Genomic DNA, 48,712 nt, shown 5'->3' on the forward strand with positions numbered 1-48,712 from the left:
CGGCAGGGCCGCTCGCGGCGGCGCCCGGTGCGGCGCCTGCGTTGCGCGGTTCGCGTGCTGAACCCGCCGAGATCGACGCCAGCAGCGCCTGCACGATCAGCGCGGCGCTCAGCGCGACCATCCAGCCGACGCCGTACACGCCGGCCACCGGCGCGAATCCGGCGAACGGGCCGTCCACCTGCGCATAGCCGGTGGCGAGCCACGGAAAGCCGGTGAACACGGTGCCGCGCAGCCATTCGCCGATGGCCCACGCGCTCGCGAAGGCGAGCGCGCCGTGCCAGGTCGGCGAGAACGGCTGGCGGTCGTCGGCCGCGCCGTTGCGGGCGTGGCCCGCGCAGAACGACCAGACGCCTGCGGCCAGCGCCGGATAGAGGGCCAGGTACAGCGAGAACAGCGCGAGCGCCGTGCCGGCCAGCGGCGCGGGCATGCCGCCGTAGTCGTGCATGCTCACGTAGAGCCACCACACGCCGGTCACGAAATTGCCGAAGCCGAACGCCCAGCCCGTCAGCGCGGCGCTTTTCCAGCCGGTGCTTCGTGTGAGCCACGCGAAAAAGAACACGAAGATCGCGAGTTGTAGCCAGCCGCCGTGCGGCGTCGGCGCGAACGACAGTGTATTGGCGGCACCCGCGGCAAGTGCCACGAGATAGTGCCAGCGCGGCAGGGCGCGGCTGCGCGTGCCGTCGGCGGCGGGGGCGCTCACGTCGTGGCGCGGGCGGGAAGTGATCGGGTCGGCCATTATTGCGTGGTCGGCGTCGGAAGTTGAGGAGTCGAAATGAGGAGTCAAAAAAGCGTGCAAGGAAACCTGCAAGGCGGCACGCCAAAATTTCGCGAACGGGCGCGCCGGCGAAACGGCACGGCGCGCCGGCCGCTCAGGTCTGCACGTGCTGCGCCTCGCGTTCGCGCTGGCCCGCGAGCGGGTCGCGGCGCACCAGCAGCATGTGGACCTGGCGCGCGTCGCCGCGCAGGATCTCGAAGATCAGATCGTCGAGGCGGACTTTTTCGCCGCGATGCGGCACGCGGCCGAAGTGATGCGTAACGAGCCCGCCGATCGTATCGACTTCCTCGTCCGAATAGTGCGTGCCGAAGGTCTCGTTGAACTGCTCGATCTCGGTCAGCGCGCGCACGCGGAAGCGCCCGTCCGGCGAGGCGATGATGTTGCCGCTTTCCTCGTCGAAATCGTATTCGTCCTCGATGTCGCCGACGATCTGCTCCAGCACGTCTTCGATCGTGATGAGGCCCGCCACGCCGCCGTATTCGTCGACGACCACCGCGAGGTGGTTGCGGTTCACGCGAAAGTCGTGCAGCAGCACGTTCAGGCGCTTCGACTCGGGGATGAACACGGCCGGGCGCAGCATGCCGCGCACGTCGAATTCTTCTTCGGCGTAGTAGCGCAGCAAGTCTTTCGCGAGCAGCACGCCGATGATGTTGTCGCGATTGCCCTCGTAGACCGGATAGCGCGAGTGCGCCTTTTCCAGCACGAACGGGATGAATTCGGATGGGTTGTCCGCGATGTTGATCGCGTCCATTTGCGCTCGCGGCACCATGATGTCGCGTGCGCACAGTTCCGACACCTGGAACACGCCTTCGATCATCGACAGCGAGTCGGCGTCGATCAGGTTGCGCTCGTGCGCGTCCTGCAGAATTTCCAGAAGTTCGGCGCGCGAGTCGGGCTCGGGCGAGATGAAATCGGTCAGGCGCTCGAGCAGCGAGCGCTTTTCCTGCGGTTTGTCGAGGGTGCGTCCGGTATGGCGTCGACTGGGATACGTGTCGTTCATGGTAGTGCGCCCGGCGAGACTGGGCGCGCTGTTGCAGAGCATTAAGGATACACCAGGCGCATGGCGAAACCGTGTCCCGCCGGGCCTGGCGCTGATTTGAAGCCGGGTGAAGCGGCCGCGCCGCGAGGGCGGGGCATGGGCTCATCCTAACCGATTACGTGTCGAAAAGCGCTTGCCGGCAAAAAAGTAACTCGCGCACGGGGACGGGCGAGAGCGGGCGGGATGGCTCGCGGCGGCGCCGCGGGGGGCCGGCCGGCGCTTCCCGGTTTCGGCTCTTTCAGTCTTACCGTCCCGTCGCCGCGCGTTCGGGCGCGGCCGGCTGCGGCATTTCATCGACCTCTCGCGCCTGACAGCGCGTGAGTAGCGCTTCGAGCGCGCGGTCGGGCATGCCGCTTTCGCGCAGCGCATGGACCGTGCGGCTCACGTAGTCGAGCGTCGTGCCGTAGCGGCCGCACGCGCAACCGAGCACGGTTCGGACGATGTCGTCGCGCAGCTTGCCGGTGTAGCTCGGTGCGTCGCGCCGCATCACGAAGGCGAGCGCGTCGACGCGCCGGCCGTCCGCGAGTACGCAGGGCAGCCAGGCGGGGCGGTACGAGCCCATCGGCATTTCGCGGCGCCACAGCGCTTCGAGATGCGGCATCGAGCCGGCGGCGGCGAGCCGGAATGCCACGCCAGTGCACGAGCCGCCGCGATCGAGCGCGAGCACGAGGCCCGGCTGCTCGGGCGTGCCGCGATTCACGCGCGACCATAGGTAGAGCCCGCGGTGATAGCCGTGCACCTTCGAGCGCAGCGCTTCGACGGTCGGCAGGCCCGGGTTCCAGATCAGCGAGCCATAGCCGAACAGCCACAGGTCGCTTTGGCGGTCCCAGCCGCGCAGCGTCGATTCGAGCGACGCGCGCAGTTCCTCGTCCGTCAGCAGCCGCGACTCGCCGAGCATCGGCGGGTAGTCCGGGCAGCGCACGGGGATATCGGCTTCGGGGGACGAGGTGCTCACGGTAGGGTTGGGTCGTGGATGGCGTGGGGAAGGGGCGGGAGTCGCAGAAGCCTATCGGTAAGGGTCCGGAAACCCGAGCTTACCGAGGATTTCGGTTTCGATCGCTTCCATTTCCTCGGCTTCTTCCTCGACTTCGTGGTCGTAGCCCTGGGCATGCAGCGTACCGTGCACGAGCAGATGCGCATAGTGCGCGACGAGCGGCTTGCCCTGCTCGGTGGCTTCCTTTTCAACTACCGGGCAGCACAGGATCAGATCGCCCGTGACCGGATCGTCTTCCGATTCGGCGTAGGCGAAGGTCAGCACATTGGTCGCGTAGTCCTTGCCGCGATAGGTGCGGTTCAGCGTGCGGCCTTCCTCGACGTCGACGAAACGCACGGTCAGTTCGCCGTCCGCGAAGAGCGCCGCCTTGATCCAGCTCGCAACGCTCGCGCGCGGCAGCAGCGCCTTGTGTTCCGGCCAGGCTTTGGCGGCGGGAAATTGCAGGTTCAACGTCAGTTTCGGGGAGCGGCTCATGCGGTTTCGGGTCGGGGCTTCGCGTTTGTTGTGGTGTTTCCTGCGGCGTTCGTTGTTGCGCTGGCGGTTGCGTGGGGCGTTACGCTCTTGGTGGCGTTCGTGGCGTTCGTGGCGTTCGTGGCGTTCGTGGCGTTCGTGGCGTTCGTGGCGTTCGTGGCGTTCGCGGCATTCGCGGCATTCGCGATGGCAGCGGCTTCGAGCAGAGCGCGTCGCTCCGGTGGCGCCGCTCGGCGGCGCGGCTTACGCGGTCCGGTCAGCCACGCCGCCTATCCCGCGCAAGTGCCGCGCTTCAGCGCGAATCCAACGGAGCCGCCGATTTCTGCGCATGCGCATCGTACGCCTCCACAATGCGCGCGACCAGCGGATGGCGCACCACATCCGCGCTCGTGAAGCGCGTGAGCGCGATGCCGCGCACCTCCGAGAGCACCTGCTGCGCCTCGATCAGGCCGCTCTTGTGGCCGCGCGGCAGGTCGATCTGGGTCGTGTCGCCGGTGACGACGGCCTTCGAGCCGAAGCCGATCCGCGTGAGGAACATCTTCATCTGCTCGGGCGTGGTGTTCTGCGCCTCGTCGAGGATGATGAACGCGTGGTTCAGCGTGCGGCCGCGCATGTACGCGAGCGGTGCGATTTCGATCATCTGCCGCTCGAACATCTTCGCGGTCTTGTCGAAGCCGAGCAGGTCGTAGAGCGCATCGTAGAGCGGTCGCAGGTACGGATCGACCTTCTGCGCCAGATCGCCCGGCAGGAAGCCGAGCCGCTCACCCGCCTCGACGGCCGGGCGCGTCAGCACGATGCGTTTGACCTGGTCGCGCTCGAGCGCGTCGACCGCGCAGGCCACCGCGAGGTAGGTCTTGCCGGTGCCGGCCGGGCCGACGCCGAAGGTGACGTCGTGCGAGACGATCTGCTTCAGATACTCGCGCTGCGCCGGCGTGCGGCCGCGCAGGTCCGCGCGCCGCGTGTAGAGCTTCGGACCGTATTCCTGGAAGTCGTCGTCGCTCGCGTCGAGATCGGCGGGTTGGTCGAACGGATGATCGGGGTTGCCGGCGAAGCGCGGATCGGCCGCGTCGTCGCCATTGGTGCCGCCGTTGCCGTTCGGCCGATGGCGCGCCGGATGGCGCACTTCGACGAGCGCGAGCTGGATGTCGTCGACCGACAAAGGCTCGCGCGCGCTGTTGTAGAAGTTTTCGAGCGCCGTGAGCGCGAGCTTTGCGCCGCGTCCGCGAATCGTGATGCGATGGCCGCGGCGCTGCAAGGTCACGTCGAGCGCCTGCTCGATCTGCCGCAGATTTTCGTCGAGCGGTCCGCAGAGGTTGGCGAGCCGCGCGTTGTCTTCGCGCGGCGCGGTGAATTCCAGATGCTGCTGAGTGGTCTTCAAGGCGGTGAGTCGATCCTGTCGGTTGCGGTACTCGGAATGTCGGGTGGCGGCCGTTCAGTGCGTCAGTGCGTGGTCGCCGCGCGGTCGTCGTGAACCATCACGAGTTCGCCGCGCAGCGAGTGCGGGTACGCGTGCACGATCTTCACGTCGACCATCTGGCCGATCAACCGTGCGTGCGAGGCGACCGGCGCCGGGAAATTGACGACGCGGTTGTTCTCGGTGCGGCCCGCGAGCTCGTTCGGGTCCTTGCGCGCGGGGCGCTCGACCAGAATGCGCTCGACCTTGCCGACCATCGCGTCGCTGATGCGCTGCACGTTCTCTTCGATGGTCGCCTGCAGATGTTGCAGGCGTTTGAGCTTCACCTCGCGCGGCGTGTCGTCGTGCAGGTTCGCGGCCGGCGTGCCGGGACGCGGGCTGTAGATGAACGAGAAGCTCGTGTCGTACTTCATCTCGTCGACGAGCGCCATCATCTTCGCGAAGTCTTCCTCGGTCTCGCCGGGGAAGCCGACGATCATGTCCGTCGACAGCGACAGGTCCGGGCGGATCGCACGCAGCTTGCGGATCACGGACTTGTATTCGAGCACGGTGTAGCCGCGCTTCATCGCCATCAGGATGCGGTCGGAGCCGTGCTGCACCGGCAGATGCAGGTGGCTCACGAGCTTCGGCACCTTCGCGTAGGTGTCGATCAGGCGCTGCGTGAATTCCTTCGGATGCGAGGTGGTGTAGCGAATCCGTTCGATGCCGGGGAGGTCCGCGACGTATTCGATCAGCGTCGCGAAGTCGGCGATCTCGGCGGAGCCGAGCGTGAGCGCGCCACGGTATGCATTGACGTTCTGGCCGAGCAGCGTGACTTCGCGCACGCCCTGGTCGGCGAGACCGGCGATTTCGGTCAGCACGTCGTCGAGCGGACGCGACACTTCCTCACCGCGCGTGTAGGGCACGACGCAGTAGCTGCAGTACTTGCTGCAGCCTTCCATGATCGACACGAACGCGCTCGGGCCTTCGACGCGCGCCGGCGGCAGGTGGTCGAACTTCTCGATTTCGGGGAACGAAATATCGACCTGGGCGCGCCCGCTCACGCGGCGCTCGTCGATCATTTGCGGCAGGCGGTGCAGCGTTTGCGGCCCGAACACGATGTCGACGTACGGCGCGCGCGCGACGATCGACGCGCCTTCCTGGCTCGCCACGCAGCCGCCTACGCCGATAATCAGATCTGGATTCGCGTCCTTCAGCTCGCGCACGCGGCCGAGGTCGGAGAAGACTTTTTCCTGCGCTTTTTCGCGCACCGAGCAGGTGTTGAACAGGATCACGTCGGCGTCTTCCGGCGTGTCGGTCTTGACGAGTCCTTCAGCGGCACCGAGCACATCGACCATCTTATCGGAGTCGTACTCGTTCATCTGGCAGCCAAAGGTCTTTACATAAACTTTCTTGGTCATCGAATTTCGCCGGTCGCAGTGGTTAACCTGGGGGCGTCATAAAGGGTGGAGAGGGTTGCGCGGTGCGCCGGGCCACGCGTTCGGGCGCGCAAGCTGATGCGCAAGCGCCGCCGCAACGTAACTCACTATTATAGCCCTTCAGGGAGCACGGGTTTGGCCGCCGGCCGAGCGTTCCGGCGGCAGGCCCAGCAGGCTTTCCAGTTCGTCCGACACGAGCGCGAAACGCTCGGCGAGAAAATCGAGCAGCACGCGCACGCGCGGCGCCATGAAGCGGTTGCGGTGATAGAGCGCGTGCAGCGGCGCGTCCGGATAGCGCCACTCGGGCAACAGCACCTTCAGTCCGTCGGCGCGCAGGTCCGCTTCCACGTCCCACATCGATTTGATCGCGATGCCGTAGCCGCGCAGCGCCCATTCGCGGGCGACCGCGCCGTCGTTGGTCTCGCGCGCGGCGTCGAGCGGCACCGTGTAGTGCTGCACTGCGTCGCCGCGCGTGAAGCGCCACTCGTTCGCCGGCCCGGACGCGGTGCCGAGCACGATGCAATCGAAACGGGCGAGGTCTTGCGGGTCCTTCGGCTCGCCCTTGCGCGCGATGTATGCCGGCGACGCGCACAGCACGCGCCGGTTCGGCGCGAGCTTGCGGGCGACCAGCGAGCTGTCCTGCGGCACGCCGAAGCGGATCGCGAGATCGATGTCTTCCTGCACGAGATTCGACAGCGAATCCGACAGCGTCAGCGCGAACTTCACGTCCGGATATCGCGCGTTGAATTCGTCGAGCCAGTGCAGCAGCAGGTTGCGGCCGAAGTCGGAGGTCGTCGAGATGCGCACCTTGCCGCGCACGACGCCTTGCCCTTCCTGCAAGGCCGCTTCGGCGTCGTCGAGCGATTGCAGCGCCTCGCGGCAGCAGTTCAGATAGAGCCGCCCCTCGTCGGTGAGCCGCAACTGGCGCGTGGTGCGCTCGAAGAGCCGCGCCTTCAGATGGCTTTCGAGCCTGGCGAGGCGCGCGCTTGCCGCGGCGGGCGTGAGGCCCATTCTGCGGCCCGCCGCCGACAGGCTGCCCTGCTGCGCCGCTTCGACGAAGAGGCGGATGTCGCCGAGATTGTCCATTGCCGATTTTCAAGCACGATTTGAAAATGTTTCAAATGCTACGCCAATTATCAAATCGGCTCCCTGCCCGGACAATGCGGCCTTGACTGAATTTCCCTCTTATCCGGAGCACCTCCATGCCCATTCCCTTACTCGCGCTGGCGATCAGCGCATTCGCGATCGGCACGACCGAATTCGTCATCATGGGCCTGTTGCCCGAGGTGGCGCGCGATCTCGCCGTGTCGATTCCGTCGGCGGGGCTGCTCGTGAGCGGCTACGCGCTCGGCGTCGCGGTCGGCGCGCCGCTGCTCGCGGTGGTCACGAGCAAGATGTCGCGCAAGCTGGCGCTGCAACTGCTGATGGTCGCGCGCGTCGTGACCTCGTTCGCGCACGGCTCGTTCTTCGGCATCGGCGCGGTGGTCGCGGCCTCGCTCGTGCCGGCCGAGAAGCGCGCCAGCGCGATCGCGCTGATGTTCACGGGCCTCACGCTCGCGAACGTGCTCGGCGTGCCGTTCGGCACCTTCGTCGGCCAGCAGTTCGGCTGGCGCGCGACGTTCTGGATCGTTAGCGGACTCGGCGTGCTGTCGCTCGCGGGCATCGCGGCGCTCGTGCCGAACCGGCACGACAGCGGCCCGGCCGGCCTCGGCCACGAAGTGCGCGTGCTGAGGGACCCGCAGGTCTGGACCGCGCTCGCGATGACGGTGCTCGGCTTCGGCGGCGTGTTCGTCGTGTTCACCTATATCGCGCCGATCCTCGAACAGGTGAGCGGCTTCTCGCCGCGCGCCGTGACGCTGATTCTCGTGCTGTTCGGCGCGGGCCTGACGGTCGGCAACGTGGTCGGCGGCAAGCTCGCGGACCGCGCGCTGATGCCGTCGCTGATGGGCATTCTCGCCGCGCTCGCGGTGGTCATGGCGGTCTTCGCGCGCACCAGCCATTCGCAGGTCGCCGCGGCGCTCACGGTGTTCGTGTGGGGCATTGCCGCGTTCGCGACGGTGCCGCCGTTGCAGATGCGCGTGGTCGAGAAGGCGGCCGCCGCGCCGAATCTCGCCTCGACGCTGAACATCGGCGCGTTCAACGTCGGCAATGCGGCAGGCGCGTGGCTCGGCGGCCTCGTGATCGCTCACGGCCACGCCCTCGATACGTTGCCGTGGGTCGCGGCAGCGGTCAGCGTGGCGGCGCTGCTGCTCACCTGGTTCGCCGCGCGCATGGATGCGCCGGTGCGCGCGGTCGCGCAGCGTGCGTGAACGGCTTGCCTCTGCAATGCTGATAACAGTGTGAAGATAACTTCGTTGGGCGCGGCACAGCGCGATGCTATCTTGCTTCCACTCAATGCTTTTGCGCCGCCCGGCGGCGCTCTGGAGGCCACTATGCATTCTCCGCTTGCGCTGGTTCGCGATCGCCCGGCCGATGCCGACGCGGTGCCGCGCGCAGCCGAACCGTTCGATGCGCTCGAGCAACTGGTCGGCGTGAATCTGGCCCGCCTGCGCGCCGAGCGCCAGCTTTCACTCGATGCGCTAGCGCGCGCGTCCGGCGTGTCGCGCGCCATGCTCGCGCAGATCGAATCGGCGCGCAGCGTGCCGTCGATCAAGGTGCTGTGCAAAGTGGCGGCGGCGCTGAAGGTCTCGGTCGCGGCGTTTCTGCGGCGCCACGCGACGAACGGCTTCGAGCATCTGCCGGCCGAGCGCTCGGCGCGAGTCGTCAGCGCGAACGGGCGCTACTCGGCGCGGCCGCTGTATCCCGATACCGAGCCGGGCGCCGCCGAGTTTCACGAGCTGCGCATCGCGCCGCTGCACACCGAGACGGGCACGCCGCGCGCGCCGGGCACGACCGTCAACCTCGTCGTCAGCGACGGCACGCTCGAAGTCAGCGTGCACGATCAACGCCAGCTGCTCGCGACCGGCGATGCGATCGTCTTCGATGCCGATCAGCCGCACAGCCTGCGCAATCCCGGCGACACCGAGGCGCGCGCGTTTCGCGTGACGCTGCGGGCGGAGACGCCGCCGCGCTGGGACGTGCCGGCCGTGGGCGCGGCGCGTGAGGAGGCCGCGCGCGAAGGCGTGCCGGGTTGAGGCTCGACGGCGCGCGGTTCGGACGCAGGTCGGGGCGCAGTCAGCGCGTCGATGGAGGTCCAACGCCGCCAGTAGGGTCTTTGTGGGGCGCGCTGCAGTTCCGGTGCGCCTGTTGTATGCTTCGCCGGCCAGTCGAACCGGCAATCAGTGCGTCTTCAGGGCGGGGTGCAATTCCCCACCGGCGGTAAGCCGTCAGCGCGAAAGCGCGAGTCGGTGAGCCCGCGAGCGCCCGCATCGAGCGGTCTTCAGCGTATCGAAGGCCGCGGCGGGGTCAGCAGATCTGGTGAGAAGCCAGAGCCGACGGTCACAGTCCGGATGGAAGAAGATGTGCAGATAGAGTCATGTGCGCTCCGCGCTGCCGCTGGTCGTTCTGGCGGCGCCGGTGGAGGAGCGCCGCCTTCGTGCGGCGCCCGGCGGCGCGTTCGAGTCTGTTTGCAATGCCCTGAAACGTTTTTCGCCCAACTTTTGCGATGAGCGTTTCAACCATGTCCTTTGCTACTTTTCCGGCTCCGTCGACGATTGCCGAAGATGCTTTCGTCGATCTCCCGCTGCTCGCCACCGAAACCGTTCCGCCGCGTATCGCCGCCGCCTTGCAGGCGCTGCGCGAGGGCCGCGCCGTCGTTCTGCAGGACGACCACGACCGCGAGAACGAAGCCGATCTGATCGTCGCGGCCGAGCGTCTGTCGGTCGAAACGATGGCGCTCCTGATCCGCGAATGCAGCGGCATCGTCTGCCTGTGCCTGCCCGACGACACAATCCGCGCGCTCGAATTGCCGCCGATGGCCGTCAACAACGAAAGCCGTCACGGCACCGCGTTCACGGTGTCGATCGAGGCGCGCGAGGGTGTGAGCACGGGCGTGTCGGCGCAGGATCGCGTGACGACGATCCGCGCCGCGATTGCCGATACGGCGAAGCCCGCCGACATCGTGCGTCCGGGCCACGTGTTCCCGCTGCGGGCGATGCCCGGCGGCGTGCTCGCGCGGCGCGGCCATACCGAGGGCACGGTCGATCTCGCGATTCTCGCGGGCCTGAAGCCGGCCGGCGTGCTGTGCGAGTTGATGAACGCCGACGGCACGATGACGCGCGGCGCGGACGTCGAGCGCTTTGCCGCGCAACACGATTTGCCGATGCTGACGATCGCCGAACTCGTCGAGTTTCGCGAGGCGCTCGCGCAGGTGCGTGAGGGGGCGGTGCTCGAGGCCTGAAGGGGGCGGCGCGTTGTCGATCGATACTACGACTGCACGTCGCCAAACTCGCCGCGCATGCCCGCCGCGACCAGCCCAGGCAGTTCGTCCATGTGCTTCATGATGCGCGTCATGCCCATCGAGCGCAGCGCGTCCGCGTAGCCGTCGGGAATATGGCTCGCGCCGACGAACGCGATCGTTTTCATGCCTGCCGCGCGTGCCGCATTCAGACCCGCGACGCTGTCTTCGACGACGAGGCAGCGCGCCGGCTCGACACCGAGCGTTTTTGCCGCGAACAGATACACGTCGGGATAGGGCTTGGGCCGCTCGACCTGCTCGGCGCTGAAAACCCGTTCGCCGAAAATCTGCTGCAGACCCGCGCGCCGCACCGAGGCGCTCACGCGCGTCATGCGGCTGTTCGACACGACCGCGGCCGGCAGCGTCACGCGTTGCAGCGCGTCGCGCACGCCGTGGATCGGACCCAGCGACGCGGCCAGCGCAAGCTCGATGTTGTGCTCGATCATGTCGAGGAAGTTCGCGGGCAGTTTGACGTCGAACGATTGCTCGATGCCTTCGAGAAAGCGCGAGGTTTGCTGCCCGAACGCCGTTTTGACGACGGGCTCGAAGTCGATGCCGGGAAACGAGGCCGTCAGCGTTTCGAACATCACGCGATCGGCGATGACTTCGCTGTCGACGAGCACGCCGTCGCAGTCACAGATGAGGTGGTCGATCATGCCTGAAGAACGATAAGCGGAAAGCGCGCGGCCGGCGTTCTCGCCTGCCTGCGCGTCGGGATGGACAGCGCCATGATACGTGCTTTCCGGCGCGGTTCGTGGCTCATGGCTTATGGCGTATCGGCCCATGCCTTCGCCGCGCGGATCGCGCGCTGCCAGCCGTCGAGGCACGCCTTGACCTCGGCATGCGGCAGCGCGGGCGTGAAGCGGTGTTCGAGCTTCCACTGGCTTTGCAGTTCGTCGACATCTTTCCAGTAGCCGACCGCGAGACCGGCCAGATAGGCCGCGCCGAGCGCGGTCGTTTCCGGCACCTTCGGGCGCACCGCGTCGACGCCGAGAATGTCGGCCTGAAATTGCATCAGCAGATTGTTCGCGCAGGCGCCGCCGTCCACGCGCAGTTCGCCGATGCGGATGCCCGCGTCGGCTTCCATCGCCTTCAGCACGTCGAGCGATTGATAGGCGATCGAATCGAGCGCCGCGCGTGCGATATGCGCGGACGTCGTGCCGCGCGTCACGCCGAACAGCGTGCCGCGCGCATGCGCGTTCCAGTGCGGCGCGCCGAGGCCGGCGAAGGCGGGCACGAGGTACACGCCGTCGCAATGCGGCACGCCGCGCGCGAGCGTTTCGATCTCCGCCGCGTTCCTGATGATGCCGAGGCCGTCGCGCAGCCACTGCACGACCGCGCCGCCGATGAAGATGCTGCCTTCGAGCGCGTAGTCGATCCGCTCGCCGATCTGCCAGGCGAGCGTCGTGACGAGATTGTTCTGCGATTCGATCGGCTTGTCGCCGGTGTTCATCATCAGAAAGCAGCCGGTGCCGTAGGTGTTCTTGACCATGCCCGACTCGGTGCACATCTGCCCGAACAGCGCGGCCTGCTGGTCGCCGGCGATGCCCGCGAGCGGAATATTCGAGGCGAACACCGTGGTCACGGTCGGTCCGTACACCTGTGACGACGGCCGCACCTCGGGCAGCATGCTGCGCGGAATGTCGAGCGCGGCGAGCAGTTCGTCGTCCCACTGCAGCGTGTGGATGTTGAAGAGCATCGTGCGCGACGCGTTGGTCACGTCGGTGATGTGCAGCGCGCCCTTCGTGAAATTCCACACGAGCCAGCTGTCGACGGTGCCGAACGCGAGCCGGCCCTGGCGCGCTTTTTCGCGCGCGCCTTCGACGTTGTCGAGAATCCAGCGGATTTTCGTCGCCGAGAAGTACGAGTCGATCGGCAGACCGGTTTTCGCGCGCACGCTCGGTTCGAGCCCCTGGGCCTTCAGTGCGTCGCAGAAGTCGGCGGCGCGGTGGTCCTGCCAGACGATCGCGTTGTAGATCGGCTGGCCGGTCTGGCGATCCCACACGATGGTGGTTTCGCGCTGGTTGGTGATGCCGATCGCCGCGATCGACGCGCCGTTCAGGCCCGCGCGCGTGACGGCCTCGGCTGCGACGCCGGCCTGGGTCGACCAGATTTCCTGCGGATCGTGCTCGACCCAGCCCGGATGCGGATAGATCTGCCGGAATTCTTTCTGCGCGATCGACACGACATTGCCGCGCCGGTCGAACAGCATCGCGCGCGAGCTGGTGGTGCCTTGGTCAAGCGCGAGGACGTACTGATCCTGCATTGTCTCTTCTCCATGGGTATGGCGGATCGCCGGGTTGCCGGCCGGCGATCGGAGCGGCCAGGTTGCGGCGTGTCGTCGCGAGCGCGCTGCAATCGTGTGTTGCAGTAGTGTGATGGCGCGTGACGGTCTCGTCCAGCCGGCCTGGGTTCTCGCCGTGCGTGCCGCCTGTGTCTCACATGCCTGTTGTCTTACGCGCTTTGCTGCACGGGTTCGCTCGCGAACCACGCGTCGATGTCGCGCGTGACCTGGTCGAGCGTGCCCGGCGCGACGTGCAGCCCGAGTTTCGAGCGTCGCCACAGCACGTCCTGCGCGCTGCGCGCCCATTCGACATCGCGCAGATAGCTCAGCTCGGCTTCGTAAAGACCCGGCGCGAATTCGCGGCCGAGATCGGCGAGCGCGCGGGCGTCGTCGAGCACGCGATTCGCGCGCGTGCCGTATGCGCGCGCGAGGCGATGCGCGAGCGCCGCCGGCAGCCACGCATGGGTGCGGCTGAACTCGCCGAGGAAGCGGTTGAAGTTCGCCTGCGCGATATCGCCACCGGGCAGCGACGCGCCGACGGTCCACGCGGGCACCTCGTGCTGCAGGGCTTGCGCGAGCGTATCGACGGCCTGCTCGGCGAGCTTGCGAAACGTCGTGATCTTGCCGCCGAACACCGACAGCAGCGGCGCTTCGTTCGCCGGTGCGTCGAGTTCGAGCGAGTAGTCGCGCGTGACCGCCGAGGGGTTGTCCGCGTTTTCGTCCTCAAGCAGCGGGCGCACGCCCGAGTAGGTCCAGCGCACGTCGGCCGGCGAGATTTTCTGCTTGAAATAGCGGTTGATCGAATCGCAAAGGTACTGCGTTTCGTGGGCGTCGATCGCGACCTGCGACGGGTCGCCGCGATATTCGAGGTCGGTCGTGCCGATCAGCGTGTAGTCGTGTTCGTACGGGATCGCGAAGATGATCCGCTTGTCCGGGTTCTGGAAGATGTACGCGTGATCGTGCTCGAACAGCCGCCGCGTGACGATGTGGCTGCCCTTGACGAGCCTCACGCTATGCGACGCGGGGCGGCCGAGCGCGCCCTTCAGCAGTTCGCCGACCCACGGGCCCGCCGCGTTGGCGACGGCCGCCGCGCGCACGTCGAGCGTCGTGCCGTCCGCGCGCTGTAGCTGCGCGCGCCATTCGTCGCCCGCGCGCACCGCGCTGACGAGCTTCGTGCGCGTGAGGATGGTCGCGCCGTGCTCGTGCGCATCGAGCGCGTTCAGCACGACGAGGCGCGCGTCGTTGACCCAGCCGTCCGAATACACGAAACCGCGCTTGATCGAATCGACGAGCGGCGCGCCGGCCGGGTGCCGGTGCATCGCGATGCCGCGCGAGCCGGGCAGCAGTTCGCGCTTCGCCAGATGGTCGTAGAGAAACAGGCCCGCGCGGATCAGCCACGCTGGGCGCAGATCGGGCATGTGCGGCATCACGAAGCGCAGCGGCCACATGATGTGCGGCGCCGCGCGCAGCAGCGTTTCGCGCTCCTGCAACGCCTTGCGCACGAGCCCGAACTCGCGGTATTCGAGGTAGCGCAGGCCGCCGTGAATCAGCTTCGTACTCGCCGACGACGTATGCGCGGCCAGATCGTCCTGTTCGCACAGCAGCACCGACAGGCCGCGCCCGGCCGCGTCGCGCGCGATGCCGGCACCGTTGATCCCGCCGCCCACGACGAGCAAATCGTATTTCGAGCCTTGCGCCACCGCTGAGTCCTCTAGGTCGAATCTTGAAAGGAGGTTGGAAAACTAATCGAACCAATGATGTTCGTTTTCGAACTTTAATGAACATATTCGAAAAAGTAAAGTTCGTTTATCCGATCGAGACTTGGCCGGATGGCCGGAGGAGTGGCGCAACGCTCGGCCACGGAAGATACTCTCGACAGCAGCCACTTCGAGGTGATTTGAATGCGTGGACTTTTCATGATCGGCGCTGCGGCGCTTCTGGCGGGGTGCGTGAGTTCGCCGAGTCTGGAGGGAACGAGGGGCGCGCCCTCGTTCGAGGCGTTGCAGCAGATGTGCTCGCCGCAAACGGTCGATTACGGCAACGACGCCCAGTCCGTCTATACGACGTTCTTCGACGCGTATGTCGCGAACCGGCGCGGCCGGCTCTCAAAGGACGATTTCTGCGCGTTCCAGGCGTCCATCGCGCAGCGCCACGCGAGCGAGGAGATGAGCGGCGACCCGAAGGTGCGCAATCAGTGGGTCCAGTTCTTTGCGGAGCAGCGCGCGAAGGCGATCAGCTGGCGCGCGGCGGTCGATCCGACACTGCGCAACGGTTGAGGCGCGGGCCAACTGCTCGCGAGCTCACGTGCTTACCTGCTCACGTGTGTTGAGGCAGGGCGCCGCGCCATAGCATGCGCAGAATCTGTGCGAATACCGCTTCGCGCGAAGGTTCGTCCGCTGGTTGACTTGTCGCGGCGGCCGAATCGGCTTGCCGTGCCGCTGGCAACGGTAGCTGACCGGCGAGCGCGAGCATCGTGAAGCCGTGCAGGCTTGTCCAGTACGCGTAGCCGATCAGTTGCGGATCGCCTTCCAGAATTCCCGCCGCGACGAGCTGCTCGAAATGCGCGCCGAGCAGCCGCCATGCGCGCTGCGACGCGGCGGTCAGTTCGGGGTAAACGCCTTGCTGCGGCACCTGGTCGAACATCAGGCGATACGCGTGCGGCTCGTCGAGCGCGAACGCGACGTAGGCTTCGCTGACCGCCGAGTGATCGGCGGCGGGGGCGTCTGCGGGGATGCTTTGCGCCGCCGCTTCGAGACGCGCCGCGAAGCGATTGAACGCGGCGGCGCGGACCATCGCGAGAATTTCGTTCTTGTCGCGGAAGTAGCGGTAGGGGGTCATGGCGCTGCAGCCGAACTCCTTTGCCAGCTCGCGCATCGTCACGCCCTGCGCGCCGCGTGTCGCGAACGCGCTTTCGGCAACACGTCGCATCGCTTCGCGAAACTGCTGGATGTCTTCGGGGGAGAGCGTCTTGGGCATGCGCGAGGGTCGGAAGTCCGTCGCGTCAATTTACTGTGTAAAGGATTCGCACACAAGAAAGGGCCGTGAAGCGGCCCGCTGTCATACTCATCGAACGACGCGCCAGTGCAATGCCGGTGCGAACGAACCCGAAGGCGGCGCGCTCCGTGGCCGTCGTGCAAAAAATGGGCGGAAAAGCGCTGGCAGAAAATGTCTCAGGAAGACCGCTTGATGGCTCGCAATGCGTTGTTGCCGGTTTCCGTCACGCGCCACCGTTCGTTGCCCGATGCGAGGCGTTCGAGTTGCACCAGTTGGCGTTCGAGCAATGCATCGAGTTCTTCACGGTCCATATCGACCTGGTTGGGGGCGTCCTTGACGAGCAACAACGTGGCGAATTCATGCGGACTCAGCATCGTTCTCTCCATGTCAGGCAATCGCGGACAGCCTTGCAGGCAACCGGCACGGCCGGTCGGGTCCGCTAAAAGGATCAGGGCGGGAAGTACGGCTTATACGACAGATTCAATAGCCGACGCCGCGCGAAGCGCGCAACGAAGGCCGGGGAACTGGAGTGTAGTCAACCACCTGTGAAACACCAACCCGGCCCCCGTAAATTTTCCCTTTGACAATTGGGCCACCGGGAGGCGGTCGGCGAGAGCCGCCAGATTCTTGATTTCACTCGAAGTTTTGCGTGCGCCGCAGCATGGCGGAGAACGCCTGGCGCGAGCGGACCTTACCCGGCGATATAGACCTGGCAGTTGGCGGCGGTGAGCGTCTCGGCCATGTCCGCAGGCGGGGCGGCGTCGGTGAACAGCGCGTCGATCTGGTCGAGATGTCCCTGGCGAACCAGCGCCGGGCGGCCGAATTTGGAGTGGTCGGCGGCGAGGAACACGGTGCGCGCGTGCTCGATGATCGCCTCGGCGACGCGCACTTCGCGCGTGTCGAAGTCGCGCAGCGTGCCGTCGGTTTCGATGCTCGACGTACCGATGATCGCGAAATCGACCTTGAACTGGCGGATGAAGTCGATCGCCAGCTCGCCGACGATGCCCTTGTCCCACGGCCGCACGATGCCGCCCGTCACGAGCACCTCGCAATCGGGATAGCCGCTCATCATGCTGGCGACGTTCAGATTGTTCGTAATCACGCGCAAGCCGCGATGCCGGTTGAGCGCGCGCGCGATTTCCTCGGTGGTCGTGCCGAGATTGATGAAGAGCGACGCCTGATCGGGAATGTGAGTGGCCACTAGCGTCGCGATGCGCCGTTTCTCCTCATGGAACATGCGCTGGCGCGCCGTGTACGAGACGTTCTCGGAGCTGGTCGGCAGGCTCGCTCCGCCATGATAGCGGCGCAGCAGGTTCATGTCGGCGAGCCAGTTCACGTCGCGGCGGATCGTCTGCGGTGTCACGTTGAAATGACTCGCGAGGTCGTCCACGGTGACGAAGCCGTCGCGTTGCACCCACTCCAGCAATTCCTGTTGCCGGGCGTTGAGAGTCAGGCGGGGGTCTCGTGTCATGTGTCGCGTATCGTGATGGGGTGGCGGCGTGGCCGGCGCGTGGTCGAGGCCGGCCGCCCGTGGGCGGGGTGCGGCTATTGTAAGACCATCGGGCCTGTTGTCCGCCAACTCGCGCAATCCGCATGGGCGCGCTGCTGAAGCTCGGCATCGGCTTCGAGCACCCATTCAGGCGAATTACGCATTTATTCATTTGATAAATGAATTTGTTTTTTGGCCCCGTTCGCGCTGCAATCCGGAGTTCCCCGTTTTACCTGCTTTACAACCTTTCCCATGAGGCCCAGCGACTTTTCGCGCCGGGCCGCGCTTTCGAGAGTGTTCGACATGACTGGCTTCAGTAACTGGCACAACCCCTATCCGACGCAACGTTTGCCCGTATTCGCACGCAACATCGTGTCGACCTCTCATCCGCTCGCCGCGCAGGCCGGGCTGCGCATGCTGTGGAAGGGCGGCAATGCCGTCGACGCGGCGATCGCCGCCGCCGCCGCGATCACGGTGGTCGAGCCGGTGTCGTGCGGCCTCGGCGGCGATGCGTTCGCGCTCGTGTGGGACGGCAAGAAGCTGCACGGCCTGAACGCCTCGGGCGTGTCGCCGGCCGCGTGGAACGTCGATTACTTCAAGCGCAAATACGGCGAGGTGAACGGCCTTGCGAAGCAGCCTAAGCGCGGCTGGGACGCGGTCACGGTGCCGGGCGTGATCGCCGGCTGGGAAGCGCTGCACCAGAAGTTCGGCAAGCTGCCGTTCGCAGACCTGATGGAGCCGGCCATCGAGATCGCCGAGCGTGGTCACGCGGTGGCGAGCATCGTCGCCTACAAGTGGGCGGCCGCCGTGCCGGAGCTGAAGGACCTGCCCGGCTTCGCGCAGACCTTCATGCCGCACGGCCGCGCGCCTGAAGTCAGCGAACTGGTGCGCCTGCCCGGTCACGCGAAGACGCTGCGCCTGCTCGCCGAGCAGGGCCCGCGCGCGTACTACGAAGGCGAGATCGCCGAGCGCATCGCCGCGTTCGCGCGCGAGGGCGGTGCCGCGCTGACCGCCGACGATCTGCGCAACTACCGCGCGGACTGGGTCGAGCCGATCGGCAAGGACTATCGCGGCTACACCGTGCACGAGATTCCGCCGAACGGGCAGGGCATCGCCGCGCTGGTGGCACTCGGCATCCTCGAAAAGTTCGACGTGAAATCGCTGAAGGTAGACAGCGTCGAGTCGCAGCATCTGCAGATCGAAGCGATGAAGCTCGCGTTCGCCGACCTGTATCGCTACGTGGCCGACCCGCGTTCGATGGACGTCACGCCGGAGCAGATGCTCGACGACGCCTACCTGACTTCGCGCGCGAAGCTGATCGATCCGAAGCGCGCGACGCATTTCGACTTCGGCATGCCGAAGGCGGGCGGCACGATCTACATGTCGGCCGCGGACGAGAACGGCATGATGGTCAGCTTCATCCAGTCGAACTACATGGGTTTCGGCTCGGGCATCGTCGTGCCGGACACCGGCATCGCGCTGCAGAACCGCGGCTGCGGCTTCTCGATGGACCCGAAATCGCCGAACGTCGTCGAGGGCGGCAAGCGGCCGTTCCATACGATCATCCCGGCGTTCCTCACGCAGCAGGTGAACGGCCAGCAGGAAGCGGTGATGAGTTTCGGCGTGATGGGTGGCGACATGCAGCCGCAGGGCCATCTGCAAACGGTGGTGCGCATGCTCGACTACGGCCAGCAGCCGCAGGCCGCGTGCGATGCGCCGCGCTGGAAGGTCAACCGTGACTTCACGGTCGACATCGAGTCGACGCTCGATCCGAAGACGACCGAGGGTTTGCAGAAGCTCGGCCACACGCTCAAGTCGGTCGACGATCCGTATATGGACTTCGGCTCCGGCCAGTTCATCTGGAAGCTCGATCGCAACGAGCCGGAGCGCGGCTATGTCGCGGCCAGCGACAGCCGGCGCGACGGGCTCGCCGCAGGTTTCTGAAGCAAGGGCTTCGAGCTGCGGCGCCGTGGCTCGAAGCCGGATTCGGGAACCGCTTCGACAGGATGCGCGGCGCTTCGTACGCCGCGCCCGTCCATGCCGGGCGCGTCGCCGCTGAACGGCATGGGCCGTGTGAGCGCCGTGCCGCTCGCGCAGGCGTGGGCATGCTCGTGCAAGCGGCGCCGCACGCACCCCGGAATTACGTATCACGTATCAGACCGGCAGGAGACCCCCATGAACCATCCCGCATCGCGTTCCGCGAGCGCATCCCCTCATGTATCGCCCGCGCCGCTTTCGAAGGCCATGGTGCGGCGTATCGTATTTTCGTCGTCGATCGGCAACGCGCTCGAGTGGTTCGACTTCCTCGTCTACGGCTACTTCGCGACGATCATCGCGAAACAGTTCTTCCCGTTGCACGACGAGTGGCTCTCGACGCTGCTGGCCATCGCCACGTTCGGCATCTCGTTCCTGATGCGCCCGCTCGGCGCGGTCGTGCTCGGCCTGTACGGCGATCGCAAGGGCCGCAAGGCGGCGCTCACGCTCGCCATCGCCTTGATGATGGTCGGCACCTTCACGATGGCGGTGATGCCGCCGTTTTCGTCGATCGGACTTGCGGCGCCGTTGCTGGTGCTGCTCGCGCGGCTCGTGCAGGGCTTCGCGGTGGGCGGCGAATTCGGCAGCGCGACGGCCTTCATGGTCGAGCACAGCGCGTCGCGGCGCGGCTATTACGCGAGCTGGCAGTTCGCGAGCCAGGGCCTCGCGGCGATTGCCGCGGCCACCTTCGGCTCGCTGCTGACCGCCTGGCTGCCGGCCGAACACCTCAATAGCTGGGGCTGGCGCGTGCCGTTCGTGTTCGGCTTGCTGGTCGGTCCGGTGGGCTATTACATCCGCTCGCATCTCGACGAGACGCCCGAATTTCTCGCGCTGCGTGAAGAGCGAGAAGCGGAACGTGAAGCTCGCGAGGCGGCCGGCGAACGCAAGGCCGTCGATACGAGCAAGGATGCGTCGTTCGCGAATCAGTGGGTCAACCTGTTGCTCGCGATCGGCATCGTTGCTCAATCGACGGTCGGCGTGTACGTGTTGCAGCTTTATATGCCGCTTTATGCGGTCAAGCAGTTGCATATGGCGGCGGCCGCGTCGTTCGGCGTGGTCGTGCTGAACGGCGGCATGCAGTTCATCTTTTCGCCGGTCATGGGCGCGCTGTCCGATCGCATCGGCCGGATTCGCATCATGCTGACCACGTCGATCCTGATGGGGCTGCTGATCTATCCGATGTTCGCGTGGCTGCAGTTTCATCCGACGATCGGCTGGCTGCTGTTGCTGCAAGGCGTCGCCGGTATTTTCAAGGCCGCCTATTCGGGGCCGATGCCCGCGTTGATGTCGGAGATTTTCCCGACCCAGGTTCGTTCGACGGGGCTTTCGATCGGTTACAGCATCGGCGTGACGATCTTCGGCGGCTTTGCGCCGACCATCGTCGAGACCTTCATTCATCTGACCGGCGACAAGCTCGCGCCGAGCTACTACGTGCTGCTCGCGGCGGTGTTGTCGGGGGTGTCGCTCATCATCGTGGCGCTGCGCATGCGCCGCATGCGTCCGGCTCAGGCCGGCGTGCTGCCCGCCTGAGTGCGCCGCAACACGCCGCAACCGGCAGGCGCGCGGCCGCCATCGATGCCGCGGCGCGCCAGCCTTTGCCGGTTGGACCGATCCCTCGGCTTTCGTATGCGGACTGAAATGTGCCGAAAGCCAACTCCTCGAAGCCGGCTCGTCGAGCCGGTTTTTTTCGCTCCCCGCCCGCCGCTTTAACCTGCTGGAATATTTCGCCTATCTGCGAAGCGGAACTGCGGCGGTGCGGCATGGTCTGTGCAGAGTACTCTTCATGGGGCGCTGCATAGTCGCTTAACACCGGCTAACATGCAGAGTACAAGAGCCCAACTCTAATTCACGGCGTTGTATCCGACACGGCATCACGGCGAGCGCGGGGCGGTTGCGAGCAGGCTCCACGAGTCGGTACGGCATTCGGAGCAAGACACGATGCACACAGAGCTGAACCATGTCATGCCCTGGCGGATCGAGGACATCGACCTTACCCGCATCGACCGGCAGAAGGCCTCCGCGAACGAAGACCTGCTGTTGCTGCTGTGCGCGGCTTCGTTTATCGAAAGCGGCACCGACCTCTACACCAGCAATCTCAGTACCTTCTTCAACGACGATCCCGAAGTCTCGGCCTGGCTCAACAACGAGTGGGAGCCCGAGGAAATGCAGCATGGCCGCTCGCTGAAGACCTATATCGGCTACGTGTGGCCCGAATTCGACTGGGACACCGCGTTTCGCAACTTCATGGCCGAATACTCGCTGACCTGCTCGGTCGAGGATTTCGAAAAGACCCGCGCGCTCGAAATGGTCGCGCGTTGCGTGGTCGAAACCGGCACGGCGACGCTGTATCGCGCGATCAACGAATGCTCGGACGAGCCGGTGCTCAAGCAGATCACCGACAACATCCGCACCGACGAAGTCCGGCATTACAAGCACTTTTTCAAGTATTTCAAGAAGTACAACAGGATCGAAGGCAATGGTCGTCTCGCGGTGCTCGGTGCGCTGATGCGCCGCGTGATGGAGATCAAGAACGAGGATTCGGAGATCGCGCTGCGGCATGTGTTTGCGATCCGCTATCCTGAGCGCGTGCACGATTCCGCGTATAACCGCGAGCGTGCGGCGCGCATCAACACCCTGGTGCGGCGCAATCTGTCGGCCGACATGTGCGTGAAGATGCTGCTCAAGCCGCTCGATCTGCCGGCACGCATTCAGCCGGGCGTGCATTATCCGCTCGCGAAGATCACGCAGCACGTGTTCTTCCGCTGATCCGGCGGCGCGCCGGTTTTTGCGCTGACGTTGCGTTAATAACCGTGCGCTGACCTCGCGATGATCTGGCGACGAACTCGGCGCGGCGACGAGGCGAGGCTCGCTCACGCGGGCCTCGTTCTTTTCGCGGTATTCGCAGCATTCGCGGCATGATGGAGCCTTGTCCATTTCAACCTGACCGACCGCATGAGCGATTCTTCCGCATCTACCCCGGCGCCCGCGCGTCCGCTCGAACAGAATGTGTTCGATGAATGGCCCGACGCCGTGCGCGCGTTGTTCGATGGTTCGTCGATCGGCGGCAAGAGCGGCTTTACCGCTTCGCTGCTCACCGTCGATGCGAACGGCCACGTGCGCACGTCCTTGCTGAGCGTCGGCGAACTCTATGCGCCCGATGCGCGCACGCTGTGCATCGCGTTATGGCCGCAGGCGCGAGCGACGCGCGCAATCGCGCAAAGCGGCCGCGCGACGCTCAGCTTTGTCTGCGACGCGGCGTTCTATCAGGTGCAGTTGCGTGTCGCACCGCTGGCGAGCGCGGTCGGCGACGACAGCGGCCTCGTCTATCTGCTCGGTTCGATCGACACAGGGGAAGCGCAGAGCGTGCGTTATGCGCGCCTCACGGGCGGCATCACGTTCGAACTGGAAGGGGGCGGAAGGGAAGTGCTCGACCGGTGGGAGAAGCAGGTCGAGCATTTGAAACGGGCCGCTGCCGCGACCCGCCGTTAGTTCAAGCTGTTAGTTCAAGCCGTTGGTCCGCGCTGTTAGTCCTCGCCGTTAGTCGCTCACCGAGGCGCTGACGGCTGGCGAAACGACGGCTTCAAAGGCCGCGGAATCCCACGAGCTTCGACAGAGGCTCAACGGCCCGGAGGCTCAGCGGCCGCGCTCACCATTGCGCGGCGGCTGGGCGCCACGCGGTGCATCGTTGCGCGGCTTCGCGCCGCCGCCGAGCAACGCGCCCGGGTTGCTGTTGTGCGAGCGATTGCCTTGCGGTTTGCGCGGCGCGTGATGTGCGGCCGCACCGTCATGCGCAGCCGCGCGCGGCCGGTCGTCGTGACGTTGCGCGTCGCGTCGCGGCTGGCCGCCGTTGCCGGCTGGCTTCGCGCCTTGCGGGCGCGGCGACGGCTGACCATTCGACGCGCGCTGTCCCGAGCGTTGCCCCGAACCTTGCCCCGGTTTTGCCGAAGCCGCAGCGGATGCCGAGCGCGCATTGGCGCCTGCAGCCGCATTCGCGTTGCCACCTTCGCGCCGTCCGGCGCCTTGCCCCTGACGCGGTGAGCGGCCGCCACCGCCCTGGCTACGACGCTGAATCGGCTCGGGCTTCGCGTTCGGGTCCGGCTCGAATCCGGCGATCACTTCCTGCGGCACCGGACGCTTGATGAGCTTCTCGATGTCCTTCAGCAACTGCAATTCATCGACGCATACGAGCGACACCGCCTCGCCCGTCGCGCCCGCGCGGCCCGTGCGGCCGATGCGGTGCACGTAATCTTCCGGCACGTTCGGCAGATCGAAGTTGACCACGTGCGGCAGTTGATCGATATCGATGCCGCGTGCGGCGATGTCGGTCGCGACCAGCACCTGCAGCGTGCCGTCCTTGAACTCGGCGAGCGCGCGCGTGCGCGCCGACTGGCTCTTGTTGCCGTGGATCGCGAGCGCGCTGATGCCGTCCTTCGTCAACTGCTCGGCAAGGCGGTTCGCGCCGTGCTTGGTGCGCGTGAACACGAGCACCTGGAACCAGTTGTGCTGACGGATCAGATGCGTGAGCAGGTCGCGCTTGCGGTCGCGATCGACCGGGTGAATCTTCTGCGCGACCGTTTCGGCCGTCGTATTGCGGCGCGCGACTTCGATCAGCGCCGGCGAGTCGAGCAGGCTGTCGGCGAGTGCCTTGATTTCGTCGGAGAAGGTGGCCGAGAACAGCAGGTTCTGGCGCTTCGGCGGCAGCTTCGCGAGCACGCGCTTGATGTCGTGGATGAAGCCCATGTCGAGCATGCGGTCCGCTTCGTCGAGCACGAGAATCTCGAGATGCGACAGGTCGATGGTCTTCTGCTGCATGTGATCGAGCAGACGGCCCGGCGTCGCGACGACGATATCGACGCCGCGCTTCAACGCATCGATCTGCGGATTGATGCCGACGCCGCCGAACATCACGGTCGACTTCAGCTTCAGGTATTTGCCGTACGCGCGCACGCTTTCTTCGACCTGAGCGGCGAGTTCGCGCGTCGGCGTGAGGATCAGCGCGCGGATCACACGCTTGCCGCCGGCGGCCGGCGGCATCGATTGCAGACGCTGCAGGATCGGCAGCGTGAAGCCGGCGGTCTTGCCGGTGCCGGTTTGCGCGCCGGCGAGCAGATCGCCGCCGTTGAGCACGGCGGGGATCGCCTGGGTCTGGATCGGGGTCGGGCTGGTATAGCCGAGTTCGTTGACAGCGCGGACCAGCGGTTCGGACAAGCCGAGGGAATCAAAAGACATAAAAGCTCTTTGCAATGCAGTTTCGCGAACGGCGCCAATGGGAACCCATGCGGCATGAACCCGCCGGCAAGGCGTGTGCGAGGCCGAAGCCCGGTTCCGTTCACGGAGAAATCGGCGGCACGTTCAAAGATGTGCCGAATGTTTCGACGCGCTATGCAGACACGTCGACTGGCCTTAAGTTGCAATTCGTCGCCGTGGAGTGTCATGCGACATAGCGCGCGACACTGACGAATTGACACAGACTGCCCGCCAGTACGAACAGGTGCCAGATACCATGTCCGTGGCGGATGCGCTCGTCGTTGATGAAGAAATAGATACCGGCGCTATAGATGACGCCGCCGGCCACGAGCCATGCGGTCCCCGCGGCCGGCAACGCCTGCACCAGCGGGCGGACGGCTACGAGCGCGAGCCATCCCATCAACACGTACAACACCATCGACACGCTGCGGGTACGGCGCCCGAGCGTCAGTTCCTGCACGATGCCGAGAGCGGCAAGCCCCCAGCTTACCCCGAATAGCGACCAGCCCCACGGCCCGCGCAACGTGACGAGCGTGAAAGGGGTGTAGCTGCCGGCGATCAGCAGGTAGATCGCCGAATGATCGCATTTCTGCAGAATCGCCTTCAGACGCGGATGGCTTACGCTGTGATAGAGCGTCGAGATCGCATACAGCACGAACAGCATCGCACCGTACACGCTGAAGCTGACCACCTTGTACGCGTCGTCGGCGAGCACGCCCATCGTGACGAGCGCCGCCAGCCCCACCACCGACAGCACGGCGCCGACGAGATGGGTAATGCTGTTGAAACGCTCACCGACAGGCACGACTCTTTTCTCCCATGCGGTTTCACGAGGGCAGACACAACCGCAAATGCGCCCACATGATACCGGTCCTGAAAAACGAAGGGCGCGGCCGCGAGTTTCGCAGGCCGCGCCCGGGGTGCGACGAACGCTGCTTAGTCGAGCGGCGCCGAACGCAGATCGGCCACCTGCTGCGGCGACACGGCGGTGCCGTGGTTGCCCCAGGACATACGGATGTACGTCACGACGGCCGCGACTTCCTGATTCGACAGCGCCTGCGCAAACGGCGGCATGCCATACGGATGCGGGTTCGCTTCCGTGCTCGGCGGATAACCGCCGTTCAGCACCATGCGGATCGGGTTGACTGCCGATGGCATCTGGATCGACGGGTTGTTCGCGAGCGGCGGGAACGCCGGCGGCTGGCCGAGACCATTTTCCGCGTGGCACTTCGCGCAGTTGTCAACGTAGATCTTCTGGCCTTGCTTCAACAGTTCGCCACCGAACTTTTCCGAGGTTTCGAGCTGCAGCGGTTCCGGTGCGTCGCTCTTCTGCGGAATCGTCTTCAGGTACGTCGCCATCGCGTTGATATCTTCGGTCGACAGATACTGCAGGCTGTTGTGCACCACTTCGGCCATCGGACCGAACACCGCGCCGCGGTTCGACACACCGGTCTTCAGCAGGCTGGCGATGTCCTGCAGGTCCCAGTCGCCGAGGCCGGCTTCCTTGTTCGACGTCAGCGACGGCGCATACCAGTTCTGCAGCGGAATCAGACCGCCCGCGAACGCCGCCGAATTGACCGGGCCGCCCATCGCGTTGATCGAGGTGTGGCACATGCCGCAGTGGCCGAGGCCTTCGACCAGATACGCGCCGCGGTTCCATTCGACCGACTTGGTCGGGTCCGGCTTGAACTCGCCTTCACGGAAGAACAGCGTGCGCCAGCCGATCAGCATGTTGCGCTGGTTGAACGGGAATTTCAGTTCGTGCGGACGGCTCGGCACGTTGACCGGCGCGACCGAGCGCAGGTACGCGTAGATCGCGTCCGCGTCGGCGCGCGTGACCTTCGTGTAGCTCGTGAACGGGAAGCCCGGATAGAGCAGGCTGCCGTCCTTCGAGCGGCCCGTGTGCATCGCGCGATAGAAGTCGTCCTGGGTCCACTTGCCGATGCCGTACTGGTCGTCCGGCGTGATGTTCGGCGTGAACATCGTGCCGAACGGCGTCGCCATCGGCAGGCCGCCGGCGAACGGCTTGCCGCCGCGCACCGTGTGGCAGGCGATACAGTCGCCGGCGCGGGCGAGGTACTCGCCTTTCTTGATCAGTTCGGCCTGGTCGGTGGGCGTGGCCGCCACGGCCGAGCCGTTATGCAGGTTGTCGCCACCCGACCAGAGGACGGGAACGAGTGCGGCAGCCGCAGCCACGACGACTGCCGAGAGGGCGAACAAAGACTTGCGTTTCATTTGAGTGTCTCTCCCGGCGCCTTATTGCGGTTCGCTGCCGCAGGCAAGCGGAGTCTTCAAGGAGCGGGCCGGAGCCGGCACGGGGTTTTGCGGAGCCTTTTGCATCGACAGCCAGGCCGCGACGGCGTTCACGTCGTCGTCGGACAGACGCGTGGCGACCGTGTGCATGCAGTCGGGCGCGATGGCGTGGCGCGAGCCCGAACGCCAGGCGCCGAGCTGCGCGCTGATGTAGTCGGCGTGCAGGCCGACGAGACCCGGGATCGCCGGTTCCATGCCGGTGAGCGCCTTGCCGTGGCAGGCCGCGCAGGCGGGCACCTGCTTCGATGCGTCGCCGTGCAGCACGATCTGCTCGCCGCGCTGGAGCGTCGTCGCCGACACGGTCGGCTTGGCCGGTGGCGGATAGGGCGGACGCTGCTGCGAGAAGAACGTGGCGATCTGGTGGAGATAGTCGTCGGAGAGATACGTGACGAGGTAGTTCATGGGCGGATACTTGCGGCGCCCTTCACGGAAATTCTGTAGCTGGTTGAACAGATAGTTCGCCGGCTTGCCCGCGAGGCGCGGGAAGTAGTCGTTGTCGGTACCTTGACCGTGCGAGCCGTGGCAGGCCGTGCAACCTTGCACGCGCGCTTCCATCGTGTCGGGGGCCTTCGGTTGAGTCTGCGCTTTCGCAGCGCTATAGACACCCGCGGAGCCGATCAGCAGAAGGGCAAGCAACGGGCGGAAGAGGCGTCTTGAAGACACGCGTAACTCCATCAGAATCGGGGACCTGACCGAACTTCGGGCGGCTCGGTGTGAAGGACAGCCGTCGCTGCGGCGACGCAGCATTCTATCATCGAAGGGTGATGGTGACTATTTGACGCACTCAAGGCCTTCGTTGGTGTGACTGCCATGCGACAGTATGTCGCGTGGCGCGGGTCGGCTCGTGCTCCGGCCACATGGCATTTGGCGAAGCCGGTTGAACCGATGCCCGCGCGCGCCATCGAAGCGTACACTTGCGGGTCCGCCGGCCGCGCCGTCCAGGCGACGCGCGCTCTCGCGCCCGCCATTCCACCCAATCATCGTTTGTTCCCCTCAGCTATCGGTCTTACATGAAGCTATTCGATTTTTCCGTTCCGGCGCTGCGTGCGTTGATGTCCGGCGCGCTCGCGCTGGCGGTGTCGTCCACGGCGTTCGCGCACGCCCATCTGGTCTCGAGCGTGCCGGCGGCGAACGCCGAGGTCGCCGCGCCCGGCGACGTCACGATCCATTTCACCGAGCCGCTCGAGCCGGCCTTCAGCAGGATCACGCTCGCCGATGCGAGCGGCAAGCCCGCCGCCACAACGGCTTCCGCGGTCGACGGACAGGATGCGCGGGTCATGCGTCTGGCGCTCCCGCCGCTGGGCGCGGGCCGCTACGCGGTGCACTGGATCGCGGTGGCGACGGACGGCCATCGTACCCAAGGCGACTTCGCGTTCAACGTCAAATGAGCTTCGACGGACTGTGGATCGGGCAGGTCGCAATGGCCGCGCTCATGAATGTGTCGTTTGCGTTCGCCGTCGGTTCGGCGCTGCTGGCGGCGTGGCTCGCACGCGACGCGCGGCAGGGCACGTCCCCGGCGCGCCCCGGCTGGCTGCGCGCGCAGCGTTCGATGCGCGCGGCCGCCATCGTGCTGGTGCTCGCCGACCTCGGCTGGCTGCTGTACCAGACGGCGTCGATGAGCGGCGTCGCGCTGCCCGCGGCGTTTGGCGTGGTGCCGACCGTGCTCGCGCAGACGCACGTCGGCCGTGGCTGGAGCGTCGCGTTCTGCGGCGCGCTGGTGCTGCTCGGCACCGCGCTGAGCCACGGCACGGGCCCGCTGCGCAATACGCTGCTGTGGCTCGCGGTGCTGGCGGTCGCGGCGGGCAAGGCGTCGCTCGGTCATGCGGCCGATGCCGGCGTGCTGTCGGCGGCGATCGGCATGCAGACGCTGCACGTGCTGGCGACGAGCGTCTGGGGCGGCCTCGCGATGGCCTCGGGACTTGCGGTGCTGCCGGCGCTCGGCGCGTCGACCGCGCGCGGCATGCTGATCCGCACGGCGGCGCAGGTGTCGAACGTGTCGATCGTCGCGGTGGCGCTCGTGCTGCTGTCGGGCGTTTTCAACGCGGTGCGCGGTTCGGGCGGCTCGCTCGACGCGATCCTGTCGAGCACGTGGGGCCATGTGCTGACGCTCAAGCTCGTGCTGGTCGCGCTCGCGCTCGTGTTGGGCGGGCTGAACCGGCTGTCGGCGCTGCCGCGCCTGCGCCGCACCGCGTCGACGATGGACGCGCACACGTTCGTCAACGTGCTGTATCTCGAAGCGCTCGTGATGATCGGCGTGTTCGTCGTGGCGGCGGCGCTGTCGCATAGCGTGCCGGCGTTTGCGGCGCTCGACTGAGCGTGGGTCAGATGGATGCCGTTCTGCCGATGCTCGGGCAGATCGGCATTGCTTTCGGGACAAGCTCGCCGGCGAGGGCCGACTCCGCGACGGTCTTCGGCCTCGCCTGCGCGTTCGGGTTCCTCTGTGCCGGGCCGCTTGCGGAGCGTGTCGGACAACGCACGTCGATCGTGGCCGGCACATGCTCAGGCTGGAAATAGCCAGGCCTTACGCGGAATAGCGGAAGAATTCGACGAAGGCGCGCAATGCCGGGCGCATCTGTCGCCGGGAAGGGTAATAAATATAAAAGCCATCGAAAGGCGGACACCATTCTTCCATGACGGAGATCAGCCGCCCTTCGCGTACGTCGGCCGCGACGGCTTCCTCAAACAGAAACGCCAGTCCCACTCCGTCGAGGGCGGCCTGCCTCATCAATTCCTGCTGCGGCAGGATCACGCTGCCCTTGACCTCGACACTGACCGCATGCCCGTCATGCTCCAGTTCCCAACGGTATAGGCGTCCGCTTTCGAACCGGCGGCGGATGCAGTTGTGTGCGCTCAGATCGCGTGGATGCCGGGGCCTGGGATGTCGCTCGAAGTAGGCGGGGGCAGCGACAATCATGCCGCGCCGTGGCCCGTCCGCGCGTACCGCGATCATGTCGGCCGCGAGGCTCTCCCCGAGCCTGATCCCCGCGTCGCAACCCTTTTCGACGATGTCTTCAAAAATATCCGAAACGCGAATGTCGAGTTCGATCGCGGGATAGCGCGCCGTAAACGCCGGCAGGCGTCGCATGATGACTTCCTGGACCGCGAGAAACGGCATCGTGATCCGCAATGGGCCGGCGGGCGCAACGGCCCCTTCCGTGACCTCGGTGAATCCCGTTTCGATTTCGGCAAGGGGGCCGGCGACCCGGGCAAGGAGACGTTCCCCTTCCTCGGTCGGGCGTGTCGAGCGCGTGGTGCGCGCCAGCAACCTCAGGCCGAGCGTGTCCTCCAGCGTGGAGACCGCGTGGCTGACCGCTGAAGGCGCGATGCCGAGCTGATCCGCCGCTGCCCGAAAACTGCCAGTCCTGGCAACGGTCACGAAAACGACGAGTTGGGAAAGCTGTGTTCGATCCATTGTTCGAAATTTTAGATCAACACAAACTGCTTTACACGGGTTATCAGCATCATTCGCTCCAACTACCATGCTTCCATTCCGCGTTAATTCACAAAGGAGTGCGCTATGGAACATCGCAAGTTAGGAAAAATCGAAGTTTCGCCCATCGGTTTGGGCTGCATGGGGCTGAGCCAGTCTTATGGCGCGCAGGACGAAGCCAGTTCGATCCGGACGCTGCAGCGCGCCGTCGAGCTGGGCGTGACCTTCTTCGACACCGCCGAGGTTTATGGACCCCATCGCAACGAGATTCTGCTGGGCAAGGCGCTCAGGCCTTACCGTGAGCGCGTGGTCATCGCGACGAAATTCGGCTTCGTCTACAACCGGGAGCGCAGCGATTTCGGCGAAATCACCGGAACGGACGGACGTCCCGAAAACGCCCGCGCGGTTGCGGAAGCCTCGCTGAAGCGCCTCGATACCGATGTCATCGACCTTTATTATCTGCATCGCGTCGATCCGGCCGTGCCGGTCGAGGAGAGTGTCGGCGCCATGGCCGAGCTGGTGGCCGAAGGCAAGGTGCGCGCCATCGGTCTTTCCGAGGTCTCCGCCGAGACGCTGCGGCGGGCGCATGCCATTCACCCGATCACGGCTTTGCAGAGCGAATACTCGCTCTGGACTCGCGATGTCGAAACAAACGGCGTGCTCGACACCTGCCGCGAACTGGGCATTGCCTTCGTGCCGTTCAGCCCGCTGGGCCGCGGCTTCCTGACCGGAAAAATGCCGGCCACCACCACGCTGGAATCGGGTGACTTCCGCCACAGCTTGCCGCGCTTCCAGCCCGGCCATATCGAGGCCAATCGCCAGTTGGTGACGGTGATCGAGGACATCGCCGCGGCGAAAGGCGCAAGCGCTGCGCAAGTCGCCCTCGCCTGGGTACTGGCTCAAGGGCGCGACATCGTGCCGATTCCCGGCGCAAAGCGCATCGCGAATCTGGAACAGAATGTCGATGCCGCGAGCCTTGCGTTGACCGAAGCGGAATGCGCACGGCTCGAAGCGACGTTCTCTCCCGAGAACATCTCGGGCAGCCGATATCCGGCTTCTTTCGAAGCAATGGGGCCGAAGTAGGTTTCCGCCCTGCCTGGAAGGACTCCACCCGATAGCCGTCCAGGGCAGCGGGCCGGAGTCGCCGGGAAATTAAAAAAAGCAAAAAAAAGCGCCGCACGGCAGTAGGGCGCGTGCGGCGCAATACACACGATCGGCTGGCATCGACCAGCCGATCCGCTCCTGCTCTCTTCAGGCCACGAGCGCTTCGTCGTGCACTGCGTCGTGCGCCCGCTCCAGGGCCTCCTCCGGAAACATCTCCTGCTGAAGCTCGCCCGCGTCGCTGAACCACTGGCAGATCAGCCAGTTGCCCGGCGCGAACACGACCGGGCCGCTCCAGGTTGCCGTCATCGGACGGCCGCCGGACTTCAGTTTCAGCACGTCGCCCGGGCTGTACACCGGTTTGGCGTTTCTCTTGATGAGCCGCATCGCGAGCCTCGCTTACTCGAAGCCGAGCCGATGGGCGAGGATCGGCGCGCAGAACAGCGCGATCGCACAGCCCGCGGCCTTGCCTTCGAGTTCGGCGCCGGCCGCGCGCGAGCCGACCATCTGCGTGAGCAGATCGAATATCTGCGGCAGGCAGTACAGCACCGCCGCGCCGATAAAGCACTTCGCGACCACCGCGATGCTCCAGCCGCGCTCGTACGCGAACATCGCGCCGATGACCCGCAGCACGCCGAACGCGACCAGCGCGCCGACCGCCGCCTGTTCGCGGATCAGATAGTCAGGAAGGAATTCGCCCACGTTGTTCCCCGTAGCATGTGTCGTTTGCATGCATTTGAGCAAGGAGCGGGCCATGCGTATGTCCGATACCGAACCAATGGCGCGCAAGCCTTGCCGGGTAAGGCTTTGCGAGGAGAGGGCGAAATCCGGGAGCGGTCGTGAAACGCCGGTTCGAGGCGTGGCGGTCCGGGATGTTACGTTACTGCGACGGCCCGCGCGTCACGTGGCCGTAACACGCGGGCGGGGCGTCGGCGAAGCGTTCAGCGGATGCGCTCGATCTTGCCGACGAGGAACAGATACGACAGCGCGCCGACCACGCCGACCGCGCTCATGAACATCAGCGCGGGCTTGAAGTCGCTGTTTTTGACGATGAAGCCGATCACCACCGGCACGCAGATCGACGACAGATTGCCCATCAGGTTGAACATGCCGCCGGTCAGGCCGAGCAGCTCCTTCTTCGCCATCGACGACACCAGCACCCACGTGATCGACGAAAAGCCGCTGCCGAAGAACGCGATCGCCATGAAGAGGATCACCATCGCGGGCGTGTCGACGTAGTTCGCGCCGACGATTGCCGTCGACAGCAGGAGGCCCGTGACGATCGGCACCTTGCGCGCGACCGTGGCCGACACGCCGCGCCGCATCATCCAGTCCGACAGCAGGCCCGAGGCGAGAATGCCGACGAACGCCGCGAGAAACGGCACGGCCGCCATGAAGCCGGCCTTCAGGAAGTCCATGTGCCGGTACTTGACGAGGTAGGTCGGAAACCAGGTGAGGAAGAACCACAGCGTCGAGGTCACCGCGATCTGGCCGATGTACACGCCCCACAGCTTGCGGTTGCCGAGCACGGCGCGCCAGTCGGCGGCGGTATAGCGGGCGCGCGACGCGCTGCCGAGTTCGACGAGGCCGCCGCCTGCGCGGATGACGTCGAGTTCGGCCGCGTTGATGCCGCTGGCCTCGGACGGCTCGCGATACAGCGCGTACCAGACCAGCGCCCAGCCGATGCCGAGCGCGCCCGTCAGAAAGAACACGCCCTGCCAGCCGAAGTGCTGCTGCGTGAGCACGAGCACCGGCGTCAGGAACGCGAGCCCGACGTACTGGCCGGACGTGTAGCTCGCGATGGCGCGGGCCCGTTCGTTATCGGGAAACCATGTGGTGACGACGCGATTGAGCGTCGGATAGGCGGGCGCTTCGAGCGCGCCCAGCAATACGCGCAGCGACAGCAGCACCGCGAACGCGCTGGCGAAGCCCTGCAGCAGCGTCGCGAGCGACCATAGTCCGATGATCAGCGCGAGCAGCAGGCGAGGCCGCGTGCGGTCCACGAGGATGCCGCCGGGAATCTGCAGCAGCGCATACGACCAGCCGAAGGCCGAGAACACGAGGCCCATCTGGGCGGGATCGAGTTGCAGGTCCTGGCCGATCGCGGTCGCGGCGATCGACAGATTGCTGCGGTCGAGATAGGTGATGACGACGGTGACGAACAGCATCGCGAGCAGGCGATGGCGCTTGCCGATCGCTTGCATTTGGGTGTGGGTTGTCTCCACGAGGGTCAGCCTCTTGATGATTTTGTTATCGGCGGCGGGCGGGGGCGACGAACCGGCAGGGCGCGGTCGCGTCTATCGGACGGCGCGCAACAGCCGCCGCCGGGCCGCATGGGATGCGTAGCCTGGCGCTGACCCCAGGCGCACCCCAAGGCGCACCGATGCCGGCACGCTGCCCGCCGGCGGCGTGCCGCTTCATCCGCTCAGGGGCGCGGAATCACCATTCGGCGACGCTGCCGTCCGCGTGACGCCACACCGGATTGCGCCAGCGATGACCGACCTTCGCCATCTCGCGCACCTTCTCCTCGTTGACCTCGATGCCGAGTCCCGGGCCCTGCGGAATCGACACGAAACCGTCTTCGTACCTGAAGACCTCCGGGTTTTTGATGTAGTCGAGCAGGTCGTTGCCCTGGTTGTAGTGAATGCCGAGGCTCTGTTCCTGGATGAACGCGTTGTAGCTGACCGCGTCGATCTGCAGGCAGGTGGCGAGCGCGATCGGGCCGAGCGGGCAATGCAGCGCGAGCGCGACGTCGTAGGCCTCGGCCATCGCGGCGATCTTGCGGCATTCGGTGATGCCGCCCGCGTGCGACGCGTCCGGCTGGATGATGTCGACGTAGCCGCCCGAGAGGATGTGCTTGAAGTCCCAGCGCGAATACAGGCGCTCGCCGAGCGCGATCGGCGTGTTGGTCTGATTGACGATGTCGCGCAGCGCCTCGGCGTTCTCCGAGAGCACCGGCTCCTCGATGAAGAGCAGCTTGTACGGATCGAGCTCCTTCGCGAGCACCTTCGCCATCGGCTTATGGACGCGGCCGTGGAAGTCCACGCCGATGCCGACGTTCGGTCCGACCGCCTCGCGCACCGCCGCGACGTTGTTGATCACGCCTTGCACCTTGTCGAAGGTGTCGATGATCTGCAGCTCTTCCGAGCCGTTCATCTTGACGGCCTTGAAGCCGCGCTCGACCACCGCGCGCGCGTTGTTGGCGACGTCGCTCGGGCGGTCGCCGCCGATCCACGAGTACACCTTGATGCGCTCGCGCACCTGGCCGCCGAGCAGCGCATGCACCGGCACGCCATGATGCTTGCCCTTGATGTCCCACAACGCCTGGTCGACGCCCGCGATCGCGCTCATCGTGATCGGGCCGCCGCGATAGAAGCCCGCGCGGTACATCACCTGCCAGTGGTCCTCGATCAGCAGCGGGTCCTTGCCGATCAGATAGTCGGACAGTTCCTCGACCGCCGCGGCCACCGTATGCGCGCGGCCCTCGACCACCGGCTCGCCCCAGCCGACGATGCCCTCGTCGGTCTCGATCTTCAGGAAGCACCAGCGCGGCGGGACGATGAAGGTTTCGAGTTTGGTGATTTTCATGGTGCGTGTCTCCTCGCGGCCGGCGCTGGCGGAAAAAAATTCGGAAACCCGATGCTACAACAAAGCGCTTTAAAGTACTATTAATAGTATTATTTGCCACATAGTGGTCAGACTGGAACCATGGCCGTCGCCGCGTGGCGGCACGAGACCAGCGACCGATCAGCGACTCACCAGCGACAGACCGACCCGCGCGAGGAGAAAACCATTCAGCACGACCTGCACGGGCGAGTCGCCCAACTGCTCGCGACCGCGATTCTGCGCGGCGATTACGCGCCCGATTCGATCCTGCCGCGCGAGGCCGAGTTGATGGAGCGCTTCGGCGTGAGCCGCACGGTGCTGCGCGAGGCGCTGCGCACGCTGACGTCGAAAGGGCTGATCGAATCGCGGCCGCGCGTCGGCACGCGGGTGCGGCCGAAGTCGGCGTGGAATCTGCTCGATGCCGATCTGCTCGACTGGTACTCGCGCGTCGCCGAGCCGATGGCATTCGCGCTCAAGCTGCAGGAAATGCGCGAGATGATCGAACCGTATGCGGCGAGCCTCGCGGCCGCCTCGCATACGGACGACACGCTGCCCGCGCTCGAGGCCGCGCATGCAGCGATGGTGGCGGCGTGCAACGTCGACGCATGGGTGCGCGCGGACCTGCAGTTTCATCTATGCGTGCTAAGCGCATGCAGCAACGAATTGCTGATTCCGCTCGGCGCGCTGATCGAGCGCACGCTCGAGGCGCAGCTGCGGCTCAATGCGAAACGCGCTGACGTGTTCAATGCGTCGCTCGCCGAGCATACAGCGGTGTTCGAGGCGATCCGCGCACGCAATGCGCAATGCGCGCGCGCGGCGATGGCGTCGTTGCTCGGCGTGACGCGCGGGCGGATCGAAGGGTGAGGCGGGTGAGCCGGGTGAGTGGTCAATCCATCGCCGCATGCGCCACCGATGCATCGGGCGCCTTGTGCGACGGCCGGATCAACAGCAAGAGCGGAATCACCAGCAGCGTTGCCATGAACATCAGCTTGAAGTCGTTCAGATACGCGACCATCGACGCCTGCTGCGTGATCGACGCGTTGAGCGCCGCGATGTCGTAGTTCGAGCCGCTGCCGAGCATCGGCTGGATCGCCGGATTGAACGCGGTGATGTTCGCCGCGAGGTCCGCGTGCGAGATCTGCGTGTTGCGCGTCATCAGCGTCTGCACGATCGAGATGCCGATACTGCTGCCGATGTTGCGCATCAGGCTGTAGGTCGCGGTGCCGTCGGCGCGCAGTTCCGGCGAGAGCGTCGAGAACGTCAGCGCGGAGAGCGGCACGAACACGAGGCCGAGCCCGAAGCCCTGGATCACGCCGGGCCACACGATGTCCGATGCCGACAGCACGATCGTGTACTGCATCATCTGCCAGAGCGCGAACGCCGAGATCAGGAAGCCCGAGAGCAGCAGAAGCCGCGCATCGACGCGCTTGAGCAGGCGCCCCGCGATCAGCATCGCGACCATCGTGCCGGCGCCGCTCGGCGCCGTGACGAGGCCCGTGGTCGCGACCGGATAGCCCATCAGGTTTTGCAGCATCGGCGGCAGCAGCGCGCGCGTCGCATACATGACCGCGCCGATCACGAAGATGAAGAACGTGCCGGTCGCGAAGTTCGGGTCCTTCAGCAACTGGTACTTGAAGAACGAATGCTTGCCGACTGTCGCCGTGTGCACGAGAAAGAACGCGAAGCTGATTGCCGCGACGAGCGCCTCGATCACGATCTCGGTCGACGAAAACCAGTCGAGCTGTTCGCCGCGATCGAGCATGGCCTGCAAGGCACCGATCGCGAGACCGAGCGTGATGAAGCCGAACGCGTCGAACTTCACGTCGTGCTTCGGCTCGCGCGTCGGCAGGAAGGTCGCGACGCCGAACAGTGCGAACGCGCCGATCGGCACGTTGATGAAGAACACCCAGCGCCAGTTGTAGCTGTCGGTGAGCCAGCCGCCGAGCGTCGGACCGAGAATCGGCCCGACCATCACGCCCATGCCCCACACGGCCATCGCCTGGCCCTGCTTTTCGCGCGGGTTGATGTCGAGCAGGATCGATTGCGAGAGCGGCACGAGCGAGGCGCCGAAAACGCCTTGCAGCAGACGCGACAGCACGATTTGCGGCAGCGTTTCCGACAGCCCGCATAGCGCCGAACTGACGGTGAAGCCGGCGATCGCGATCAGCAGCAGGCGCTTCACGCTGAGCCGGTCCGAGAGCCAGCCGGTCAGCGGCGTGGCGATCGCGGCGGCGACGATGTAGGACGTCAGCACCCACGTGATCTCGTCCTGCGACGCGGACAGCGTGCCTTGCATATGCGGCAGCGCCACGTTGGCGATCGTGCTGTCGAGCGTCTGGATCAGCGTCGCGAGCATGATCGAGATCGTGATCATCGGCCGGTTGAGCGGCGCGGTGGCGCTCGCCGGCGTGGAAGCTGAGGACATGAAAGAGGGGGCCGGTCGATATAATAAGCATGCTTATTATATCGGCGGAACGGGTTTGCGCTATCGGGAGTTGTGCTGAGCCTGGCGCGCTCGCGTGCGTGCCGGCGCGCGGCAAACCGGGGGGCTTCCGTATAATCCGCGCATGAAAACCCAACTCGAAGAGCGCTTCGGCTTTCTGATTTCCGACGTCGGCCGCCTCGCGGGCAAGCGTTTCGACGACCTCGCGAAATCGTCGGTCGATCTCACGCGCGCGCAGTGTCGTGTGCTGGCCTATCTCGGCCACTACGGCGACATCAACCAGGCGCGGCTCGCGGACCTGCTCGAAGTCGCGCCGATCTCGGCCGGCCGTCTGCTCGACCGGATGGAAGAGGGCGGCTGGATCGAGCGGAGCGCGAATCCGCAGGATCGCCGCGAGCGCCAGGTGCGCATGACGCCGAAAGCCGAGGGCACGCTCGGCAAGGCGCGCAAGGTCGGCGACGAGGTCGCGCTCGAAGCGCTCAACGGTTTCAGCGATGCAGAGGCGGCGCAACTGATTGCGCTGTTGCAGCGGGTGCGCGGCAATCTGAGCCGGATCGTCGATCGCTGAGCTCACCCCGCCATTGCATCACCGGCGTTATTTCGACTCGGAAGCCGGTGCGGCGCCGCCCGGCGGCACCAGTTCGTAACAGGCCGGCGTCTCGGCCTGCCTGGTTTTTGCATCGGACTGCTGCGGGTCGATGCATTTGAACGCGCTCTGATCGCGCTGCACGAAGATCGTGTCGGCCGGGCCGCCGTTGCCGCGCGTGTCGTTGACGACCGCGGCGATCCTGTAGCCGTCCTGCAGCAGCGTCGCGAGCGTCATGGGGCTCGCGCGCCACTGGCTGTCGGCCGGCGTCTGCGCCCGGGCAGCGAGCGTTGCGCCGGCGCAGACGAGCGCGAGGGAAGCCGCGGTAGCGGCAAGCGCGGCGGTGCGAAACGTCATCAGGGAACCTCCTCGAAGTTGCGATTCTGCAAGGAAGCCTGCAAGCTCCTGGAACCCGGACGCGCGGTGCTTTGGCATCGCCGGGGAAAACTTGTCAGGCTTGCGCGAGCTGCCATTCTCTCAAGAGTGGGCGTGCGCAACAAACCCGAGGGCGTTTCAGCGGCTCCTTTCCGCGATGTCATCGCTCGCTCATCCGTTGGGTTGCTCGCGATACCTAAGGATGCCTATCGATAACGGCAGGGGCGGCTCGAGCGCGCGGCTGCGATACTCTGCGATATCCCGCGCTGCCACGCGTTACCCTGCGTTACCCCTTTACGGCTTCGTGAAGCCGACCAGCTCGACATGCGTGGTCGTCGGCGCGGCGTGCGTCGCCTGGTCGGTGTAGTCCAGCTTCACGATGCGGCCGACCGCCGGCGCATACCAGTCCACTTCCCGGGTCTGGCCCTCGCCGCGGTTGCCCCCGCCGGCCGACCACGCAACCGATTGCTCGATCCTGAACGCCTGGAACGATCCGGCCGCCGTCTCGACAAGCTCGACGTCGACGACCTTCGACCGGCGCTGGCCGATGGCTTCCCAACTGCCTGTCTTGTAGGAGTAGGAACCCGACCAGGCATCCCCGACGTGCATGGGAAAGCGCAGCTTGCCGTCGCTCGGCTCGTAGCTCGTCGCGCCGAGTTTCACGATGTTGCCGTTCGCGTCGAGGACGGTGGCTCCCTGGTTGAGTTCGACGCGACCGGGCCCGACGTTCGACACCGCTTGCGTATAGGTCGAATTTTTGGACGGATCGAGAGCGTTCTCGTATTTGAAGGTCCACTTTTCGCCAACTACATAGGCGGGCGCATCGGCTTGCGATAACGGTGCGGGCTGTGCTGCCGGGGCGGGCAGGCTCGCGGCCTGCGGCGACGATTGGGCGAGGACCGGGCTCGCGGCGCAGGCCGCCGCGAGCGCGAACGCGGCAAAGCCGACCGATGAGGAGAGAGTTCGCGAGATCATGGGAATAAGCTCAATTCAAAATGAACTGTCGACCGGACGTCGTCTGCTTCGCCGCGCGCGCGAGGCCGGTTGCCGTCGCCGGGCTGGCGCTTTGCGTCGAGCTTTGCGGCGAGGCGGCCGCCGGGGCGCCGATCGGCGCGTTGTCGGTCGCCGCCGTCGTGAATTTCCAGCTCACCGAAAACGGCGTCGCCGCGAGCGAGGTGTTCGTCAGCGTGCCGGAGACCTTGGCCGTGTAGGTCATGCTGGTCGCCAGCTTCGCGGTCGGCACGCAGATCGCGAGGCGCGTCGCTTCCGCGTTGTTCGAGCTGTCGGTCTCGAGGCACGGCACGTTGTTGCCCGAGGCATCCGCGATGGTGAACGAGACGTTCGAGAACGCCGCGTTGTCGCCCCCCGAGAGCGTCACCGGGTAGCCGACCACGGTGTTTTCGAGTGCCGGCTGGGCGGCCACCGGGTTCGGGCTCTCGTTGGCGAACCAGCCTGTATCGACGCCCGTCATGCCGTTGTACGGCCAGGCGACCAGTTGGCCCTCGCCGATGACCTGCTTGTAGTCGGCGAAATCGACCGTCAGCGTGGAGAGCTGCGAGGTGCTCGCGGCGTTGGCGACGCCCGCGCCGGCGTGGACCGAGTCGAAAAGCATGGTCGCGCGGTGGAAGGGGGCGTCGAACAACGCTTCGATCGCTTCGGTCGAGTTCAGGAACGGACCGGAGAAACCGGCCGTGACTTCGCCGACGGAGTTGGTCGAGTAGAAGAGGTTCACCCGGTCGCTCGGCGAGTAGCCGGTGTAGCCGGCTTGGCCGGCCGTTTCGTAGTGGCCGATGACGTTGTTGTCCTGTTCCCACAGCGAATGGTTGGCCGCAGCCTGGGCGACGCCGGATTGGGCGCTCAACGCGGGGAGTCCGACCTGCGCCCGCTTGTTGTTGACGAAGGCGAGCGCGTCGGTCGCCGTGTCGCCGCTTGCCGCAAACGGGCCGGCTGCCGCGGTGCCGGGCGCGGCAAGCAGCGAGACGCTCGGCGGCGAGATCGATGGCGCGGGGTTCGTGTCGCCGGTCGAACTACTACTGCTGCTGCCCCCGCCGCCGCATGCCGCCAGGATCATGGCCCCCGTTGCAGCTCCCAAAACTGTTTTTTTCATTGCTGGTCCGTTGTGATGAGCGAGTCGTCTCGCGTGTATCTGCGACGCAATGATTGCCTGGCGAGCGGTCTTTCACCTCGCGATTCGTCCGCGATTTCTTTGCGATTCGTCCGGGCGGGCGGCCAGCGTGCGGGAGCCGCTGGAAAATGGCGCGAGACGAAATCAATCGCCCTGCGCCGGGATAAAATCGGCCCCACGTAAAGTAAAAAAATTCGACTACGGGGTTGGGGAATGCCGGGGCCGTTTCTGAAATTTGACAGCCGAAGCGTGGGGGCGGGCGACGCGGAGGAAATCTGGCGCGAGAGCTTGCGCCCGCTCTACGAGGTGTGGCGGTGCAGGGAGGCGCGGTTTCGGGCGAAGATCGAAGTGTGGGATCTGGGCTCGATGCTGATGACCCGCCACTTTGCCTTCGACGACGTCCAGTTCCGCCGCACGCGCGGAAAAATTGCCTCGACGCCGGCCGAGCAGTGTCTTGTTCATTGCCTGCTCGGGGGCGAACTGGCTTCCGAGTTCGATGGCGGCCAGCAGCGCGTGCCGGTCGGCTCGGTCGCTTTGCGCGACCTGGCGATCGAGAACGTGGGTTTTGCGCGCAGCGCGCCGATGCTGACGTTGAGCGTGCCGCGCGCGTCGCTGGAGCGGAGGCTGCCGCTCGGCGCGCCCTTGCACGCGGTCGGATGGGAGGCCAATGATCCGATCGGCGGGATGGTCACCGCGCATATCCAGTCTCTGGGGCGTCTGGTTAACCGCATGACGCAGGAGCAGGCGAGGCTGGCCGGGGAGGCGACGCTGAGCTTGCTGGCCTCGTGTCTCTTGCCGAAGGCGAAGCCGGGCGCCCGTCGAGGCGACCCGCGGCTCGCGCCGATGCTGCGGGCGCAGGCGCTATCGCACATCGAGCGCAATCTGTCCGATCCCGGACTCGACGCCGCCGCGGTGGCCGCCGCTGTCGGAATCTCGCGGACGGCGCTCTACGAACTGTTCGCAGCCTCGGGCGGGGTCGCCCGCCATGTGCGCGCGCGCCGGCTGGACGAGGCGATGCGTCGCCTGCGCATGCCCGGTGTCCCGCGGGAGCGGGTGGCCGAGATCGCGTATGGCCTGGGTTTTTCTGCGGAATCCGTTTTCAGCCGCGCCTTCAAGGAGCGGTTCGGCTGCGCGCCTTCCGAGGCCCGCGAGGCGGCCGAAGCGCCGGTTGCGAGGTCGAGCGGCGGTACGCAAAGCATTGGCGCGGCTTATGAAGCGAAGGTGCAGAGTTTGCCTGTTTGAGCGGCTGGATGGAGTGAGTTGTGGTGGGCGCTAGTCGAGGGCGAAGTAGGTCTGGGTTGATGAAGCGTCGGTGATGCGCTGTGTGTCGGGCTGATCGGCGTGCCGTGTCAGAGCGGATTTGCCTTCGACCTGGCTGTTAGGCGAACACTCTGCCACCGTGATCTGTCGTATCGCCTTCGCGAATAAAAGCGCTCATTGCAAGCTGACGAAGTTTCGGTTGGGCTTCACTTTAACCGATTCGTATGATGATATCGAAGCGGTCGGCTGAAAACGAAGAGATTGAAGCGGAGACATGCGTCAATTCTTCGGCCAGCGCGTTGCGCGCCTCGGTAGCCAGCGTACCGGTCGGGTAATGAACATGGATCAGAGGCACGGCGGTCCGCTCCTTCGATAGAAACAGGTCGTAACAACATAAGCGTGTAAGCCGGCCTTGGGACAAAGACGTCGGCCAGATGCGGCGCATCCGCCAATTTATAAAGCTCGCTGTTGATGAAACTCGTCGGTGTCCGGCATTCTGGCTTAGATGCCTTGACCGCCCGACACTTCGATGCGCTGTGCGTTGACCCAGCGGTTGTCCTCGGACAAGAGGCTGGCGATCATCGGCCCGATGTCGTTAGGCACACCGACGCGACCCAAAGCCGTCATGTCCGCGAAGAACTTGTTGAATTCCGGGGTATCACGCACGGCGCCGTTGAAGAAATCAGTCTCGATCGCGCCCGGCGCCACCGCATTGACCGAGATTTTGCGGCGACCCAGTTCCTTGGCCATATATACGGTCAGTACCTCAATTGCACCCTTGACCGAGGCATAAGCCGACCAGCCTTCGGCAGACATTCGGGTCAGACCAGTGGACAGGTTCACAATGCGCCCCCCGTCAGCGAGCAGGGGCAGCAGCTTCTGCGTGAGGAAGAACACGCCCTTGAAGTGCACATTGACCAGTTTGTCGAACGCGTCCTCGCTCATCTCGGCAATCGGCGCCACGTCGCCATGTCCGGCGTTGTTGACGAGATGGTCGAAGCTATCGCGCTGCCAGGTCTGGTGCAACGCGGTCCTCAGCCGTTCTGCGAAGGCCGCGAAAGTGGTGGCGTCGTCGGCGTCCAGTTGAAGGGCTACCGCCTTGCGACCGAGCTTCTCGATCTCGGCGACCACGGCCTTGGCTTCTGCTTCGCGACTGTGATAGGTAATGATGACGTCGCCGCCCCGACTGGCGATGGCCAGGGCGGTATTGCGGCCGAGGCCGCGGCTGGAACCCGTGACGACAGAAATCCTGCTCATGAACGACTCCTTGGTAACGTATAAGAAGGCGTTCATTTTGTCGCGCGGAACGTGGATTACCTTTGCCTGAATCGCCGAGTTCTTGGCCTTTTCCTCCGAAGGTGGATTTCGCGCCGCCTGAAACGCGCTAGGATGCCGAGGTAAAAAACGCTCGTAGCACGACGATATGAACGACACCCTGCTCGACGCGGTGCGCCGCTACGCGAGTGCCTATACTGGCCCGACAGGCGTGGCCCAAACTCCCATCCCGGCCCTGACCACCATCCGGGCGACCCAGCCGAGCGGGATCGACTATGCGATTTCCCGGCCGCTGGCCTGCCTGGTGTTGCATGGAGGCAAGCGGGTCACGATGGGTACGAAAACGTTCGACTTCAGCGCCGGCGATTCGCTGCTGATTACGGCCGACGTGCCGACGGTAAGCCAGGTCACGCGCGCCAGCGCCGCCGAGCCGTACTTCTCGCTGGTGCTGGATCTGGATCTGACGGCTATCGCCGAACTTGCCGTGGAGATGAAACTGGGGCCCGCGGCCCAAGGGTCGCCCGTGCGGGTTGAGCCATCCGACTCAGAGGTGGCCGATGCAGCGCTGCGCCTGATGCGGCTGATCGAACGCCCCGCGGCGCTGCCCGTTCTGCAGGCCCAGCTCGTGCGGGAAATGCACTACTGGCTGCTGGTCGGAAAACACGGCGCCGCGATCCGTCACTTGGGCTGGCCGGAGAGCCACACCCAGCGCGTGGCACGTGCTGTCGCCCTGCTGCGCAGCGAGTTCGCGCAGCCGCTGCCGATTGAGCGGCTGGCGTCCGAGGCCCGCATGAGTCCATCGTCGTTCTACCAGCATTTCCGGGCGGCGACCTCGTTGTCCCCGTTGCAATTCCAGAAGCAATTGCGCCTGATCGAAGCTCGCAGGCTGATGGCGTCGGAAGGTGTGTCGGCCAGCGGCGCGGCGTTTTCCGTGGGCTATGAAAGCGTCCAGCAATTCACGCGGGAATACCGGCGAATGTTCGGCCTACCTCCGAGCAGAGACGTCGATGCCATCAAGGATGCTACCAGCACCGTTGCTGCGGGAAGGTCTGCAGAAGCTATTCTCGGAGCGCGCCTTTTACCACTTGAACCGAATCAGTCGTGAGAATCCGCTGACAGCCGGCCGGCGCTTCCATGCTGCGTCGGCGCCCAAAACCGGCGCAAGCCTATCCTGCTGTAAGGACTTTCGCTGTATGTCAACTACGGTTTATGGGCCGTGGATGACCGTCTCCGTTTGTGTTTTGATGCACATGGGTTACGCAATCTATTTGCGTTTTCAACTCCCCGGATACGCAGGGCTGCTGCGCGCGTAACACGTTGTTCTGCGCCGCTCACTGGCATCGTTCGCTTTCGATGCTTATTTTATTTGCGCGAGCTGCTACCTACAGCCTTCACAGGCGCGCACAGGATTTGCGCGAAGGAGTGAACCTCTGCGCACGATGTTTGCTTGGTATGGTGTACGACTTGATCTTTACCGGTCGCGTGATTTGCGATTCCTTTGCCGTGAGGCGGTAGATGCTGCGTGTGCGCTTAGCCGTAGAGGTAGCAGACTGCATCCCTGTAACCGGCCTTGTCACGCCGAAACTGCTGGCGCGGGCCACCATATCGAAGCCGCACGAGCGCTCCCAATTCCATCAGAGACGCAGCCTGCGCGGCGAGGATCAACCGCCGCGGAATGGGGCTGGCCAGCAGGATAGCCGGGGTTTGCTCCCGTTCGGTCTGACCTCCTGTTGCTATGACACATCGCAGCGTGGCGGGAACGACTCGGTACTACACGGTAGCCGCCGGCGCGCGATAGCATCCGCTCCCGGAAAATCGCTCGCATCTAAAACGTTTGGCTGCTTTAGATGCGTAATGCCCCTGTTCGGGCGCATTCCCGGCGTTCCAGAACAAAAAAGCCGCTGCTTCGTGGAAGCAGCGGCTTTTTCTTGCAACTGGTGGCGAATCAGGGACTCGAACCCCGGACCTGCGGATTATGATTCCGTCGCTCTAACCGACTGAGCTAATTCGCCGAAAGAAGCGAGATTATGCTGACGCAGCCGGAGGCTGTCAACCCCCGGCCCACAACTTTTTCAGACAGCGCGGACTGCTGCCTAAGCACGGCCGCCGGACACCCCCTCAATCCTTCGCATAAATATCCGAGTCCTTGGTCTCGCGCACGAACAGCATGCCGATCACGAAGGTGACCACCGCGATCACGATCGGATACCAGAGCCCCGAGTAGATGTTGCCCTTCGCCGCCACGATCGCGAACGCGGTCGCTGGGAGGAAGCCGCCGAACCAGCCGTTGCCGATGTGATACGGCAGCGACATCGACGTATAGCGGATGCGCGTCGGGAACATCTCCACCAGCATCGCCGCGATCGGCCCGTACACCATCGTCACGTAGATCACGAGGATCGTCAGGATCACGATGCTCATCGGCCAGTTGATCTGCGCGGGGTTGGCCTTCGGCGGATAGCCGGCGGCCTTCAGCGTCGCGGCGAGCGTCGTCTCGAACAGCTTGGTTTGCTCCTTCGCGTCGGGCGCGTGGCCGTCGAACGTGTTGACGACGGTGTCGCCCACGCGGATCTGCGCGATCGTGCCGGCCGGCGCCGCGACGTTGTCATAGTTCAGGCCGGCCCGCGAGAGCGCGCCCTTCGCGATGTCGCACGAGGTCACGAACTTCGCCGTGCCCACCGGGTTGAACTGGAACGAGCACTCGGCTGGATCGGCGATCACGACGATCGGCGACTTCGCCGTCGCCGCTTCGAGCGCCGGGTTCGTGTAGTGCGTGAGCGCCTTGAAGAGCGGGAAGTACGTCAGCGCGGCGATCAGCAGGCCGGCCATGATGATCGGCTTGCGGCCGATCCTGTCCGACAGCGAGCCGAAGAACAGGAAGAACGGCGTGCCGATCAGGAGCGCGAGCGCGATCATGATGTTGGCGCTGGTGCCGTCGACCTTCAGCGTCTGAGTGAGGAAGAACAGCGTGTAGAACTGGCCCGTGTACCAGACCACAGCCTGGCCGGCCGTCAAGCCGAGCAGCGCGAGAATCACGACCTTCAGGTTCTTCCACTGGCCGAACGCCTCGGAGAGCGGCGCCTTCGAGGTCTTGCCCTCGGCCTTGATGCGCTCGAACACCGGCGACTCGTGCAGTTGCAGGCGAATCCACACCGACACCGCGAGCAGCAGGATCGAGACGATGAACGGAATACGCCAGCCCCATGTGCCGAACGCGTCTTCGCCCATGAACGTGCGCACGCCGAGAATCACGAGCAGCGACAGGAACAGGCCGAGCGTGGCGGTGGTCTGGATCCACGCCGTGTAGAAGCCGCGCCGGTTCGCCGGTGCATGTTCGGCGACGTAGGTCGCGGCGCCGCCGTATTCGCCGCCGAGCGCGAGGCCCTGTAGCAGCCGCATCGCGATGAAGATCACCGGCGAAGCGATGCCGATCGACGTATAGCCGGGCAGGAAGCCGACGAGGAACGTCGACAGGCCCATGATGATGATCGTGACGAGGAACGTGTACTTGCGCCCGACCATGTCGCCGAGACGCCCGAACACGATCGCGCCGAACGGCCGCACCGCGAAGCCTGCCGCGAAGCTCAGCAGCGTGAAGATGAACCCTGCGGTCGGATTGACGCCGGAGAAAAAGCTCTTGCTGATGAAGGCCGCGAGCGAGCCGGCCAGGTAAAAATCGTACCACTCGAAAACCGTGCCCAGCGACGATGCGAAGATCACCCGCTTCTCATCGCGCGTCATCGGCACGTGCGAGATTTGCCCGCCAACGGTAGCCATAGGTCGTCTCCCATATTGATATGCACGCGGATCGCCGGCTCAGGCGTTCCCGTGCAACCGATTATTGGAGTGGAAACTTACGGCCTACTGACGCGGCGGCCGGGCAGGGGATGTCCCTGATAAATCGGCGAACGAACCGTCAACGTGCGTTCAATGTCGCACAAGACGCGCTTAATTGTGCCTAATTGTCGAGCGTGTATCTCAAAATTACGGATGGGCGATACCTGACGCCGGGCCGCGTTAGGGTAAGTCCCGCCCCCGCTCGGGCACCTGCAAGCTGATGCGCACGAGCGTTCCCGCGAGTCGCGGCGACTCCTGGTAGACGTTGTCGTCGATGGTCATCTCGCCGCCGTGCATCGCCGCGATCTCGCGCACGATCGCGAGCCCGAGGCCGCTGCCGTCGCCCTCGCGGCCGAGAATCCGGTAGAAGCGCTCGACCACGCGCGAGCGTTCGGCGGCCGGAATGCCGAGGCCGGTGTCCTCGACTTCGAGATGCACGAGCCGCGCGGCCGCGTCGTTGCGCACGCGCACGGTAATGCGCCCGCCCGCTGGCGTATAGCGGATCGCGTTGTCGATCAGGTTCGACAGCAGTTCGCGCAGCATCACCGGATTGCCGGCCACTTCGACCGGCTCGTCGGGCGCCTCGTAGCCAAGGTCCATCTCCTTGGCGAGCGCGGGCTGCACCCATTCGCGCACCGCGCTGCGCGCGAGTTCGCCGAGTTCGACCGGCGTGAAGATCTGTCCCGAGCGGCGGTTTTCCGCGCGTGCGAGCGCGAGCAATTGCGTGACGAGCCGCGCGGCGTGCTCGGAACTGGTCGCGATCTGTTCGAGCGAGCGATGCACCTCGGCCGACGCGTTCTGCCGCAGCGCCAGCTCGGCCTGGGTGCGCAGGCCGGCGAGCGGCGTTTTCATCTGATGCGCGGCGTCGGCGATGAAGCGCTTCTGCAGCTCCATGTTCTGTTCGAGGCGCGTGAGCAGATCGTTGAACGAGGTGACGAGCGGCTCGATTTCGGGTGGCGCGCGCTGCGCTTCGAGTGGCGACAGGTCGTCCGGGCGCCGCGCGCGGATGTGCGCCTGCAGCGCATGCAGTGGCGCGAGCCCGCGCGACAGGCCGAACCACACGAGCAGGATCGCGAGCGGCAGGATCACGAACTGCGGCAGGATCACGCCCTTGATGATGTCGTTGGCGAGCTGGCTGCGCTTGTCGAGCGTTTCGGCGACCTGCACGAGCACGGGCTGCGCGTCGCGCGTCTGCGGAAACTCAACGGTCGTGTAGGCGACGCGGATGTCGTTGCCGCGCAGCACGTCGTCGCGGAATTCGACGATGCCCGGTTGCGGCCGGTCTTCTTCGTGCGGCAGCGGCATGTCGCGCTCGCCCGCGACCAGTTCGCCGCGCGTGCCGAGCACCTGGTAGAACACGCTGTCGACGTTGTCCGCGCGCAGGAAATCGCGCGTCGAGTCGGGCAGCGACAGCTCCGCGACGCCGTTGACCGGATGGATCTGGCGCGCGAGCACGTAGGCGTCGGTTTCGAGCGCGCGGTCGAACGGGCCGTTCGCGATCGACTTGGCGACCAGATAGGTGACCGCGAGGCTCATCGGCCAGAGCAGCAGCAGCGGCGCGAGCATCCAGTCGAGAATTTCGCCGAACAGCGAGCGCGGGCGCGCCTCGGCGGCGGCTTCGGTTTCGTCGGGCGGGGCGAACGGGTTGGCGTAGCGCGCGTCGCGCGCCTCGTCGAGGTCCGCCGCGTGCGCCGGGGCACGGTCAGCGCGTGCGGACATCGCGGGCCTCTATTTGTAGTGGTGGCTCGCCGGCATCGCGGCCGATCCCGCCGATGCCGGCGAACTGGACGGGCCGGGCCCGGCGCG

General features: G+C 65.6%; 44 protein-coding genes, 1 tRNA gene, 1 pseudogene and 1 riboswitch. Of the genes and pseudogenes, 15 read left to right on the forward strand and 31 right to left on the reverse strand.

The annotated features are described in order from the left end of the window. From F3J20_RS25430 to F3J20_RS25460, 7 genes and pseudogenes are all read right to left on the reverse strand, one after another. Window positions 1–736 (reverse strand): annotated as a pseudogene (locus F3J20_RS25430) (apolipoprotein N-acyltransferase); the annotation flags it as partial. Window positions 737–869: 133 nt separating this feature from the next. Then, window positions 870–1,775, reverse strand: coding sequence for a transporter associated domain-containing protein (locus tag F3J20_RS25435; protein ID WP_167040585.1), 906 nt, complete (start codon window positions 1,773–1,775; stop codon window positions 870–872). Between the two features lie 283 nt (window positions 1,776–2,058). Beyond that, window positions 2,059–2,769: a gamma-glutamylcyclotransferase gene (locus F3J20_RS25440; protein WP_167284938.1), complete on the reverse strand. Its 711-nt coding sequence runs from the start codon at window positions 2,767–2,769 to the stop codon at window positions 2,059–2,061. A 51-nt stretch (window positions 2,770–2,820) separates the two neighbouring features. Continuing rightward, window positions 2,821–3,282 carry an rRNA maturation RNase YbeY gene (gene ybeY / locus F3J20_RS25445; RefSeq protein WP_167040590.1) on the reverse strand — a complete coding sequence of 154 codons (462 nt, stop codon included), beginning with the start codon at window positions 3,280–3,282 and terminating at the stop codon, window positions 2,821–2,823. Window positions 3,283–3,571: 289 nt separating this feature from the next. Continuing rightward, complete coding sequence (locus F3J20_RS25450; RefSeq protein ID WP_167040593.1) at window positions 3,572–4,657, reverse strand: PhoH family protein; 1,086 nt, start codon at window positions 4,655–4,657, stop codon at window positions 3,572–3,574. A gap of 62 nt (window positions 4,658–4,719) precedes the next feature. Further along, a complete protein-coding gene (gene miaB / locus F3J20_RS25455; protein ID WP_167284940.1) occupies window positions 4,720–6,093 on the reverse strand; it encodes a tRNA (N6-isopentenyl adenosine(37)-C2)-methylthiotransferase MiaB in 1,374 nt (457 codons plus the stop codon). 138 nt (window positions 6,094–6,231) lie between these two features. Continuing rightward, on the reverse strand, window positions 6,232–7,197 hold the full coding sequence (locus F3J20_RS25460; protein WP_167284941.1) for a LysR family transcriptional regulator: 966 nt from the start codon (window positions 7,195–7,197) through the stop codon (window positions 6,232–6,234). Between the two features lie 116 nt (window positions 7,198–7,313). Between F3J20_RS25460 and F3J20_RS25465 the strand changes: the two genes are divergently transcribed. The 3 genes from F3J20_RS25465 to ribB all read left to right on the forward strand — a co-directional run bounded on the left by F3J20_RS25465 (window position 7,314) and on the right by ribB (window position 10,450). Beyond that, on the forward strand, window positions 7,314–8,420 hold the full coding sequence (locus F3J20_RS25465; RefSeq protein WP_167284943.1) for an MFS transporter: 1,107 nt from the start codon (window positions 7,314–7,316) through the stop codon (window positions 8,418–8,420). A 123-nt stretch (window positions 8,421–8,543) separates the two neighbouring features. Next, window positions 8,544–9,245 (forward strand): XRE family transcriptional regulator, encoded by a 702-nt coding sequence (locus tag F3J20_RS25470; protein ID WP_167040605.1) that lies wholly within the window; start codon window positions 8,544–8,546, stop codon window positions 9,243–9,245. Between the two features lie 147 nt (window positions 9,246–9,392). After that, a riboswitch (FMN riboswitch) is annotated at window positions 9,393–9,576 on the forward strand. A 154-nt stretch (window positions 9,577–9,730) separates the two neighbouring features. Further along, the gene (gene ribB, locus F3J20_RS25475; RefSeq protein ID WP_205299369.1) at window positions 9,731–10,450 is read left to right on the forward strand and encodes a 3,4-dihydroxy-2-butanone-4-phosphate synthase; all 720 of its coding nucleotides are present in this window, start codon (window positions 9,731–9,733) and stop codon (window positions 10,448–10,450) included. 26 nt (window positions 10,451–10,476) lie between these two features. Here the strand turns inward: ribB and F3J20_RS25480 are convergent, their stop codons facing one another. From F3J20_RS25480 to glpD, 3 genes are all read right to left on the reverse strand, one after another. Next, window positions 10,477–11,163 carry an HAD family hydrolase gene (locus tag F3J20_RS25480; protein ID WP_167284947.1) on the reverse strand — a complete coding sequence of 229 codons (687 nt, stop codon included), beginning with the start codon at window positions 11,161–11,163 and terminating at the stop codon, window positions 10,477–10,479. A gap of 110 nt (window positions 11,164–11,273) precedes the next feature. Beyond that, entirely contained in the window at window positions 11,274–12,773 is a 1,500-nt protein-coding gene (gene glpK, locus F3J20_RS25485) for a glycerol kinase GlpK (RefSeq protein ID WP_167284948.1), read from the reverse strand. A gap of 188 nt (window positions 12,774–12,961) precedes the next feature. Further along, window positions 12,962–14,491, reverse strand: coding sequence for a glycerol-3-phosphate dehydrogenase (gene glpD, locus F3J20_RS25490; RefSeq protein WP_167284950.1), 1,530 nt, complete (start codon window positions 14,489–14,491; stop codon window positions 12,962–12,964). Window positions 14,492–14,692: 201 nt separating this feature from the next. Between glpD and F3J20_RS25495 the strand changes: the two genes are divergently transcribed. Beyond that, window positions 14,693–15,067, forward strand: coding sequence for a hypothetical protein (locus F3J20_RS25495; RefSeq protein ID WP_205299370.1), 375 nt, complete (start codon window positions 14,693–14,695; stop codon window positions 15,065–15,067). Between the two features lie 40 nt (window positions 15,068–15,107). Here F3J20_RS25495 and F3J20_RS25500 read toward each other — a convergent pair whose 3' ends face one another. From F3J20_RS25500 to F3J20_RS25510, 3 genes are all read right to left on the reverse strand, one after another. After that, entirely contained in the window at window positions 15,108–15,767 is a 660-nt protein-coding gene (locus tag F3J20_RS25500) for a TetR/AcrR family transcriptional regulator (RefSeq protein WP_167284952.1), read from the reverse strand. Window positions 15,768–15,961: 194 nt separating this feature from the next. Next, the gene (locus tag F3J20_RS25505; RefSeq protein ID WP_167040622.1) at window positions 15,962–16,159 is read right to left on the reverse strand and encodes a hypothetical protein; all 198 of its coding nucleotides are present in this window, start codon (window positions 16,157–16,159) and stop codon (window positions 15,962–15,964) included. Between the two features lie 317 nt (window positions 16,160–16,476). Further along, on the reverse strand, window positions 16,477–17,256 hold the full coding sequence (locus F3J20_RS25510) for a DeoR/GlpR family DNA-binding transcription regulator (protein WP_167040625.1): 780 nt from the start codon (window positions 17,254–17,256) through the stop codon (window positions 16,477–16,479). Window positions 17,257–17,577: 321 nt separating this feature from the next. On the opposite strand from F3J20_RS25510, the gene ggt reads away from it, so the two are divergent. From ggt to F3J20_RS25530, 4 genes are all read left to right on the forward strand, one after another. Then, window positions 17,578–19,218 (forward strand): gamma-glutamyltransferase, encoded by a 1,641-nt coding sequence (gene ggt / locus F3J20_RS25515; RefSeq protein WP_167284953.1) that lies wholly within the window; start codon window positions 17,578–17,580, stop codon window positions 19,216–19,218. 231 nt (window positions 19,219–19,449) lie between these two features. Then, complete coding sequence (locus tag F3J20_RS25520; RefSeq protein WP_167040631.1) at window positions 19,450–20,838, forward strand: MFS transporter; 1,389 nt, start codon at window positions 19,450–19,452, stop codon at window positions 20,836–20,838. A 408-nt stretch (window positions 20,839–21,246) separates the two neighbouring features. After that, window positions 21,247–22,074, forward strand: a complete 828-nt coding sequence (locus F3J20_RS25525; protein WP_167040634.1) for a ferritin-like domain-containing protein — start codon at window positions 21,247–21,249, stop codon at window positions 22,072–22,074. 186 nt (window positions 22,075–22,260) lie between these two features. Next, window positions 22,261–22,797 carry a hypothetical protein gene (locus tag F3J20_RS25530; RefSeq protein ID WP_167040637.1) on the forward strand — a complete coding sequence of 179 codons (537 nt, stop codon included), beginning with the start codon at window positions 22,261–22,263 and terminating at the stop codon, window positions 22,795–22,797. A gap of 144 nt (window positions 22,798–22,941) precedes the next feature. Here F3J20_RS25530 and F3J20_RS25535 read toward each other — a convergent pair whose 3' ends face one another. The 4 genes from F3J20_RS25535 to F3J20_RS25550 form a co-directional block, all read right to left on the reverse strand. Next, window positions 22,942–24,537, reverse strand: coding sequence for a DEAD/DEAH box helicase (locus tag F3J20_RS25535; protein ID WP_167040640.1), 1,596 nt, complete (start codon window positions 24,535–24,537; stop codon window positions 22,942–22,944). A gap of 202 nt (window positions 24,538–24,739) precedes the next feature. Beyond that, window positions 24,740–25,360 (reverse strand): hemolysin III family protein, encoded by a 621-nt coding sequence (locus F3J20_RS25540; protein WP_167040643.1) that lies wholly within the window; start codon window positions 25,358–25,360, stop codon window positions 24,740–24,742. Window positions 25,361–25,491: 131 nt separating this feature from the next. Continuing rightward, entirely contained in the window at window positions 25,492–26,790 is a 1,299-nt protein-coding gene (locus F3J20_RS25545) for a cytochrome c (protein ID WP_167040646.1), read from the reverse strand. 21 nt (window positions 26,791–26,811) lie between these two features. Next, window positions 26,812–27,543, reverse strand: coding sequence for a c-type cytochrome (locus F3J20_RS25550; RefSeq protein WP_167040649.1), 732 nt, complete (start codon window positions 27,541–27,543; stop codon window positions 26,812–26,814). A 335-nt stretch (window positions 27,544–27,878) separates the two neighbouring features. Between F3J20_RS25550 and copC the strand changes: the two genes are divergently transcribed. Both copC and F3J20_RS25560 read left to right on the forward strand, forming a co-directional pair. Continuing rightward, a complete protein-coding gene (gene copC, locus F3J20_RS25555; protein WP_167040652.1) occupies window positions 27,879–28,256 on the forward strand; it encodes a copper homeostasis periplasmic binding protein CopC in 378 nt (125 codons plus the stop codon). Further along, window positions 28,253–29,182, forward strand: coding sequence for a CopD family protein (locus tag F3J20_RS25560; RefSeq protein ID WP_167284955.1), 930 nt, complete (start codon window positions 28,253–28,255; stop codon window positions 29,180–29,182). The genes copC and F3J20_RS25560 overlap by 4 nt, the downstream gene beginning before the upstream one ends. Window positions 29,183–29,389: 207 nt before the next feature. Here the strand turns inward: F3J20_RS25560 and F3J20_RS25565 are convergent, their stop codons facing one another. After that, complete coding sequence (locus tag F3J20_RS25565) at window positions 29,390–30,280, reverse strand: LysR family transcriptional regulator (RefSeq protein ID WP_167284957.1); 891 nt, start codon at window positions 30,278–30,280, stop codon at window positions 29,390–29,392. Window positions 30,281–30,385: 105 nt separating this feature from the next. On the opposite strand from F3J20_RS25565, the gene F3J20_RS25570 reads away from it, so the two are divergent. Then, window positions 30,386–31,381: an aldo/keto reductase gene (locus F3J20_RS25570; protein ID WP_167284958.1), complete on the forward strand. Its 996-nt coding sequence runs from the start codon at window positions 30,386–30,388 to the stop codon at window positions 31,379–31,381. 168 nt (window positions 31,382–31,549) lie between these two features. Here F3J20_RS25570 and F3J20_RS25575 read toward each other — a convergent pair whose 3' ends face one another. From F3J20_RS25575 to dgoD, 4 genes are all read right to left on the reverse strand, one after another. Then, a complete protein-coding gene (locus tag F3J20_RS25575; protein WP_167284960.1) occupies window positions 31,550–31,786 on the reverse strand; it encodes a YodC family protein in 237 nt (78 codons plus the stop codon). A 12-nt stretch (window positions 31,787–31,798) separates the two neighbouring features. Continuing rightward, window positions 31,799–32,101 carry a hypothetical protein gene (locus tag F3J20_RS25580; RefSeq protein WP_167041233.1) on the reverse strand — a complete coding sequence of 101 codons (303 nt, stop codon included), beginning with the start codon at window positions 32,099–32,101 and terminating at the stop codon, window positions 31,799–31,801. Between the two features lie 239 nt (window positions 32,102–32,340). Beyond that, the gene (locus tag F3J20_RS25585) at window positions 32,341–33,603 is read right to left on the reverse strand and encodes an MFS transporter (RefSeq protein WP_167284962.1); all 1,263 of its coding nucleotides are present in this window, start codon (window positions 33,601–33,603) and stop codon (window positions 32,341–32,343) included. A 235-nt stretch (window positions 33,604–33,838) separates the two neighbouring features. Next, window positions 33,839–34,987 (reverse strand): galactonate dehydratase, encoded by a 1,149-nt coding sequence (gene dgoD / locus F3J20_RS25590; protein ID WP_167284963.1) that lies wholly within the window; start codon window positions 34,985–34,987, stop codon window positions 33,839–33,841. A 120-nt stretch (window positions 34,988–35,107) separates the two neighbouring features. Between dgoD and F3J20_RS25595 the strand changes: the two genes are divergently transcribed. Next, entirely contained in the window at window positions 35,108–35,869 is a 762-nt protein-coding gene (locus tag F3J20_RS25595; RefSeq protein ID WP_240162903.1) for a FadR/GntR family transcriptional regulator, read from the forward strand. 22 nt (window positions 35,870–35,891) lie between these two features. Here the strand turns inward: F3J20_RS25595 and F3J20_RS25600 are convergent, their stop codons facing one another. Beyond that, window positions 35,892–37,430, reverse strand: coding sequence for a DHA2 family efflux MFS transporter permease subunit (locus F3J20_RS25600; protein ID WP_167040673.1), 1,539 nt, complete (start codon window positions 37,428–37,430; stop codon window positions 35,892–35,894). Window positions 37,431–37,572: 142 nt separating this feature from the next. On the opposite strand from F3J20_RS25600, the gene F3J20_RS25605 reads away from it, so the two are divergent. Beyond that, window positions 37,573–38,016, forward strand: coding sequence for a MarR family transcriptional regulator (locus F3J20_RS25605; RefSeq protein WP_167040676.1), 444 nt, complete (start codon window positions 37,573–37,575; stop codon window positions 38,014–38,016). Between the two features lie 27 nt (window positions 38,017–38,043). Here the strand turns inward: F3J20_RS25605 and F3J20_RS25610 are convergent, their stop codons facing one another. The 3 genes from F3J20_RS25610 to F3J20_RS25620 all read right to left on the reverse strand — a co-directional run bounded on the left by F3J20_RS25610 (window position 38,044) and on the right by F3J20_RS25620 (window position 40,480). Beyond that, on the reverse strand, window positions 38,044–38,391 hold the full coding sequence (locus F3J20_RS25610) for a hypothetical protein (RefSeq protein WP_167040679.1): 348 nt from the start codon (window positions 38,389–38,391) through the stop codon (window positions 38,044–38,046). Between the two features lie 312 nt (window positions 38,392–38,703). Then, a complete protein-coding gene (locus F3J20_RS25615) occupies window positions 38,704–39,384 on the reverse strand; it encodes a hypothetical protein (RefSeq protein ID WP_167284965.1) in 681 nt (226 codons plus the stop codon). Between the two features lie 10 nt (window positions 39,385–39,394). Beyond that, complete coding sequence (locus F3J20_RS25620; protein ID WP_240162904.1) at window positions 39,395–40,480, reverse strand: CAP domain-containing protein; 1,086 nt, start codon at window positions 40,478–40,480, stop codon at window positions 39,395–39,397. Window positions 40,481–40,747: 267 nt separating this feature from the next. On the opposite strand from F3J20_RS25620, the gene F3J20_RS25625 reads away from it, so the two are divergent. Next, a complete protein-coding gene (locus tag F3J20_RS25625) occupies window positions 40,748–41,776 on the forward strand; it encodes a helix-turn-helix domain-containing protein (RefSeq protein WP_167284968.1) in 1,029 nt (342 codons plus the stop codon). Window positions 41,777–42,005: 229 nt separating this feature from the next. Here the strand turns inward: F3J20_RS25625 and F3J20_RS25630 are convergent, their stop codons facing one another. Continuing rightward, complete coding sequence (locus F3J20_RS25630; RefSeq protein ID WP_167284970.1) at window positions 42,006–42,149, reverse strand: hypothetical protein; 144 nt, start codon at window positions 42,147–42,149, stop codon at window positions 42,006–42,008. A 146-nt stretch (window positions 42,150–42,295) separates the two neighbouring features. After that, a complete protein-coding gene (locus tag F3J20_RS25635) occupies window positions 42,296–43,051 on the reverse strand; it encodes an SDR family oxidoreductase (protein ID WP_167284971.1) in 756 nt (251 codons plus the stop codon). A 166-nt stretch (window positions 43,052–43,217) separates the two neighbouring features. Between F3J20_RS25635 and F3J20_RS25640 the strand changes: the two genes are divergently transcribed. Then, a complete protein-coding gene (locus tag F3J20_RS25640; protein ID WP_167040715.1) occupies window positions 43,218–44,174 on the forward strand; it encodes an AraC family transcriptional regulator in 957 nt (318 codons plus the stop codon). A gap of 830 nt (window positions 44,175–45,004) precedes the next feature. On the opposite strand, the gene F3J20_RS25645 is transcribed toward F3J20_RS25640, so the two are convergent. The 3 genes from F3J20_RS25645 to F3J20_RS25655 all read right to left on the reverse strand — a co-directional run bounded on the left by F3J20_RS25645 (window position 45,005) and on the right by F3J20_RS25655 (window position 48,625). Continuing rightward, window positions 45,005–45,081 (reverse strand) — tRNA-Met (locus F3J20_RS25645). Window positions 45,082–45,187: 106 nt separating this feature from the next. Then, the gene (locus tag F3J20_RS25650; protein WP_167284973.1) at window positions 45,188–46,846 is read right to left on the reverse strand and encodes an MFS transporter; all 1,659 of its coding nucleotides are present in this window, start codon (window positions 46,844–46,846) and stop codon (window positions 45,188–45,190) included. A gap of 240 nt (window positions 46,847–47,086) precedes the next feature. After that, the gene (locus F3J20_RS25655; protein ID WP_167040770.1) at window positions 47,087–48,625 is read right to left on the reverse strand and encodes a sensor histidine kinase; all 1,539 of its coding nucleotides are present in this window, start codon (window positions 48,623–48,625) and stop codon (window positions 47,087–47,089) included. Window positions 48,626–48,712: the final 87 nt, after the last annotated feature.

Origin of the sequence: Paraburkholderia sp. Cy-641, from assembly GCF_011752945.1 — a bacterium.
Lineage (GTDB): Bacteria > Pseudomonadota > Gammaproteobacteria > Burkholderiales > Burkholderiaceae > Paraburkholderia.

Coding starts and splice junctions, on each gene's coding strand:
- F3J20_RS25615 (WP_167284965.1), bottom strand. CDS start 39,384: ATGATCTCGCGAACTCTCTCCTCATCGGTCGGCTTTGCCGCGTTCGCG.
- F3J20_RS25500 (WP_167284952.1), bottom strand. CDS start 15,767: ATGCCCAAGACGCTCTCCCCCGAAGACATCCAGCAGTTTCGCGAAGCG.
- F3J20_RS25550 (WP_167040649.1), bottom strand. CDS start 27,543: ATGGAGTTACGCGTGTCTTCAAGACGCCTCTTCCGCCCGTTGCTTGCC.
- F3J20_RS25650 (WP_167284973.1), bottom strand. CDS start 46,846: ATGGCTACCGTTGGCGGGCAAATCTCGCACGTGCCGATGACGCGCGAT.
- F3J20_RS25510 (WP_167040625.1), bottom strand. CDS start 17,256: ATGACACGAGACCCCCGCCTGACTCTCAACGCCCGGCAACAGGAATTG.
- F3J20_RS25610 (WP_167040679.1), bottom strand. CDS start 38,391: ATGACGTTTCGCACCGCCGCGCTTGCCGCTACCGCGGCTTCCCTCGCG.
- F3J20_RS25575 (WP_167284960.1), bottom strand. CDS start 31,786: ATGCGGCTCATCAAGAGAAACGCCAAACCGGTGTACAGCCCGGGCGAC.
- ggt (WP_167284953.1), top strand. CDS start 17,578: ATGACTGGCTTCAGTAACTGGCACAACCCCTATCCGACGCAACGTTTG.
- F3J20_RS25585 (WP_167284962.1), bottom strand. CDS start 33,603: ATGCAAGCGATCGGCAAGCGCCATCGCCTGCTCGCGATGCTGTTCGTC.
- F3J20_RS25570 (WP_167284958.1), top strand. CDS start 30,386: ATGGAACATCGCAAGTTAGGAAAAATCGAAGTTTCGCCCATCGGTTTG.
- F3J20_RS25495 (WP_205299370.1), top strand. CDS start 14,693: ATGCGTGGACTTTTCATGATCGGCGCTGCGGCGCTTCTGGCGGGGTGC.
- F3J20_RS25525 (WP_167040634.1), top strand. CDS start 21,247: ATGCACACAGAGCTGAACCATGTCATGCCCTGGCGGATCGAGGACATC.
- dgoD (WP_167284963.1), bottom strand. CDS start 34,987: ATGAAAATCACCAAACTCGAAACCTTCATCGTCCCGCCGCGCTGGTGC.
- F3J20_RS25595 (WP_240162903.1), top strand. CDS start 35,108: ATGGCCGTCGCCGCGTGGCGGCACGAGACCAGCGACCGATCAGCGACT.
- F3J20_RS25480 (WP_167284947.1), bottom strand. CDS start 11,163: ATGATCGACCACCTCATCTGTGACTGCGACGGCGTGCTCGTCGACAGC.
- ribB (WP_205299369.1), top strand. CDS start 9,731: ATGTCCTTTGCTACTTTTCCGGCTCCGTCGACGATTGCCGAAGATGCT.
- F3J20_RS25560 (WP_167284955.1), top strand. CDS start 28,253: ATGAGCTTCGACGGACTGTGGATCGGGCAGGTCGCAATGGCCGCGCTC.
- miaB (WP_167284940.1), bottom strand. CDS start 6,093: ATGACCAAGAAAGTTTATGTAAAGACCTTTGGCTGCCAGATGAACGAG.
- ybeY (WP_167040590.1), bottom strand. CDS start 3,282: ATGAGCCGCTCCCCGAAACTGACGTTGAACCTGCAATTTCCCGCCGCC.
- F3J20_RS25435 (WP_167040585.1), bottom strand. CDS start 1,775: ATGAACGACACGTATCCCAGTCGACGCCATACCGGACGCACCCTCGAC.
- F3J20_RS25600 (WP_167040673.1), bottom strand. CDS start 37,430: ATGTCCTCAGCTTCCACGCCGGCGAGCGCCACCGCGCCGCTCAACCGG.
- F3J20_RS25520 (WP_167040631.1), top strand. CDS start 19,450: ATGAACCATCCCGCATCGCGTTCCGCGAGCGCATCCCCTCATGTATCG.
- F3J20_RS25655 (WP_167040770.1), bottom strand. CDS start 48,625: ATGTCCGCACGCGCTGACCGTGCCCCGGCGCACGCGGCGGACCTCGAC.
- F3J20_RS25640 (WP_167040715.1), top strand. CDS start 43,218: ATGAACGACACCCTGCTCGACGCGGTGCGCCGCTACGCGAGTGCCTAT.
- F3J20_RS25535 (WP_167040640.1), bottom strand. CDS start 24,537: ATGTCTTTTGATTCCCTCGGCTTGTCCGAACCGCTGGTCCGCGCTGTC.
- F3J20_RS25505 (WP_167040622.1), bottom strand. CDS start 16,159: ATGCTGAGTCCGCATGAATTCGCCACGTTGTTGCTCGTCAAGGACGCC.
- F3J20_RS25460 (WP_167284941.1), bottom strand. CDS start 7,197: ATGGACAATCTCGGCGACATCCGCCTCTTCGTCGAAGCGGCGCAGCAG.
- glpK (WP_167284948.1), bottom strand. CDS start 12,773: ATGCAGGATCAGTACGTCCTCGCGCTTGACCAAGGCACCACCAGCTCG.
- F3J20_RS25545 (WP_167040646.1), bottom strand. CDS start 26,790: ATGAAACGCAAGTCTTTGTTCGCCCTCTCGGCAGTCGTCGTGGCTGCG.
- F3J20_RS25605 (WP_167040676.1), top strand. CDS start 37,573: ATGAAAACCCAACTCGAAGAGCGCTTCGGCTTTCTGATTTCCGACGTC.
- F3J20_RS25565 (WP_167284957.1), bottom strand. CDS start 30,280: ATGGATCGAACACAGCTTTCCCAACTCGTCGTTTTCGTGACCGTTGCC.
- F3J20_RS25625 (WP_167284968.1), top strand. CDS start 40,748: ATGCCGGGGCCGTTTCTGAAATTTGACAGCCGAAGCGTGGGGGCGGGC.
- F3J20_RS25620 (WP_240162904.1), bottom strand. CDS start 40,480: ATGATCCTGGCGGCATGCGGCGGCGGGGGCAGCAGCAGTAGTAGTTCG.
- F3J20_RS25470 (WP_167040605.1), top strand. CDS start 8,544: ATGCATTCTCCGCTTGCGCTGGTTCGCGATCGCCCGGCCGATGCCGAC.
- F3J20_RS25530 (WP_167040637.1), top strand. CDS start 22,261: ATGAGCGATTCTTCCGCATCTACCCCGGCGCCCGCGCGTCCGCTCGAA.
- F3J20_RS25465 (WP_167284943.1), top strand. CDS start 7,314: ATGCCCATTCCCTTACTCGCGCTGGCGATCAGCGCATTCGCGATCGGC.
- F3J20_RS25635 (WP_167284971.1), bottom strand. CDS start 43,051: ATGAGCAGGATTTCTGTCGTCACGGGTTCCAGCCGCGGCCTCGGCCGC.
- copC (WP_167040652.1), top strand. CDS start 27,879: ATGAAGCTATTCGATTTTTCCGTTCCGGCGCTGCGTGCGTTGATGTCC.